At 43.9% G+C, this 45,852-nt stretch carries 42 protein-coding genes and 1 tRNA gene; 19 read left to right on the top strand and 24 right to left on the bottom strand.

What is annotated here, in order from left to right; all coding sequences use genetic code 11:
• Positions 1-83: 83 nt before the first annotated feature.
• The gene (locus MHN02_RS17705) at positions 84-899 is read right to left on the bottom strand and encodes an AAA family ATPase (RefSeq protein ID WP_239247541.1); all 816 of its coding nucleotides are present in this window, start codon (positions 897-899) and stop codon (positions 84-86) included.
• A gap of 31 nt (positions 900-930) precedes the next feature.
• On the bottom strand, positions 931-2,442 hold the full coding sequence (locus MHN02_RS17700) for a hypothetical protein (protein ID WP_239247539.1): 1,512 nt from the start codon (positions 2,440-2,442) through the stop codon (positions 931-933).
• Positions 2,443-2,881: 439 nt separating this feature from the next.
• On the opposite strand from MHN02_RS17700, the gene MHN02_RS17695 reads away from it, so the two are divergent.
• Both MHN02_RS17695 and MHN02_RS17690 read left to right on the top strand, forming a co-directional pair.
• Positions 2,882-3,541, top strand: coding sequence for a hypothetical protein (locus MHN02_RS17695; RefSeq protein ID WP_239247537.1), 660 nt, complete (start codon positions 2,882-2,884; stop codon positions 3,539-3,541).
• Positions 3,542-3,546: 5 nt separating this feature from the next.
• Positions 3,547-4,449, top strand: coding sequence for a hypothetical protein (locus MHN02_RS17690; RefSeq protein WP_239247535.1), 903 nt, complete (start codon positions 3,547-3,549; stop codon positions 4,447-4,449).
• 98 nt (positions 4,450-4,547) lie between these two features.
• Here MHN02_RS17690 and MHN02_RS17685 read toward each other — a convergent pair whose 3' ends face one another.
• On the bottom strand, positions 4,548-5,522 hold the full coding sequence (locus MHN02_RS17685) for a site-specific integrase (protein ID WP_239247533.1): 975 nt from the start codon (positions 5,520-5,522) through the stop codon (positions 4,548-4,550).
• Positions 5,523-5,714: 192 nt separating this feature from the next.
• A tRNA-Arg gene (locus tag MHN02_RS17680) sits at positions 5,715-5,791 on the bottom strand.
• Positions 5,792-6,185: 394 nt separating this feature from the next.
• Here MHN02_RS17680 and MHN02_RS17675 point away from each other — a divergent pair.
• Together MHN02_RS17675 and MHN02_RS17670 are read left to right on the top strand one after the other, a co-directional pair.
• On the top strand, positions 6,186-6,593 hold the full coding sequence (locus tag MHN02_RS17675) for a c-type cytochrome (protein ID WP_014947775.1): 408 nt from the start codon (positions 6,186-6,188) through the stop codon (positions 6,591-6,593).
• A gap of 103 nt (positions 6,594-6,696) precedes the next feature.
• The gene (locus tag MHN02_RS17670) at positions 6,697-9,297 is read left to right on the top strand and encodes an EAL domain-containing protein (RefSeq protein ID WP_014947774.1); all 2,601 of its coding nucleotides are present in this window, start codon (positions 6,697-6,699) and stop codon (positions 9,295-9,297) included.
• A 45-nt stretch (positions 9,298-9,342) separates the two neighbouring features.
• On the opposite strand, the gene rep is transcribed toward MHN02_RS17670, so the two are convergent.
• Positions 9,343-11,358: a DNA helicase Rep gene (gene rep, locus MHN02_RS17665; RefSeq protein WP_239247531.1), complete on the bottom strand. Its 2,016-nt coding sequence runs from the start codon at positions 11,356-11,358 to the stop codon at positions 9,343-9,345.
• A 112-nt stretch (positions 11,359-11,470) separates the two neighbouring features.
• On the opposite strand from rep, the gene MHN02_RS17660 reads away from it, so the two are divergent.
• Positions 11,471-11,722, top strand: coding sequence for an accessory factor UbiK family protein (locus MHN02_RS17660; protein ID WP_014975278.1), 252 nt, complete (start codon positions 11,471-11,473; stop codon positions 11,720-11,722).
• Positions 11,723-11,823: 101 nt separating this feature from the next.
• On the opposite strand, the gene ubiA is transcribed toward MHN02_RS17660, so the two are convergent.
• Entirely contained in the window at positions 11,824-12,681 is an 858-nt protein-coding gene (gene ubiA / locus MHN02_RS17655) for a 4-hydroxybenzoate octaprenyltransferase (RefSeq protein WP_014975277.1), read from the bottom strand.
• Positions 12,678-13,247 (bottom strand): chorismate lyase, encoded by a 570-nt coding sequence (locus tag MHN02_RS17650; protein WP_041693341.1) that lies wholly within the window; start codon positions 13,245-13,247, stop codon positions 12,678-12,680. Before MHN02_RS17650 ends, ubiA begins: the two co-directional genes overlap by 4 nt.
• Before the next feature lie 148 nt (positions 13,248-13,395).
• Here MHN02_RS17650 and MHN02_RS17645 point away from each other — a divergent pair, with 148 nt between their 5' ends.
• On the top strand, positions 13,396-13,809 hold the full coding sequence (locus MHN02_RS17645) for a flagellar basal body-associated protein FliL (protein ID WP_014977897.1): 414 nt from the start codon (positions 13,396-13,398) through the stop codon (positions 13,807-13,809).
• A gap of 55 nt (positions 13,810-13,864) precedes the next feature.
• On the opposite strand, the gene glpG is transcribed toward MHN02_RS17645, so the two are convergent.
• The 7 genes from glpG to MHN02_RS17610 form a co-directional block, all read right to left on the bottom strand.
• Entirely contained in the window at positions 13,865-14,728 is an 864-nt protein-coding gene (glpG, locus tag MHN02_RS17640; protein WP_039226959.1) for a rhomboid family intramembrane serine protease GlpG, read from the bottom strand.
• Positions 14,729-14,868: 140 nt separating this feature from the next.
• Positions 14,869-15,180, bottom strand: a complete 312-nt coding sequence (gene glpE, locus MHN02_RS17635; RefSeq protein ID WP_014947767.1) for a thiosulfate sulfurtransferase GlpE — start codon at positions 15,178-15,180, stop codon at positions 14,869-14,871.
• A complete protein-coding gene (tdh, locus tag MHN02_RS17630) occupies positions 15,180-16,205 on the bottom strand; it encodes an L-threonine 3-dehydrogenase (RefSeq protein ID WP_049587537.1) in 1,026 nt (341 codons plus the stop codon). Before tdh ends, glpE begins: the two co-directional genes overlap by 1 nt.
• Positions 16,202-17,398 carry a glycine C-acetyltransferase gene (locus MHN02_RS17625; RefSeq protein WP_014977894.1) on the bottom strand — a complete coding sequence of 399 codons (1,197 nt, stop codon included), beginning with the start codon at positions 17,396-17,398 and terminating at the stop codon, positions 16,202-16,204. Before MHN02_RS17625 ends, tdh begins: the two co-directional genes overlap by 4 nt.
• Positions 17,399-17,561: 163 nt before the next feature.
• The gene (locus MHN02_RS17620; RefSeq protein ID WP_239247529.1) at positions 17,562-20,006 is read right to left on the bottom strand and encodes an EAL domain-containing protein; all 2,445 of its coding nucleotides are present in this window, start codon (positions 20,004-20,006) and stop codon (positions 17,562-17,564) included.
• A 9-nt stretch (positions 20,007-20,015) separates the two neighbouring features.
• The gene (locus MHN02_RS17615; protein WP_239247528.1) at positions 20,016-21,191 is read right to left on the bottom strand and encodes a hypothetical protein; all 1,176 of its coding nucleotides are present in this window, start codon (positions 21,189-21,191) and stop codon (positions 20,016-20,018) included.
• Positions 21,188-21,661, bottom strand: coding sequence for a hypothetical protein (locus MHN02_RS17610; RefSeq protein WP_039226966.1), 474 nt, complete (start codon positions 21,659-21,661; stop codon positions 21,188-21,190). Before MHN02_RS17610 ends, MHN02_RS17615 begins: the two co-directional genes overlap by 4 nt.
• A 479-nt stretch (positions 21,662-22,140) precedes the next feature.
• On the opposite strand from MHN02_RS17610, the gene MHN02_RS17605 reads away from it, so the two are divergent.
• Both MHN02_RS17605 and coaD read left to right on the top strand, forming a co-directional pair.
• A complete protein-coding gene (locus MHN02_RS17605; RefSeq protein ID WP_321824967.1) occupies positions 22,141-22,872 on the top strand; it encodes a 3-deoxy-D-manno-octulosonic acid kinase in 732 nt (243 codons plus the stop codon).
• A gap of 98 nt (positions 22,873-22,970) precedes the next feature.
• Positions 22,971-23,459: a pantetheine-phosphate adenylyltransferase gene (coaD, locus tag MHN02_RS17600; RefSeq protein WP_239247526.1), complete on the top strand. Its 489-nt coding sequence runs from the start codon at positions 22,971-22,973 to the stop codon at positions 23,457-23,459.
• 18 nt (positions 23,460-23,477) lie between these two features.
• Here coaD and mutM read toward each other — a convergent pair whose 3' ends face one another.
• From mutM to radC, 9 genes are all read right to left on the bottom strand, one after another.
• Positions 23,478-24,287 (bottom strand): bifunctional DNA-formamidopyrimidine glycosylase/DNA-(apurinic or apyrimidinic site) lyase, encoded by an 810-nt coding sequence (gene mutM / locus MHN02_RS17595; protein WP_239247525.1) that lies wholly within the window; start codon positions 24,285-24,287, stop codon positions 23,478-23,480.
• Positions 24,288-24,752 (bottom strand): hypothetical protein, encoded by a 465-nt coding sequence (locus MHN02_RS17590; protein WP_156077646.1) that lies wholly within the window; start codon positions 24,750-24,752, stop codon positions 24,288-24,290. It lies immediately after the preceding gene.
• Between the two features lie 266 nt (positions 24,753-25,018).
• Entirely contained in the window at positions 25,019-25,174 is a 156-nt protein-coding gene (rpmG, locus tag MHN02_RS17585) for a 50S ribosomal protein L33 (RefSeq protein ID WP_012516577.1), read from the bottom strand.
• An 11-nt stretch (positions 25,175-25,185) separates the two neighbouring features.
• Positions 25,186-25,422 carry a 50S ribosomal protein L28 gene (gene rpmB / locus MHN02_RS17580; protein WP_014947757.1) on the bottom strand — a complete coding sequence of 79 codons (237 nt, stop codon included), beginning with the start codon at positions 25,420-25,422 and terminating at the stop codon, positions 25,186-25,188.
• A gap of 337 nt (positions 25,423-25,759) precedes the next feature.
• Positions 25,760-27,862, bottom strand: a complete 2,103-nt coding sequence (locus MHN02_RS17575; protein WP_014977887.1) for a YjbH domain-containing protein — start codon at positions 27,860-27,862, stop codon at positions 25,760-25,762.
• On the bottom strand, positions 27,859-28,608 hold the full coding sequence (locus tag MHN02_RS17570) for a capsule biosynthesis GfcC family protein (protein ID WP_039236677.1): 750 nt from the start codon (positions 28,606-28,608) through the stop codon (positions 27,859-27,861). The genes MHN02_RS17575 and MHN02_RS17570 overlap by 4 nt, the downstream gene beginning before the upstream one ends.
• Positions 28,608-29,297 (bottom strand): YjbF family lipoprotein, encoded by a 690-nt coding sequence (locus MHN02_RS17565; RefSeq protein WP_014947754.1) that lies wholly within the window; start codon positions 29,295-29,297, stop codon positions 28,608-28,610. Before MHN02_RS17565 ends, MHN02_RS17570 begins: the two co-directional genes overlap by 1 nt.
• A 94-nt stretch (positions 29,298-29,391) precedes the next feature.
• On the bottom strand, positions 29,392-29,745 hold the full coding sequence (locus tag MHN02_RS17560; protein WP_014947753.1) for a hypothetical protein: 354 nt from the start codon (positions 29,743-29,745) through the stop codon (positions 29,392-29,394).
• Positions 29,746-29,837: 92 nt separating this feature from the next.
• A complete protein-coding gene (gene radC, locus MHN02_RS17555; RefSeq protein ID WP_014947752.1) occupies positions 29,838-30,515 on the bottom strand; it encodes a DNA repair protein RadC in 678 nt (225 codons plus the stop codon).
• Between the two features lie 209 nt (positions 30,516-30,724).
• Here radC and coaBC point away from each other — a divergent pair, with 209 nt between their 5' ends.
• Positions 30,725-31,954, top strand: a complete 1,230-nt coding sequence (coaBC, locus tag MHN02_RS17550) for a bifunctional phosphopantothenoylcysteine decarboxylase/phosphopantothenate--cysteine ligase CoaBC (RefSeq protein ID WP_014947751.1) — start codon at positions 30,725-30,727, stop codon at positions 31,952-31,954.
• 115 nt (positions 31,955-32,069) lie between these two features.
• Positions 32,070-32,657, top strand: coding sequence for a nucleoid occlusion factor SlmA (slmA, locus tag MHN02_RS17545; RefSeq protein ID WP_012516568.1), 588 nt, complete (start codon positions 32,070-32,072; stop codon positions 32,655-32,657).
• A gap of 256 nt (positions 32,658-32,913) precedes the next feature.
• Here slmA and MHN02_RS17540 read toward each other — a convergent pair whose 3' ends face one another.
• Positions 32,914-34,551, bottom strand: a complete 1,638-nt coding sequence (locus tag MHN02_RS17540; protein WP_049587523.1) for a M28 family metallopeptidase — start codon at positions 34,549-34,551, stop codon at positions 32,914-32,916.
• A gap of 189 nt (positions 34,552-34,740) precedes the next feature.
• Here MHN02_RS17540 and MHN02_RS17535 point away from each other — a divergent pair, with 189 nt between their 5' ends.
• From MHN02_RS17535 to MHN02_RS17495, 9 genes are all read left to right on the top strand, one after another.
• Positions 34,741-35,076 carry a DUF1820 family protein gene (locus MHN02_RS17535; protein ID WP_061438894.1) on the top strand — a complete coding sequence of 112 codons (336 nt, stop codon included), beginning with the start codon at positions 34,741-34,743 and terminating at the stop codon, positions 35,074-35,076.
• A 38-nt stretch (positions 35,077-35,114) separates the two neighbouring features.
• On the top strand, positions 35,115-36,866 hold the full coding sequence (locus MHN02_RS17530; protein ID WP_239247524.1) for a DUF885 domain-containing protein: 1,752 nt from the start codon (positions 35,115-35,117) through the stop codon (positions 36,864-36,866).
• Positions 36,867-36,868: 2 nt separating this feature from the next.
• Entirely contained in the window at positions 36,869-37,378 is a 510-nt protein-coding gene (locus MHN02_RS17525) for a hypothetical protein (RefSeq protein ID WP_061438886.1), read from the top strand.
• Between the two features lie 247 nt (positions 37,379-37,625).
• Positions 37,626-38,375 (top strand): recombinase RecA, encoded by a 750-nt coding sequence (locus tag MHN02_RS17520; protein WP_239247523.1) that lies wholly within the window; start codon positions 37,626-37,628, stop codon positions 38,373-38,375.
• Positions 38,375-39,862: a DNA polymerase Y family protein gene (locus tag MHN02_RS17515; protein ID WP_239247522.1), complete on the top strand. Its 1,488-nt coding sequence runs from the start codon at positions 38,375-38,377 to the stop codon at positions 39,860-39,862. The genes MHN02_RS17520 and MHN02_RS17515 overlap by 1 nt, the downstream gene beginning before the upstream one ends.
• Before the next feature lie 36 nt (positions 39,863-39,898).
• Positions 39,899-42,988, top strand: coding sequence for an error-prone DNA polymerase (locus MHN02_RS17510; protein WP_239247520.1), 3,090 nt, complete (start codon positions 39,899-39,901; stop codon positions 42,986-42,988).
• 142 nt (positions 42,989-43,130) lie between these two features.
• Positions 43,131-43,922, top strand: coding sequence for a hypothetical protein (locus tag MHN02_RS17505; RefSeq protein ID WP_069943475.1), 792 nt, complete (start codon positions 43,131-43,133; stop codon positions 43,920-43,922).
• Complete coding sequence (locus MHN02_RS17500; protein WP_239247518.1) at positions 43,903-44,733, top strand: transporter substrate-binding domain-containing protein; 831 nt, start codon at positions 43,903-43,905, stop codon at positions 44,731-44,733. Before MHN02_RS17505 ends, MHN02_RS17500 begins: the two co-directional genes overlap by 20 nt.
• Before the next feature lie 136 nt (positions 44,734-44,869).
• The gene (locus MHN02_RS17495) at positions 44,870-45,400 is read left to right on the top strand and encodes an acyloxyacyl hydrolase (protein WP_014975262.1); all 531 of its coding nucleotides are present in this window, start codon (positions 44,870-44,872) and stop codon (positions 45,398-45,400) included.
• Positions 45,401-45,852 lie beyond the last annotated feature (452 nt).

Raw genomic sequence — 45,852 nt, 5'->3', positions numbered from 1 at the left:
CGTCTCGTCGTTGATATCGCATGCGTGTTCTCCTTTTTACAAGGACACCATGCAGGAGCGGCGTTAATACTTGAATGTGGGAATTACCGGACGGTTACCCTTGTTAAAGCGAAATTTGTTTTTATGAAACATTGCTGTCCCTTACCCCTTTCGTCTATAGGTATTTGGTCTTGCATGAGAGTTAAATCAGTTTCTAAGTTAAACTTAGTTCCAGAACGAATAGCGAAATCATAATCTTCTATTTGACCATTAACTTCATTCAGGTTTTCGTTTCTAAATGCGACTTTTTGCTGGCGGTATTCGTTTTTCAGTCGAACTCTTTGTGGGTAGTCGACCACAGAATCATATACTTTTTTTATGTACTCTTTATTCGCATACTCATTATTAATTAGTGAACTATCGATTGCTAAACAGTTAACAAAGCGCCTATAACTAGAATATGGTTCGCCACTGAACGTCATGAATCGAACAGTGTAGTGTTCGTATGGAAAGTTATCATCTTGACCTAAAGCATGGTTTATCTCTCCTGCCAGTTCCAGATTAGGTTCACAAATCATATGTAAACCTGATAAATGGACATCTTCTGTATTATTTTTACCTACTAAATCGGGATTTTCAGCATTTGATAAATATAATTCGACTCTCAATACAGGTAATTTTTCTATCGTTCTATTACCGTTATTAAAGTCATCTATACACGCCTTGTTAAGAAGTGACTCCATACCGGCAGCTTCTACTTTGTGACGACTTCCACTAGAAACCAATTCAATCGCTTGTAATATTGTGCTCTTGCCCGACTCATTATCACCAATGATGGTGTTTATTTCAGGTTTTAGATTTATTTCCAGCTGTCGAAATTTTCTGAAATTTTGTAATTTAATTTTAGTGATGCTGGGCATGATTTTTCCTTATGATTTCTATTTCCTTACACTAACTCAGTTCATGTATCCCCAAGAAATGCACTTTATAAGTTTCAAGTAATTTCTTTAAATTACTTTCATACAAGACACTCGAAATCGACTTTTTATCTAGCAGTTCTATAGCATACTTTTGGGTTCTAGATTTTGCAGTATTGATTTTATCCAAAGACTCATCCGACAGCTTTGCAGTAGTCCAGAGTTGAAAAACAAGGCTTTTATTCTTCCATTCAGGATGTTCTAAACAATACTGGCGAATTGTAGGGATTCTTTTGTTTAACCACTTATCCACTTCTTCAGCAGGTAATGTGGCATTAGGGTTAAGCCCTTTGCATTCAGCAAAAACAAGTTCATTCCCCATTGTTTGTGGTGCAAAAACATCAATCTCCGCTTGCCTTAAATCTATTGTCTTCACAATCTTGTTTAGCTCAATGTATGAAGGGTGTGTACTTGCTCTTATGGTTTCAGCAACAAGAAACTCGAAAAGCGCCCCTCGAATTTGAGAAGTGGCTCCCTCTAGCTTGCCCAACTTTTCAAATACTTCATTTAACTTCTCTGGACTATCAATAGTAACAGCCGCGTTTACGAGAGTACTTATTAACGCTGTAAGCCCTTCAGCAATATCTTTACCGAATAGGTTGTTAACAGTAGCTGGTGAAACTCCAATTTCTTTTAATCTGTTAAACGCACCCGGCGTGAACTCAAATGCAACCAAAAAATGAATTGTGGCGCCAACCTTCTTAAGCTGTTTCAGTGATTCTACTTTCTTTACAAACGGCGCAATGTCATGTTCAGTAACAATATGATTCAACAATAAATCAATACTTATAAAGCCCGGTTTGACTTTAGAGTTCTGCCTGTCAAAAGTAGTCAATCCGGCAAGATAAGATGGTCCCGCAAGATCCCAAGCCGTCGTAGATACAACAGGCAGTTCTCCTTTGTCACGAATCTTGAGCTGGTTAAAACTGGCTAGACCTAAATTTCGGCACCAATTATATAAGCCCTTTAGAAGTATAGTTTCTGCGGAAAGACGTCCTTGAAGCTCCGAAAGCCTCATGCTTAATTGGTTCTCAATTCGGGTTAGATATATAATTTCCCTATCATTTAATGAGATAGTTCGTATGACCCCCGCATCCAGAAGCCTCTTTCTTATCTGCTCAGGAGACAAATGCTTCTTTTGTTTCAATGGTGCGCCACATGAAATTTTGAAATGATCGTATGGCATCAACCCACTTCGAGCATTTAGGGCTGAAATTGCAACACCGTATGAAGAGTTAGTCTTCAGCAACGCTTCGTGAAGCGCCAACCAGTAGTCATGAGAACCGAATTGGCTTTTTAGATAAACAAATGTAGCGTTTCGAGGGAAAGGGAGATTTTTAAGCTTAAACACATCACCGCCAGCCCTACTTATTTTCTGTCTAGCGGCATCTTGAGTTAAGTTGTACTTGTTGACTAATATGTCTTTTAGATCCGAACTTAAAGAAGGACCAAACGTCTTCAGAACTGATTCAACAGTAACGGCCATGTCACACTGCGCTATATATATTAATTGAATATATCGCCACCGTACATTTAAACATTCTGTTAAGCAATGCTAATTTTAAAGGGCTACAGAGGTGCTTAACTTGAAAAACTTCACTTTTTGTCACAGTCGATAAATATCGTGTTAGCGGTTGCTCGTAAAACTGCACAAAGTGCAAACTAATTTTACCATCTGATAGTAAGGACGAAATAATGAAAGGAAGGGAAAACTCAAAGCTAATGTAGAGATATGAGTAAAGTCATACCATTAAGTCCATGATAAGTGATTTTTTAGTCTATATGCTTCCTCACAATTGCATTAGCCAACGGCCTTTAGTCCCCCTACAAGACTGTACAAATATTGTACAGAACGAAAAAATATCCTATGCTGGAAACTGAAGCACTAACTAAGAAAGTATTTTCAATAGAACAAGGAATTCACTTTGAAACGTTCACCGCAATTACTCATTGTAGTATCTTTCTTTATCTTGTCAGGCTGCGTTTCTAACCCATTGATGTTTGACGAGGTAAAGGCTAATAAAGAAGCCAGACTAAATTTACTAGAAGAATCTAAAGAGTCTATATATGAACAATGGAAGTCAGAGGATAGTGGTTTTCTTATAGTAGTTAATGAAGATAGTCTGAACAGATACAAAACAAATAGCGTAAGTGAAAAAATTATAGAATTGGTTGAAAGTGATTTTGATATTGGCAATGCAAGCTGTTTTTATTTGGAAAAGCCTTCAATTGCTTCACATGTCTTTCAATACAATTGTGAAAAGATTTACTATGAAGCTGTATTTTCAATAGAACAGAAAAAAACATTACAGAAAATATTGTCAACTCATGCAGAACTGATAGCTTTAACTGATATCTCTTATAGCGCTTCGTCTGAAAATCTCAAGTTAATTAGCAAATTACAAAGTTCAGTTGGAGATATAATCTCATCTGACATAGAAGAACAGGAACTTATTAATTCATTAATATTGAAGTTAAGCGAAATATCCAATTCCATTGAAGTTTTAAATAAAAGTCAGCAAGAACTAAAACAAAGTCTACTCAAAATTTCCGAAGCCATTTCCGAAGCGAATAAAAAGCTATGAGCAGGATGAAATTATCAATAGCGCTTTGCCTTTTACTTCTGTTTTGTTCCAATTGTGCTTTCGCAATAACATCATCAAGCAATGAAGAACCTTCAGAATTTTGGCGAGGAAAGCTAGAAGAGCTTGAAAGGGCAAAACGACAAAAAGAAGACATCCAACGAGACCTTGAAAACCAAAAAGAAAAATTAGAAGAACGGTTAGACTATCAAGCCGTCTTAGATGCTCAAAAAAAAGATGCAAAAGACACAATCAAAAATGCAGCAAAAGCAATCAAGAGTTATCCGAGCAAAAGTAGAACTCCATCCCTAAAATCTCTAAAAAAAGCCGGACAAGCCGCTAAAAGTGCCAAATCCGCAATAGATAAGTATTTTCAATTAATTGATATGGTGAATGAAGAAGAAGCCACAAACAAGCAACTATCTAAAATTCAAAGCAAGCTAGCGGCGATCAAGGTTGATATTGAAAACCTTGATTCAGTTATTAATGGCATTGAAAGTGTTTTGCAAGAAATGGCTTTGGCTGACAGTTTTTCTAATCAACTTTCTGAAGTCATACGTAATTTTGCACTTTCTGTTGCTAAAGAAGCCTCTCGACGACAATCTGAAAGAGATAATAAAAAGTCTGCCCCCGAAAGAGGTGATAGACCAGATCCAGATAGACCTACTAGAGAGAATAATGATAAACCTAATAGTACAACGCGAGACAAGCCAGACAGGCCTGAAAAGTCAGACAGACCTGATAAGCCAGACAGACCTGATAAGCCAGACAGACCTGAAAAGCCAGACAGACCTGAGCATCCAGACGTTGACGTCGGGCCGGGAGTTTTGCATCTCGTACCATTGGACGCAGATAACGAATTAAAAAAAGACAAGGACAACGACAACGACAACGACAACGACAACGGATAGCATACTCTAGAGATTCGGTGGATAAGTTTCTGAAATCTGGATTTCAATTTTTACTGCTAAGTATTTTCACTTAGCAGTAAAGTTTTCGTTATGTTGTATTACAATTTTAGTGCAAGAACTTCTGCATCTAAATGGGTATAACGCTTAAGCATAGCCAAATCTTTATGGCCTGTGATGGCCGACACTTCCATGATCTGTAAACCTCTCTCAAAAAATCTGCTTGTGGCTTCATGCCGCAAATCATGGAACCTTAAGTCACTGATGCCTGCCCTTTTTGTTACTCTGCGAAAGGCCTGACCAACTGAGTCACCCTCTAACGGGAAAAGGTAATCTCCTTGCCTCGTGATTTTACCAACCAGTTCAACTGCACGGCCTGACAATGGGACTGTTCTTGTTGTGCCATTCTTAGTCTCCGGTAAAAAAGCGGTGCGCTTGTGCAAATCGACGTTGTCCCATTTCAGATTGATTAGCTCTCCACGACGCATAGCCGTTTCAATTGCAAGTTCGATGACAATAGGTAGGCTTCCTCCATAGGTTTTCGCCTCTTCCATTAGTCGCTCGAATTCTCCAGAAGCTAATCGACGATCTCTAGCCTTTCCCTTAGTTGGCAGAGATACTCTGTAAAAGGGGTTCCCTTTAGGCAGATAGATATTCCACTCTTTCATGGCATGATCTACCATGCGCTTCAATAAAGACAATTCTTTGCGTGCTGTATCACCCGAAACGGTTTCAAGCCTGTAGAGTTTGAATTCCCTTACAACATCAACTGATAAATCAATTAAGTGAATATGACCTAGGACCTTACTTAAGAAGTTTAGCTTGTATTTGATATTGTCAGCAGACCTATAATTCGACGCAACTTCATCCCAGAAGCGCTCCAACAAACTGCTAACAAGAGTCCGTTCTGCTGTAGCTGTTGACTCAAAAATTCCCTGCTCCATTTCCAGCTCAACTTGCTTAGCCCATTTCTCAGCATCAAACTTTCTGGAAAAGGTCTTTGAAAGTGTCTTATATCCTTTTTTCCTACACTTCGCCTGCCACTTGCCATTTTCGCGCTTTGTGATTGTTGCCATTAGATTGCTCCTTTAAAGATTAATGCGGAGCATCTTGTATGACTCGAAGAAAAATGTACGGACGCCAATTCAGCAATAAAACGTCTGCTTTTTGTCGCGGATAAATATGAGAGTTTATGTGGCATAAAAATTCCTATTTTTATGACAATTCACGGTGTCCCAGAATTGTCCCAAGGAATCAGTATGAGAGGGTGGCCCACCCGAGAGGATTCGAACCTCTGACCTCACCCTCCGGAGGGGTGCGCTCTATCCAGCTGAGCTACGGGTGGATATTTAGTGATAGTTTTCACTAACAATATATCAAAACTTGTGCTCCCATATTTTGAAATTTTTAACTTTCAAAATATTTGTCCCCCCTCCTCCGGAGGGCCGCGCTCTATCCAGCTGAGCTAAGGGCGGATAGTGCTACGGTTGTAATAACCGTGTACGTTCGCAAAGGAAAAATACGCAGTTAAATGTACGCTGCAAACGGGGCGTAATAATACTTACGCGGTGGGTTGGCTTCAACTCATTTATTAAAATCTCTTTAGGTGGCTTGGAACAAGTGTTAAAAATCCTTACTTTTTATGGGTAATTGGCTTCAAATAGTTGTTCAACCCCAATTAACCGTTATAATCTGGCCAGTTATATTTTAAACAAATTCATCATTGCCTGGAGACAGATGTGAAATTAAAGACTTGGTTAACTGTTGCTGCTACTGCGCTAACTGTTTTTGCAGCACAAGCACAAGAAATGAGTAACGATGAAATTGCCGATCGCATTAAGCCGGTAGGTCAGGTACACGTTGCAGGCGCAGCGGCTGAAGGAAGTGCTGGCGCAGCTGGCGGTGCAAAGTCTGGTGAAGACGTTTACAACTCTGCATGTGTTGCATGTCACTCAGCAGGCGTTTTAGGAGCTCCTAAAGTTCACGTTGCAGCAGACTGGCAACCACGTCTAGACGAGCGCGGTCTTGATGGCGTATGGCAAAACGCATTGAACGGTATTAACGCTATGCCTCCTCGTGGTACATGCGGTAACTGTTCTGATGACGAAATTAAAGCTGCAATCGAGTATATGATTGAAGGTATCTAATACCCGCTAAATCGTAACAACTTGATGGAAAAAGTAGCGTTTTACCCTCTAATCGGGTAATTTAACTCTTTGGGGAAACGTTACTTTTTTACTGGCGAGCGGAATGTCACAAGATTCGACGCAACATGAGTTGACGGAAGAAGAACTGCGCGAACTTATACCGCAGCTTCAGCAACTCACTGACAAGTACAAGCGCGCTGAACGTGTTCAGAAGGCGCTTTTCGACATTTCTGAACTTGCCAGTTCTGTAAGTCACCTTAATCGCCTTTATTCCGCTATTCATGAAATCATTGCCGATTTTATGAATGCCGATAACTTCTTTGTCGCCTTTTACGAACCCGACAGTAACGTTGTCGATTTCGCTTACTTCATTGACGAATTCGACGAACAAACCGTTCGCCAGCTTCCCGCTGAATCGTTAATGGACGGCATGACCGGTTACATTCTCAAAACCGGCGATCATCTATTTTACAAACGTGACGACGAAGAAAACTTTGCCTCTCAGCATGATATAAAGCTAGTTGGCTCACAGCCGTTTGAGCTGCTGGGCGTGCCCCTTAAACGAGGAAGCCAAGTCATAGGTGCCATGGTAGTGCAAACTTATGATGAAGGTGTGCACTATACGCAAGAAGATTTAGAAGTACTGCTGTTTGTTTCTCAACACATTGTTACCACGGTTGATAGAGTAAAAAACCGTGAGCTCACTGAACGCACCATCCGCGAACGCACCCGCCAACTGCGAAAAATTAACGACGACCTTCAAGAAGAAATATTAGAGCGCCAAAAAGTAGAGTCGCTACAGCAGGCTTTATTCGAGATATCTGAACTGGCGGCTAACCTTGAAGGCGATATGGATGTGTTTTATTCCAGTCTGCACGAAATTTTAGCCAGGCTAATTAGCGCACCTAACTGTTACATTGCCATTCTTGATAAGGAAAAAGAGCTACTCGCATTCCCGTATTTTAGTGACGCACAAGAAAAGAACATAAGTTCAAGGCCTTTGGGGCTTGGTCTAACTGAATTCGTATTGCGAACGGGGCAAGCTGAGCTGGTTAACCCACCCAGAGTATTGGAGCTTGCAGAGTCTGGCGATTTAGATGTGTCGGTTGCGCAAACTATGCTAAACAGTGCGAACTCGTGGTTAGGTTCGCCGCTTGTTGTAGATGGAGAAATTGCAGGTGTTATTGCCGTACAAACTTACGGTAAACACGCTAAATACAATTCTCGTGACCAAGAGCTTTTACGCTTTGTATCGCACCATATTGCGGTAGCCATTGAGCGTAAGCGCAATACCGAGTCGATGCAGCGCTATAACGTTGAGCTTGAGGAGCGCGTTAAAGAACGCACAGCCGAGCTAAACCGTGCTAATAAGTTCTTAAAGCAACAAATTGAAGAGCGTAAAGAGATTGAGCTTAAGCTTATTCACGATGCGCATCACGACTCATTAACTGATTTGCCTAACCGTGCCATGTTCACTAGCCGCTTAGAGCTGGCTATAGCCAGTAAGCAGCGTTACAGCGAAAACATGTTTGCGGTGCTGTTTATCGACCTAGACCGTTTTAAAGTTATTAACGATACCCTAGGTCACCACGCCGGCGATGAGTTCTTAATTGAAGTAGCTAGACGTATTGCGCTGTGTATTCGTGGTCACGACCTGCTAGCGCGCTTAGGCGGCGATGAGTTTGTTGTACTGCTTGATAACTTTGAAGATGAAGCAGACGTAGAAGAAGTGGCTAGCCGTATAATTTCATCTATTTCCGAACCGTTCTTGCTTGATGGTCGAGAGATGTATTCAGGTGCAAGTATTGGTATTGCGCACTTAGAAACCTACTATCGCGCCGCAGATGAAGTGCTTCGTGATGCTGATGCCGCTATGTATCAAGCGAAAACGCTAGGCCGCGGACGCTTTGTTATGTTCGACAAGAGCATGCGCGACAGGCTTATTGAAGAACTTGAGCTTGAAAATGAGTTCAGACGTGCACTGCGTGAAGAAGAGTTCGATTACTTCCTACAGCCCGTTATAAAGCTTAATGACGACAGCACACTGTATAAAGAGATGTATATTCGCTGGTCGCACCCTGCATACGGCAAGATTGCCAGAGAGCAGTTTAGACAAGTGGCAGAGCATAGTGGCCTTACGCTAGATTTAGACCTGTTCCAGCTAACCAAAGCCTGCGAGCTGTTAAACCATTATAAAAACACCGACGACCCGATAAATAAAATAGCGGTTAACGTTTCGATTAATCATCTGCTACAGGCTTCTATGGTAAACCAGATGATTAATGTGATTGAAACATCAGGTATTACGCCTAGCCAGCTGGTATTTGAGTTTGATGAAAACGACTTAAATCGCCGTTCTCAGTTCATTCTTCCTGCTATTAAGAAGTTAAAACGTGCGGGCGTAACTTTGGTGCTGGATAACTTTGGAAGCGGATTAGCTTCATTGAGTTATTTGTTTGCCTACCCTTTCGACTTCATCAAAATTGATCATCGCTTTGTTAAGTCACTGCCTCGCTCTCAACGAAACTTAAAGCTTATCCAGTCTGTCATGCTTATTTCTGAACATTTGAAGTTTCAGGTTATTGCTGAAGGCGTAGACTCTCAGGCACAGTTAGATGCGCTTAACGAAATTGAATGCATTTATGGCCAAGGCAAAGTATTGAAGCACGCCAAAGTGCTGGATATGACGTCGCTAGCAAGCTGATAGTTAGTACTTACTTGCCAGCGTAACCTTGTCTCAATTAGCAGGCTACTTTTTCCCTAGAATATCTCGTAGGTTAGCAATTCCCACCTGTGCCTTTTGCTGGCGCTCTTCTTTTGTCGCCTTCCGTTTCTGATTTTCCCACTGTACATCGTCAGGCGGCAGTTCGAACAGAAAGCGGCTTGGCTCTGGGTTAATCACTTCACCAAATTGTCGGCGCTCTTTAGCAAGGCTGAATATAAGCTCGCGCTGGGCGCGAGTAATTCCCACATAAGCAAGTCTGCGCTCTTCTTCCACGTTGTCTTCGTCAATGCTGCTTTGGTGCGGCAATAAGCCTTCTTCCATGCCCACCAAGAATACAATAGGGAATTCCAAACCTTTTGAAGCGTGTAGCGTCATTAATTGAACTTGGTCCCCTTCCCCGTCGTCTTCGCCGCGCTCCATCATGTCGCGCAATATCAGACGGTTCACTACTTCGGTTAAGGTCATGGGTTGGTCTAGGTCATTGCCTTCCAGCATATCGTTAACCCAACCGAATAAGGTACTTACGTTGGCCATGGCCATTTCAGCGGCTTTGGGGCTGGCGCTGGTTTCATATAGCCATTCTTCGTAGCCCATCGTGCGGATCATGGTACGAACCGCGTCAGCGGTGTTGCCACGTTCCGCATTGTCCGATAGCTCTACTACCCAACGGGCAAAGGTAGAAACCGAATGAAAGGCTTTGTCGGGCAGCACGCTATTTAAGTTAGGGTGCGTCGCCGCTTCGAACATAGACACGCCCAAGCTATTTGCAAAGTTACCCAGTTTTTCCAGCGTAGCGCGGCCTATACCGCGCCCTGGCGTGTTAATAATGCGAAGCAAAGCGTTATCGTCGTTTTGGTTCACCAACAACCTTAAATACGCCATGATGTCTTTCACTTCAGCACGACCAAAGAACGACATACCGCCGCTGATTTTGTACGGAATGCGGTTACTCATTAACAGCTTTTCAAAAATACGACTTTGGTGATTCCCGCGATACAAAATGGCGTAGTCTTTAAACTGGGTGCGGTTCATGAACTTGTGCGCCAGCAGTTCTGCCACCACGCGCTCACCTTCATGCTCTTCGTTCTTCGCCTCTATTACTTTTAGCGGCTCGCCGTACTGCAGCTCTGAGAACAGGGTTTTATCGAACAAATGCGGATTGTTCTGAATAAGAATATTCGCGCAATGCAGAATACGACCTGACGAGCGGTAATTTTGCTGTAGCTTAATGACGTTTAAGCGCGGAAAGTCTTGCTGTAATAGGTGCAAATTCTGTGGCTTAGCGCCACGCCATGAATAGATAGACTGGTCATCGTCGCCCACCACGGTAAAGCGCGCACGCTCACCTACTAATAGCTTTACCAACTCGTACTGACTGGTATTGGTATCTTGGTACTCATCCACCAGCAAGTAGCGAATTTTGCTCTGCCATTTGGCTCTTATTGCTTCGCTACTTTTTAAAAGCAATGTAGGTAATAAAATTAGGTCGTCGAAGTCTAGCGCGTTATATGCCTTAAGGTTGTCTTGGTAACGCTTGTAGGCTTCTGCAAACTCTCGTTCGCCCGTGCTGGTAGCTGATTTTAATAAAGCATCGGGCAAGATAAGGTCGTTTTTCCAGTTCGAGATACAGCTTTGTAAAAGCTGAAGCTGATCTTTATCGCCATCGAGGGTGTCGGACGTCAGATCGTTAAGCAACGCGAACGAGTCTTTATCGTCGAATAACGAGAAACCTGGCTTTAAGCCAAGATCTTTCACATGCGCTTTAATAATGGTTAAGCCCATGGTGTGGAAGGTCGACACTTTTAGCCCGCGCGCCTCTGGCTTGCCCAAGGTCTGCGCTACACGTTCTTTCATTTCACGTGCTGCTTTGTTGGTAAAGGTTACCGCTGCAATGTAGCGAGCTGGCATATCGCAGTTTCTAACTAAATGAGCAATCTTATTGGTAATTACGCGCGTTTTACCACTACCCGCCCCAGCCAGCACCAAACATGGGCCAGACACAAAGGTTACGGCAGACTCTTGAGCTTCATTTAGTTTCATTTAATACCTAGAACAACGTACATTTTTGGCGCGACACAGTTTTCATTGCATGTCGTGTCGATACCGATAGAATAGCTTTCATAATTTGAGCTGCGCATTATAAGGGAATTCCATGTTGGATCCGAAGAAACTCGAAGATTTAGCGAAACAAATTGCTGATGCCGTTCCACCTGGCGTTAAAAACATGGCTGAAGAAGCCGAAGGTCGAGTAAAGGCGGTATTGCAGTCGCAGCTGTCTAAGCTTGATTTAGTGACTCGCGAAGAGTTCGATATTCAAAGCCAAGTGCTTATTCGCACTCGTGAAAAGCTAGACGCTATGGAAAGCCGCATTGCTGAACTTGAAGCGAAGTTAGCGGAAAAGTAGGCGTTCAAAGCTTATAGAAACTCAAAAAGCGCCTTTATGGCGCTTTTTTTGTGGCTGAATACCGTTAACAATGGTTTGTATTGGGCTAGTTACTTTTTCAGTTACACCAAATAAAAATGCAGTGCCGTTCCTAGCGTGATGGCTAAACCAATATAGTGATTTTCAATAAACGCGGTGAAGCAGCCTTCACGCTGACGGCGTTTAATAAGCTGATACTGGCGCACGCATAGCAGAGCCGAAAACAGCACGGCTAAGTAGTAAGGCCAGGTTGCGTTAATAGCACAGCCTATACACCACAGAATGGCAAGGGCAGCGGCCTGTAGCAGCATGACTATGAGCACGTCGTTTTTGCCGAACAATATGGCCGTAGACTTGATGCCTATTTGTAAGTCGTCATCGCGGTCTACCATGGCATACATGGTGTCGTAAGCTACCGTCCATAGTAAGTTAGCAATAAACAACCACCAGCCGTACGCTGGTACTGTTTCTATCACAGCCATAAATGCCATAGGAATGGCCCAACCGAACGCGGCACCCAATACCACCTGCGGTAAATTGGTGTAACGCTTCATAAAGGGGTAGCTTGCTGCCAGGAGTAAGGCTACCACCGACAACGCAATGGTTTGCCAGTTAAGGAATAACACTAAGACAAATGCTAAAGCGATAAGCGCACCAAAAAGTTGTAGCGCTTGTTTAGCCGACACTTCTCCGGTTGCAAGCGGACGCTGGGCAGTGCGCTTTACGCTACCGTCTACTTTTCTGTCTGCATAATCGTTAATCACACATCCGGCTGAACGCATGACAACTACGCCAGCCACAAAAATGAGCGTAATGCCTAAAGGCGGTAAACCTTGTGCAGCCATAAGAAGCGCCCACAACGTAGGCCACAGCAGCAAGTAAATACCGACTGGTTTATCAAGGCGCATAAGTCGCGCATAGGCGTTCCAATTGTGCTTCATAATTGTTTTTCGCTTTCCTTTTCGTTTTTAGCAGAGCGGCTATACGCCGGTGAGGACGGAAGAAATACCTCTGCTACTATCATGCTGTAGTTGCCTAACGTAAACAACGAGCGCCTGCCCCACAAGGTTTGATTACTGTTAATACCAAACTGCGAAGCTGGCACTGTACACAGTTGAAACGCTGAGCGTGTAAAGCGCTTATCATTAAACAGGCGTTTTCCCAAAGGCTCCCGGCCAAGATCTGAAAGCTCGCTATCAACAAAGGCTTGAGGGATGATAGAACGTGCAAACACCCACGGCTTATGATCGCCACATAGGAGAATTTCTCTCGCTTGATAATGGGTTTCACCGTTGTCGAGTAACAACGACAGTTCATTGTCGTGAGGAATCTGCTCGTGCTGGCCAATAAGCTCTAGAGAAAAGTGGTTGCTTAAAGACTGCACTCGCTCGGTTAACGACCCAGTGTCTAACAGCCAGTTTTTTAGCTGTGCATTAGGAATTGTGATGCCAGAAGGTGCTTGCCAGTCAACCGCCAAACCCACTGGAAAAGTGGCATTAAAACTCACACGAAAAGCCCGAATAATGAATCTGTTAGTATGATAACACGTCATGTTCAATTATTTTCACTCGGTTAAACTTTTGCAGTAGTGTGTTTAATCAGAGTTTTGCTACACTACCAAGTGAATTTATTACTTTGGTGTTTCGGACTTCACTATGCTTAAGTCTTTAGTTTTACGCGTATTTGCGGTTAGTTTTTTCGTTCTTGGTTGTAACGCAGCAGTGGCGCAAGACAAGGCCAACTATGCTTATTTGGGCTTAGAGCCAGAGATTGTTACCAACTACATTAGCGATAGCGCACAAAAGCTAGGCTATGTACGCGTGTCGGTTGAATTGATGATCCACGATGTTAACCAGCTTGAAATTGCTGAACACCACATGCCGTTACTGCGCTCTACTGCCATTGAAATATTCGGCCAGCAACCGGCAGAGAAAGTTAAATCACTAACTGGTCGTGAAGATATTCGCCGCGCTATTCTTAAAGCGTTGCAAGAGCACATGAAGCAAGAGACAGGCGGCGAAGTGGTGAAGAACGTTATCTTCACCAAATACTTATACCAAGGCGGTTAAAAGTAGATAACGGGCTAAAAGGCTAACGTACGCCTTTTAGCTACATAAAACGCCACTAGCGTTTACCCGACCCAAGACTTAAGGCCCCGGCGAGCAAACATCCAGAAATAAGCCCCGCTGTATGTGCAGCATTCGCCATGTTTACCCACAAAATATCGGCATAACCTAGTACCAACCACACCAACATAAAGCCCACAATTGAATTTGGCAGCGACAAGCCCCAACTTGGTCGCAACCAGCCTAGCCACCACACAAAGCCCATTACGGCATACACCACACCAGACAAGCCGCCAAACAAGAACAGGTTGCCTTGCACAGGATCACTAAATAGCGCTTGTGCGGCGTTCGAAATAGTGGCCGACACTAAGAACACAATAAGCAGCATGCTCATGCCAAGGGTGCGTTCAATTTTAGCTCCCAGCATGCCCCACCACAGTAGGTTAAATATAATGTGCAGCGCCGAAAAATGAATGAACGCAGGGCCTAGTAATCGCCACCATTCGTGATTTTGCGACAAAATGGAAAATGGCTGCATCAATAAATGCTGTGCGATAGGGGCAAACAGTCCAAACAATGACAGTAAATAAACCGCAACACACAGAATAAATACCACCGAGGTAAAAGGCGCTTTCACGGCATCGGCAATGATATTACCCACGGAAAAGCCATTACCCGAAGGCGCCAGCCGTACGTTCTTGCCATTATCCCATGCGGCTTGCTGGTACTTCGGATCGGTAGGGTTTGCCAAAAAGCCATCCGCAATAATTTTTGCACGGTCGAGATGGTCGTGATTATCTAATACCACCACGAACTCTTTATCGTGCTGTATTACAGCGGCCTGAATGTGCTGACTGGTTAAATAATTGGCGAGAAGATGTGCAGGACTTTGCTGATTGAACGCAATTAAAGGATGAGCCATAAGCTAGTTGTTACCCCGAAGCAGAAGAATATGAATGCGATATGACATATACCAAGGGCGCGGTATATAACCTCTTTATACTGAAATACTGCAGTAGCTGCAAAAAATAAAGGTGCACATTGTGCACCTTTATCAAATCGCTATGCCGTGACTACCGGATTTGCCAGTCGCCATGCTTCGAAGCCACCGTCCATACTATAAACGGTTTCAAAGCCTTGCTGTGCAATCACTTGGGCCGCCTGCTGGCTGCTTACGCCGTGGTAGCACACTACAACCACTGGGATATCTTTGGGCGTTTGGTCGATAAACGCTGCAAAGTTGTCGTTGTTCAGCTGCGCTGCGTTAGGCATGTGTCCATTAGCAAACGATTGAGGATCGCGAATATCCACAATGGTTACGTCACCTTGAAAGTTTGCAACGTCGTTTACGCTAATGTGTGAGAATGTTGTCATTATTGCCAGTCCAGAATAACTTTACCTGAGTGTCCAGACCCCATGGTATCAAACCCTTTCTGAAAGTCATCAATAGAAAAGGTGTGTGTGATGATAGGCGATAGATCTAAGCCGCTCTGCAGCAAGCTCGCCATTTTGTACCATGTTTCGAACATTTCACGGCCGTAGATACCTTTTATCACCAAGCCTTTGAAAATAACCTGGTTCCAATCGATGGCAACATCTTGTGGAGGTATTCCCAGCATGGCAATTTTGCCGCCATGGTTCATTTTATTCAGCATGTCTCTGAAAGCCACCGGCACACCAGACATTTCCAGACCCACATCGAAGCCTTCTGTCATACCAAGTTCGTTCATTACGTCTTTCAAGTCTTCCTTGCTTACGTCAACGGCGCGGGTTGCACCCATTTTTTTAGCAAGCTCAAGACGGTAAGGATTAATGTCGGTAACCACGACATGACGAGCACCTACATGCTTTGCAACTGCAGCAGCCATAATACCTATTGGGCCGGCACCTGTTATCAGTACGTCTTCACCCACCAAGTCGAAACTTAGTGCAGTGTGAACAGCGTTGCCAAACGGGTCAAAGATAGACGCTAGGTCGTCGCTAATGTTGTCTGGAATTTTAAACGCGTTAAATGCAGGAATGACCAAGTATTCAGCAAAAGCGCCCGGGCGGTTAACGCCCACGCCTTCAGTGTTGCGACACAAATGTACGCGACCTGCACGACAGTTACGGCAATGGCCACAGGTAATATGGCCTTCGCCCGAAACACGGTCGCCAACCTTAAACCCTTTCACTTCTTGGCCCATACCAACGACTTCACCCACATACTCGTGGCCTACAACCATAGGTACCGGAATGGTTTTCTGTGACCAATCGTCCCAGTTGTAAATGTGCATGTCGGTGCCGCAAATAGCGGTTTTGCGAATTTTAATCAGTAGGTCATTGTGCCCTACTTCAGGCTCTGGCGTGTCTTGTAGCCAAATGCCTTTTTCTGCTTTCGCTTTAACTAGCGACTTCATGAAATTACTCCCAATTCACGGCCGACTTCAATAAATGCATCTACCGCTTTATCAACATGTTCAAGGCTATGACCTGCTGACATTTGCGTACGGATACGGGCCTGACCTTTCGGCACAACAGGGTAAGAGAAACCGATAACATAAATGCCTTTCTCAAGCATCTTGTCTGCCATTTCGCTAGCTAAACGGGCATCGCCTAGCATAACAGGAATAATAGCGTGATCTTTACCAGCTAATGTGAAGCCCGCCTCTTCCATACGCGTACGGAAATGATTGGCGTTGCGCCATAGATTAGCGCGAAGCTCGTCACCTTCTTTCATCATTTCAAACACTTTAAGCGATGCTGAAACGATAGGTGGCGCAACCGAGTTTGAGAAAAGATAAGGACGCGAGCGTTGACGTAACCACTCTACGACTTCTTTTTTGCCCGAGGTGTAACCGCCAGACGCGCCGCCTAGTGCTTTACCTAGAGTACCGGTGATGATGTCTACACGACCCATAACGCCACAATACTCATGGCTGCCTTTGCCGTTTTCGCCAAGGAAGCCCGTTGCGTGACAATCGTCTACCATTACCATGGCGTCATACTTATCAGCCAGGTCGCAAATAGAGGCTAAGTCGGCAATCACGCCGTCCATTGAAAACACACCGTCAGTGGCAATAATTTTGAAACGTGCGCCATCGGCATCAGCTTGCTTCAACTGTTCTTCTAATGCTGCCATATCGTTATTGGCGTAGCGATAACGCTTAGCTTTACACAGGCGCACACCGTCAATGATACTGGCGTGGTTTAACGCATCAGAAATAATGGCATCTTCAGGGCCTAATAGCGTTTCAAATAAACCGCCGTTCGCGTCGAAGCACGATGGGTACAAAATGGTGTCTTCTGTACCGAGGAAGTCGCTGATAGAGGCTTCCAGTTGCTTGTGAATGTCTTGTGTACCGCAAATGAATCGTACAGATGCTACACCAAAACCATGGCTATCCAGGCCTTTCTTTGCTGCTTCAATCAAGCTTTCATTGTTTGCAAGACCAAGGTAGTTGTTGGCACAAAAGTTAATAACGTGCTCGCCGTTAGCAACACCAATATCCGCTTGTTGTTGCGACGTGATAACACGCTCTTTTTTGTACAAACCATCTTCTTTCGTGGCTTCAATTTGCGATTGCAAATGAGAAATAAATGCCGCAGACATGCCATTCTCCGAGTGTAGGTATATTAAAACCGTTAGTTTAATGAAAGCGCGGTAAAGGGTACACACCCTTGCGCTGTATTTAATGGGTTTGTCGACTAAGTTTGTAAATTATTCAGCACACTACATTGATGAAGCGTGCACCTTTTGAAACGGTAAAGTCGCCCTAGGCGGATTCTTTCCAAAAACCAAACTCTACTTTGTCGCTTAACACGTCCCAAATGTTAACCTCAGGAATAGGTCTGCTGATAAGGTAGCCTTGACCTAGGTTGCAGTCGAAATGACACAGCAACTCGTACTGTTCACTGGTTTCAATTCCTTCTGCCACCACTTGCATTCCCATGTTGCGCACCATAGAAATCGTAGAGTGAACAATATTTCTATCATCAGCACTGCTGGCGATATTTGCCACAAACGAGCGGTCAATTTTGATGTAGTCGGCGGGTAACGATTTAAGATAACTCAACGACGAATAGCCCGTGCCGAAATCGTCGATAGCCAGCATGCACCCCATGTCGCGAATATTTTGCATGATGGTGGTTGCACGCTTGATATCTGATACCAATACCGTTTCGGTTAACTCTAAGCAAACTTGGTCGGGCGCTATGTCATTTTTGATAATTTGCTGCTGCAAGAATTCAGGCAAACTCGGGTCTAAGAACTGACCCGCTGACAAATTAATCGCCATCTTCACGTCGGAGTAGCCGCTATTTTTAAGCTCTCTGATTAAATAAGTTGAGCGCGTAATTACCCAGTAATCAAGCTCAAGCATGAATGACGTGTTTTCAAGAAGCGGTATAAAATCGGCCGGGGAAATATTACCCTTTTTAGGGTGTTGCCAACGCAATAGCGCTTCAAAGCCCACCAGCCTTCCCGTGTGCATCTCAAGTTGGGGCTGAAGCGCTAAGCTAAACTGGTTGTCTCTAAGGGCTTCACGCGCCTCTGACTCCAGCTCAACCTTCTGCATTACTTTAAGGTTCATGGTGGCGTCATACACGCGATACTCCGCCCCTTTTTTGGCTTTAGCTTCGTACATCGCAATATCCGCATGCCTTAGCAGTTCTACTGGCGTGGCGCGAGAATGGTTGGTGATAGCAATACCGATACTGATAGAAACGTAAAAGGTTACGCCATCTACAATGATTGGCTCTTTAAACTCTTCTATCAGCTTTTTGGCTACCGTATCTACGTGCTTTTTGCTTTCTATATTTGAAAGTAAAATAACAAACTCATCACCGCCAAATCGAGATGCAATATCCGACTCTCTAATCGGCTTAGAAATACGCATAGCAGCAGCTTTTAAGAGTTTATCGCCGACGTCATGACCGTGACTGTCGTTAACCTTTTTAAAGTCATCAAGGTCCATGAACATCAGTGCCACTAACCTATCGTCGCGAATTGAACCAGCTAGCTGCTTTTCTATTTGAAACGTCAGCATATTACGGTTGGGAAGTCCGGTTAACACATCGAACATCGCCATTTTTTCAAGCTTCGCTGTGTTAATAGCCATTTGTCCGTCAAAGCTTTCTAGCTGGCGCGCCAGATTATTTGCCGCGTCTTCAACTACGTCCAATTCATCTGTGAATTTGAAAATAGGCGACTTCCTTCGTTTAGCTGCAATGGTGTAAAACTCGCTAAACTTGTGTTCGGCCAGCATAGGCAAACGTTCGCTTACATCTAACAAGCGTATTCTGTATTGATTTAGGAAAAGGTAGAGCAGCGAAGAGAAGATAAAAAATAGCGCAACAGCGCTAGAAATAACGATGTACTGATATTGTTCGTTTTGACGCACCATGGCCGACACGTCTTGTACAATAAGCAAGTAAGGATGATCACCTGATGCGTGATTAAAAGGCAATAAACTAACCAGCAACTGCTGATTGTCCAACGCAACGTTCATGCCTCTAATAACTAAATCGTCAATTCGCCAATTATCGGGTAACGCATCAAATAGAGATTGAAAGTACTGTCGATTAGCCGCAGACACTTGGCTTGCCACCCTTAATTCTGACAACTCAGATGAGGTTTCTTTGTGCTGGACGACAGCAACTTTGTGCACATCGGTAGCGCGACTAAACAGGTATAGCAGTTCTCTCATCGACGTGGACACAACGATGACAGGCAAGGTTTCACCGTTTGCCATAATTGGAATTGAAATGTAGTGCGTGCATACCGAGTCACAGGACAATAGTGAGCGGCTTTCAAACGACGCCCGAGTGGTATTCACTAGCTTTTCAATGGTTTTATTTACTGGCTGTAGCGGGTTGCCAACAACACCGTGTTCGTCAAACAAATACAGCGATTCAACTTGAAAGTTAAGGGTCAGGTATTCACTAAGACCGCTAAGCGTTTGTTGTAGCGATTCAAGGCTATCTGCGTTGCCTCCACTCTTATGGCTGATGATATCAATAAGCGTGATCATTCTGCCGTGCAGAATGTCTTCAAAAAGCTGAACCCTTCGTTGATTACTGACTTGGTTTTCCCGTTGCTGGAGCAGAATTCGAGCGTCAGACTCCTGAATAAGAACCGTTGATATAACCACAGTTACCGTTAATACCATAGCCAACAAAATTGTGATGGTTTTAGTGGTGAAAGATACCTGAACCTTCATCTAATGCCCTTAAAACCAATACATCAATTGCACTGACCACATTTCCCAGTGCTTATCGGCATGAGACGCCACATCTAAGTTCAGTAAGCTCACTACCCTTGTCGCACCTTCAACCCAATGATACTCACCTTGAAGTCGCCACTTCGGTGCAATGTCCCAACGCAAGCCTAGGGTATATGTATCTTGGTAGCCAAAGTAGGCGGGGATCACGCCGCCTGTCATAGCCTCTAATTGCCTTCCGTCTCGATCTGACCTGTCGTTAATATATGTGTCGTAGCCAATAAGACCACTTACATTGTTATTAAACAAATACCTAAACTGAACAAAACCGCCTTCGCCTGTGCGTTTAAAAGCAAAACCAGGGAAGAATAGCCCTTTGCTATCCTGGACTTCTCGAATTAGCTCAGCCGACACTTCCCAGTTTTCTGCAAAGTATTGCGCAGACAACATAATACGCTCTATGTCTGCATTACCTGCAAAACGGTTGTCATTCTGAGAAGGTGTGTACCTGAAATCAGAACTCAACCAGCTGGCACCTAGTTTCCATGTCATGGTAGCCGGTTGCCAGAACACGCTGACTTGATGAACAAAGTCTTGCTTGATGTCGCCTTTTGCTTCGTCGCCGAGTAAAAAATCTCTCTGGGAGTCGTTAATATTAGAGCGACCGTAACTCCAGTTTAATTCCCAGATATTCTGAGCACCATAGTGTGAGAAACTGGTTTGGATACCGTTGCTTCCCAAAGCAACGTCGCGAAACCCGTCAAAGTACACAGACTGGGGAAGAACAGACGTGTAACGTGTTTGTGGCACATCTCTGGTCACTGAATACAGCCAGTGGCGATTTTTGAAGCGACCAATGTGGACTTGTCCTTGCCATTTACCGGGCAAGTCAGGCAATTTCCAGTCAATAAACAAATAATCTAAACGAGCGCCCTGCTCAAAACGATTCCCGCCGTCTAAATAATTAATTTGCCCGGCAACAGAGATGTTTTCCGCTATTCGATAGTAACCATTTAGCCCAACTTCGGTGAGCTCACCTGTTATTGCGTTGTCGTCAGTTATAAAGTTACTTCCATGTGACTGAGTTACACCTTGAGAGACATAACCGTGCCACGAAAAATCTCCCTGTGAAGCAAGGACAGGCATGCTTATCATGCCAAACGCGAGAGCGATGTATTTATTCATTCTGTTCCTACCTCTACGCGTCTTAATTTCACAATTTCGGTATGTTCAACATAGCCGATAGCGCCTGTGGTACTTTCTAACGCCTCTATCAACGCTTGGTAAGACGTGACCCTAACGGGTGTAACGCCCTGCCCAGAATAGGTGATTTGATCCCATAAGCGAGATAATTGATAAGGGAACATCTGAAGTACTTCACGACAAAACTGCTTGTGGAGCTCATCGTTATCCTGCAATACAAATACCGTGATTTTAGTACCATCGCTCCAATATTGACGATGGCCGGTAAATATCTGACGAAGCTCAGAGCGGTTTAGCTCTGAAACCATGACACTCTCATTAACCATGACGTTTAGTTCTGCTGCGTGTGCCGCAGGCACGCCTGAAAACAGTGCAATATTCAGTAATAGCACCAGTCTAAATTGAGTATAAGCAAGAACAGTGGATAGCCATCGCAAAGCGGGCTTTTTCATTCAGTAACGACTCCCTGTTATTTCAAAGGAACACTTCGCAACGCTAAGTGTAGATAATAGTTGATAGTTTTACCTTACAATTAAGTAAATTAAGCGACAATTAGCTTGTGATGGTGCCCTGGTCTATCAACAGTATTTTTTCCTATTGTTCGTATCTTTTGACATGCGCTAGGTGAAGCCTATTTGCTCGAGTATTACCTATTCGCGCCAAATAAATGCTTATTTTTCAGATAGAACTCTCCGGGCCGCCGCAATTTAACATGCTCATTCTAAAATGATGAATATGGTCAACGATACTCGCGTATGAGCATAACGACTTAGGTTTTTATACTTAAGACGTTGAATTAGATTCATTATTTCAACAAATAATCTTAGTACGTAAAAACTATGAGCGCGTAAACAGACTTTTTTACCTCTGAAACGCGGTCGTTGCTGAAAAACCAAAATAAATCATTACAATAAAGAATTTACCATAAGTTGTGGGCGACATGGCGACAATACGACGAGACATAGGTGCTGGGCACCACTTTATTTTCGACGACACTTTAGTCAGTCATCCCAACGCGGAGATGTTTAACCCCGACTTTTGGCAGCTTCAAGACAAAATAACAGGTCAAGCCAAGGGACGTGGTACAACCATTTTCATTGAGCATGAGGGTCAGCGCTGGGTTTTACGCCATTTCAAACGTGGTGGCTTGGTGGGCAAAGTACTGAGCGACCAATATCTGTTTATTGGTGTTGAGCGTTCTCGCCCGTTTGAAGAGTTCAGGCTGCTCGAATATATGCGAGCACAAGGTCTTCTTGTGCCTGTTCCTGTTGCGGCGCGTGTACACCGCCGAGGCCTGATTTACCGCGGCGATTTAATTACTTTAAGTATTCCAAATAGCAAAGATTTACACCACGCACTGTGCGATAAACCACTGGATAAAGATGAGTGGTATGAGGTTGGCCGAGCGCTGGCAGCTATGCACAATTGTCAGGTGTACCATCATGATGCCAACGTTCGAAACATCATGATTGATAGCGATAAGCAAATATGGCTTATTGATTTCGATCGCTGCGAGCAGCGTCAAGGTAACAGCTGGAAACAAGGTAATTTAGACCGTCTGCTGCGGTCTTTACATAAAGAGAAAGCGAAGAACCCTGTCTTTCACTGGCAAGAGAGCGACTGGTCAGCGTGTATGAATGGTTACCGCGAGGCAGTGAAGTAATAAAAGCACATGTGGTAAGCGGATTGGTATAAGCTAATAATGTGTTACATTAGCCACGTTGAACACATAAACCCTCTACAACGAAAAGATTCGACTTTATGCACACTAGAGCACTTTACCCTGGTACTTTCGACCCGATCACTAACGGTCATGCCGACCTTATTGAACGCGCATCTCAGTTATTTTCTCATGTGATTGTAGCGATTGCTTCTAACCCAAGTAAAAAGCCACTGTTTACGTTAGAAGAGCGCGTAGAAATGATAAAAAAAGTCACTGCTGACTTACCAAATGTTGAAGTAGTGGGGTTTACTGGTTTATTGGCTGATTTTGCTGACGAACAAAATGCCACAATTCTCATTCGTGGTTTACGCGCAGTTTCTGATTTCGAATACGAGTTTCAACTCGCAAATATGAATCGCCGTTTAAACCCAAAGCTAGAAAGTGTCTTTCTTACTCCTGCTGAGGAGAATTCATTTATCTCGTCCACCCTAGTAAAAGAAGTCGCTCTTCACCGCGGTGAAGTGAGTGGCTTTTGCCACCCAGTTGTTGAGAAAGCTTTAAAAGACAGGCTAAGTAAGAAAGATTAAGCACCAATAGTAAGTGTATTAGCGTTGGCAGTGAGTACAGAAAAAGGTATTTCGCTGCCCAATAACTTTACTTTCAATGGCTTTGCCACACACTTCACAAGGCTCGCCTTTTCTCCCATACACATTCAATTGCTGTGCAAAATACCCAGGCTTACCGTCGGTTTGCGCAAAGTCTTTTAATGTTGTGCCGCCTTGTTCAATGGCTTTGGCCAATACTTGCTTAATGGTTGCAGTTAGCGACTGATAGCGAGCAGCGCTAATGTTTCCTGCGGCTCTTCGCGGGTCTATACCGGCTAAAAACAGTGCTTCGTTCGCGTAGATGTTTCCTACACCTACCACAATGGCGTTATCCATAATGAAGTTTTTAACGGGGCCTTTTCTATTGCGCGATAGTTTAAATAAGCGCTTATCGTCAAAGTCGTCTGTAAGCGGCTCTGGGCCCAAGTTATCAAGCATGGCTATTTGCATATCAGGGGCCTGAAATAACACAGCACCAAAGCGCCTTGGGTCGTTAAAACGTAAGCACTTACCGGTGTTTAAAACAATGTCTACGTGGTCATGCTTAATAATTGGTGTCGATGCATCGATAACGCGTAATTTACCCGACATACCTAAATGTAAAATTAACGTGCCTTTGGCTGTTTCAATAAGTAGATATTTAGCGCGGCGTTTTACAGCAATAACGCTCTGCCCTTCAACGTTCGCTACCTCTTGTGGAATGGGCCAGCGCATTCTTCGCTCACGCACCACCACCTGCGTAATGGTATTGCCAATAAGGTGTGGAGAAACGCCCAAACGGCTTACTTCAACTTCTGGTAGTTCAGGCATTTACAGTATCCAAGGTAAAAGATTATCAAGTTCAGTGTTGGTTAATGTGTACCAATTATTTTCAAATTTGATCACAACAGGCGATGTATTCGGATAGATGGCGTAAACATTGCCGTTATTATTGCCTGCGAGCCATACTACGACGATGTAAGGCTGTACGTCGGTAATCGCTTCGGGTACGTCAGTGGCCGGCTCAAGCCTTGCCCGTTGCCAATGGGAAAACTGAACATCCGGCTTGATGGCGAGGACTGTATTTTGACCTGACTGGCGCCACTGCTGTCCAACTCGCTCTAAGCTATGGCCATCGTGCTCTATTTTTAACACATAAGCGTCTTCAGGTAGCAGGCTGCGAGATTGAACAACGTCCTTCTTAGGTACAAGACTGTCTAAGTTGAACAATGCAATCATGATAAGCATGGCAATAATGACCACGTTATTCATTGCTCGCTGAGAAATTCTAGCCACCTGACTTTCCGTTAAATATGAGTCCTGAAATTAGGAATATAGTAATACCTAGCCAATATATAAGCTAATTCAATTCAAAGAAAACCTAGGACCTGCTGGAAAAAAGTAAGTGGGAGAAAGCAGTGATCGCAAGACAAACTCAAGGGATCGCGGACAGTCGAATATGGGATCTGGTGGGATCGTGACGTGATGAAGTAGAAATATCTTCTTCAAAAAGCAAAAAACCCAGCAAGGGCTGGGTTTTCGTGGAGACAAAAGCAAGCTAATTACTTGATTTTGGCCTCTTTGAACATAACGTGCTTACGCACAACGGGATCATACTTTTTGATCTCCATTTTGCCAGGCATGTTACGCTTGTTTTTATCAGTAGTGTAGAAGAAACCTGTACCTGCTGAAGAAACTAGTTTAATTTTATCACGCATTGTCGGCTTCCTTAGATTTTCTCACCACGGGTACGGATGTCAGTTAGTACTGAATCAATACCTTTCTTGTCGATGATACGCATGCCTTTTGCAGACAAACGTAGTTTTACAAAACGGTTTTCGCTCTCAACCCAAAAACGGTGTGTTTGAAGGTTTGGCAAAAAGCGACGACGAGTCGCATTTCTTGCGTGTGAACGGTTATTACCAACCGTTGGACGCTTACCTGTTACTTGGCATACTCTTGACATTGTATTTGTCTCCAGAACAACGATAACTGTCGCGTCAGTTAATCCCAAGCGCTCAAACAGTGGTTGGGTCAAATGACGTATTACTATAAATTAGAGGGCGCATTTTATACAGCAAAGGCAGGATCATTTCAATAAGAAAGTACAAAAAGGTTACTTTTTGGCTTTTTTTTGCTCGAAAAACTACCAGCTCTCATTTTTCACGGCCCGTATTGTACTTTTCCCTAAGCGGTTAGGCTATGAATAAATACGCAATCTACGCTTTAATTTTATATTCGCATTGCAGCATCTAAGACATCCGCACGAGAATAAACGCCACGCGAACGCGGCGTATTTCTATTTAATCAAAAAATGGTGACCTTATTTCAGTCATGTCAATCAAACGAGTGGGTCGACGCAGCATTTGACCGCCATCACGAGAAATCGGCACCCATGGGAATAATCCGCGACCTTTGGTAGGTTCTAACAAGAACAGATCTGTAGGTATGGAAATGTAGAAGCCTTTGGTGAAGCTTCCCTCGCCGTATTCTTCTGACGATACATCAGTGAATGCCGCATATGCACCAACAATGATACCGCTATCGAAACGCTTCGCATAATCGATATTCACGCCTTTATCTTTGGCTAAGAATTGTCCAGCACTTACGGTAATTTGCGTGTCGTCTAAGAATTCTGGCTGCCAATAGACACTAGCGTGTCCAGTGACCGCTGTGTAGTCTTCCAGACCTGTTTGACTGTAAGGATCGCGCTGTTTTACGTAAGCGATATCAAGTCCGTAAGCTAGATTACTATCAACGGGACGATACAGTATTTCACCGCCTACACCAGCAAACATGGTTTCTAGATAACCCGCGTACGCTTGAGCATAGAGGTCTTCTGCAATGGTGTCTTTGTAATGTAAGAATGTTGTATCTAGCCATACATCGTTTGCTGACACATATTCACGAACTCGAGTACGCACGCGAGGTAGCGACACTTCTTCGTTGTCTACCAAGTAGTTAAACTTGTCGAAGTTATCTAGAAGCGTAACCCTGGCGCTGCTCATGATTGCGAAGTTTTCGTTAAAGGCATAACCGCCGTTTAGCAATAATCCGGTTTGATACAGATAGAAATCTTCTGGGTTACCGAATGATTGGGTAAAGAAGAAATCTGCGCTGTAGTAGAAGCCAGATGTATTGGCAGGATCATAGGCATCGAGCACTTCTTTTGAGGGTGATGTTCTGACGTAGGTTTCAGTGATATCTGCGTCAACAGATTCGTAACGCGCTGCAGCAATAAAGGCCTCGGCATCCACCTGCGTGTCTACTAAAGGAAGACCTGCGCGATTGTCTACTACATGATAGGTTTTTACGGAATCTGGAAGCTCTGAGGCCGCCACGCGACCAATTCGCTCAATAGCTTCATCCTGGTCACGATAGGCAACCTGTGTACCGTAAAACGTAGCGCTGTCCTCTTTAATTTCAGCATCAGACAGTACAAAGCCCCCCGACCGGTAAAGGTCATTGTAAAGACGGGATTTATCAACATCTTTCACGTCTTGTGGCACCTTTCTACCCATCAGGTTCTTAGGTGGTTCATCGAACTTTATTTGCGAAGCCGTATTCATATTAAAGCGATACGTAACGCCGAAACCAACAGTATTACCTCGTTGATAGTTCAACGTGAAATCGAAGTCTTTATAACGATACACTGCACCAACATTCCATCGAGAATCTTGCTCTAGCTGTCCAGCTCTGTCACGAGAATAGTCATTCCCTTCGAACTCAAGCTTTAGCGTTAGCGGCTCCCATGGTGTTTGGTATTCCACACCACCGAAAAATGCGGTTGTTCCTTTAAAAAACTGGTCGTAGTCTACCTTACCACCGCGGCCAGAGAAGCCCCCTGGGCGTTCACAGAAGCTGTCTTTAAGCTCGCAAAACGGGTTGCTGATGTCATCGGCTGTACCAAGGTATCCCCAGCCTAAGCCAAGGTGAAAGTCGAATGGACCGATAGATTTACTGGCGTTGACGTATTCACTTTCAAAAAAGCCTGTTCCACCAAAGTCTCTGAAGCCGACACTGATATCTGGCAGATAGTAGCTTTCTTTCCACAACCTGAATTTAACGTCTAAGCCTTTATCTTTCAGCGTTTGATCACCACTGAATGATTCAACTTGACTGTAAAGTCTTGTGCGCACGTCAGTATAACGGGCAGTTGCTTCCATCCAATCATAAAGCTGAATGTTAACTGACCAGAAGCGATATTCGCCGTTGTCGGTATAGTTAATGGCCATTCCACCTTCGTCTCGCATACGAGCCGTTGGTGTTTGAATAAGACCATTTCCGCCCTGCACCATCTGCGAAGGAGTAACGCGAACTTGAGTATCAGCAAAAGCGGTAGAAGAAAGCGCGCTGCCAATTACAAGCGCGAGTGTTTTTTTCTTAGAAAGTAGTGGCGCACTCATTGAGGTAAAACCCTATGTACTGCTAAAGCGGCTACGCGCTCATTTAATTGCTTAAGTTTATTGCTAAAGAGTTCTGATGAGATAGGAACATAGACTTGGCTGCCCGGCATAAGCTGCCCAAAATCTAAATTCCAATAAGCAATACCCTTTTCTTCAATATTTCCCATTGGATCAATTACGTAGACATGACTTCTGTCGGCATCAACCGCTTTTTTCACCGTGTGAACAGCCGTATAAACCGACGTATCGCTTTGATGCTTGTACGCACCAGGCTTTACTACAGCGCCAGAGAAATGCACAACGTCAGGTCTTCCATTTAGTCGAATCCAGTATTTACCTGGCTGAAACATAGGGTTGTCTTCAAAAAACAACCTTGCTCGATTGTAGGAAATTGGCATGTCTATGCGTGTAGACACCGTCCATGAGCTTACTTGATCATAGAGATTTTGAAGGGCTTTATGTGTTTCAGAATCGGCATCAAATTGATTGAGCAGTCCGCTAATTTGAGATAGCGCTATCTCTTTCTCTTCTTCAGCTTTAGGATTAGCTAAATCAAAGGCTGAAGCTGAAGGCCAGTACCAATCACCATTATCAGCGACAATGGACAGTACGCTTGATAGTCGTATTGGCCTGTCGAACTGATAGGTTTGCTTGTTTATCATGACACTAACAAGGTTATCATTTGCATATAACTTGGTAGCTGCAGTAAGGCCTAGGGCAATAAAAAGCGTATAGATATACTTCATTATTGCGTTGCTCCTTGTGTCTTCATCTCACGTACTACTCGGCTTAAATAAACCATATCGTAAACGTCTCCTTCAGGGCTGAACTGCTGCTTTGAGGCCAGAAGTTCCTTCGAGTATTTGTGCAAGAAATACGTGTTTTCCCACGACAACCCTACGTCGATAAATGGCGTGTATTCAGAAAATTCTACGGTTTCGATAACCTTAATTACCGGAACAGAAAAACCTAAATATTCGCGAGTTTCTTCCCCTTCTATTCGCCAAGATGAGTCAACCGGCACACCGTAACCTATGGAAGCAATATCAACTTTGCGTTTCCAATTGAATGGCAGAACATTGTTGGTGGCAAGCGGGTTGTGCTGAAGATTTCCCGTGTAGTATAGGTCGTGATCCAAACCTTCAGTTTTAACGATAATGCCATGGTGCATGGTGAAGATGACTTTATCACCAGATACCCACCGGTACTTTTCACCATCGATATACGCAAGGGCAAGCGAGGCTGCATCTCTTCCGCCCGCTTTAATTTGCATAAGATCAGCTTTACTAGCAGCAATCTCTTCAACGGTATAACTAACTGTTCTATCTTTTAGCGCGAGCTTCAGCGTGTTGTAATACGCTAGTGACGTGGTGGAACATCCGGAAAGAAAAAGGCAAACAACACCCGAAAGGGCAAATAAAGTGTGTAGTTTCATTAAAATGCGCCGACAAAAACTAAAAACAAATGAACTTTGCTATAAAAATAAAAAAAGCCGCTAAAAAAAGCGGCTTTTTCGAATACTCTTAAATTTACTGTACGGTCGGTGCGTAAGTAAATGTAACAGGTACGGTGATGGTTTTTGTTACAGAACCAGAGGTAGTTACAGTAACAGTTTCGGTTGTACCTACGCACACACCATCAACGATTTGGTCGTCACCTTCACAAGTAGGTTGACCTGGAGTAGTGCCGCCATTTCCTGGTGCATCAGCAGAGTTGTTGTTTACAACACCCGCAACGATACCCGCAACAACAACACCAGACGCGATCATACCGCCGCTTACGCCGCCGATGCCAGTAGTACCACTACCACCTTCACCGTCTTGTGCGTTAACGCCTGCAACCATAGTTGCAGCTGCAAATAATGCAATGATTGACTTCTTCATAACAGTCCTTTAATAAAATAACCCACTAAATCCTATGCTAAATCATTTTCAACCATTTGACTAGATTATAATCGACAAATGACTTAGATTTCTTATCTTAACAAGCCTCGCTGTGCGAATGAAACAGTTTCTTTATCACCAACCACAAAATGATCTAAAACTGGCACATCGATCGACGCCATTGCGCTTTTGATCTCTGCGGTTAATCTTATATCCGCATGACTAGGCTCAGCAACGCCTGAAGGATGATTATGAACCAAAATGATCGCGGCTGCATTATCGATCATTACTTGTTTGATCAATTCTCTTGGATAGACCGCTGCACTGTTTATCGTACCGTTAAACATAGTGCGAAAAGCAATAAGCTGATGTTGGCTATCAAGCATTAAAAGCGCGAACTTCTCACGTTCACAGTCTCTTAGCTTTGCCTGTAGATAACGTTTAGTATCATCTACATTATTAAAAACGTCCTGACGCTTCAGCTTTATTTCCAAATTGCGTTTAAATATTTCAAAGCCCGCCTGAAACTGCGCATACTTGCACGGTCCAACTCCCGTTATTTTGGCAAACCGTTCTTTCGTTGCTGTTACCACACCCCGTAAGCAGCCTAGCTCGTTGAGAAGTTCATGTGCTACAGACACAGCGCTTTTTCCTTTCACACCTTTTCCCAGCAAGACAGCGATGAGTTCAGCATCACTTAAGCTTTCAGCCCCGTGCTGCAATAATTTTTCTCTTGGCCTTTCATTCTTTGGCCATACTTTTATCGACATTCATCTAGCCCGACTATTCTATAAAAGGTTGTTTATAGATGAATGGTGACAAAGAAACGACTGTATAAAAGGCGGGTTTATTATTGATTTTTGACACCTGTAGGCACTGTTTACATGCCACTGTCGAAACAAGACCTACTTTCGTTCAGCTATCCGATTTTTTGTCACCATGGTAGGCTAACGCTAATTTCGAGATTTTGTGTTCTTCTATGTCTATTGCTAATAAAAATATTTTGCTAGGTGTTACTGGCGGGATTGCCGCTTATAAAGCACCCGATCTTGTGCGCAAGCTTACTGCGTTAGGCGCAAACGTGCGTGTGGTTCTAACAGACTCTGCCGCAGAGTTCGTTAGTTCATTATCACTTCAGGCTGTGTCAGGAAATCCAGTGCATCGCCAGCTGCTTGATCCTGCTGCTGAAGCCGCAATGGGGCATATTGAATTGGCAAAGTGGGCTGATATCCTACTTGTTGCACCCGCAACCGCAAACACCATTGCTAAGCTTGCTCACGGTATGGCAGATGACTTGCTGACTACACTGTACCTTGCAACAACAGCGAAACTCTTTATTGCTCCTGCCATGAATCAACAAATGTGGAAAGCGGTAGCAACAAAGCGCAACATTGATATTTTAAAAGAGCACGGCGTAACCTTTATTGGCCCAGCAAGTGGTGAACAAGCCTGTGGCGATGTGGGTTCAGGTCGAATGGTTGAGCCTGTTGATATTGCCAATGTAATAAATGACGCAGAGAGAGACGCTTTGTCCCTTTCTTCGTCGCTAAAGGCCTTATCGGGAAAGAATATTACGATAACAGCGGGGCCAACCAGAGAGCCTTTGGACCCTGTACGATATATTTCAAATCACAGCTCAGGAAAGATGGGGTTTGCCATCGCTCAGGCAGCAGCACTCGCGGGGGCAAATGTAACCTTAGTGGCAGGTCCTGTGTCGCTTGAAACGCCCGAACGCTGTGACCGTATTAATGTCACTACCGCAGATGAAATGCTTAATACTTGTCAAACGCTTAAAGCCTCCACAGATATATTTATTAGTACGGCTGCTGTAGCAGATTACAAGGCCGTGAGCGTTGCCGACAATAAAATTAAGAAAACCGGTGATGAGTTAACACTTACTTTTGTTAAAAACCCTGATATTCTAGCAACTATATCCACCAGCCAAGACAGACCATTTTGTGTGGGCTTTGCGGCCGAAAGCCAAAATGTAGAAGATTATGCGCGTTCGAAGCTAGCCAAAAAGAAGCTAGACATGATTGCGGCTAACGATATTACTGCCGAGGGTCTGGGGTTTAACAGTGATAAAAATGCACTGCACGTAATATGGCAAGATGGTGATAAACGATTACCTGCAACCAGTAAAAGCGAGTTAGCGGGTCAATTACTTGCACTTATTGCAGAGCGCTACGCTTTAAACAATAAAAACTAACAGATGCTTATTAAGTGTCGATAATAAAAACGATAAATATAAACGCTTTGGTGTAAGCCAACTTAACATGGAGCCCGAGTTGCTATAACTCGTTAGCGGAGGAAATACTTTCGTCATGCCTGCTGTCAAAAAAACAAATCGCAGAGCTCAAATTCTGCAAGCACTTGCTGGAATGTTAGAAACCAGCCCAGGTCAACGTATCACTACTGCTAAATTAGCGGAAAAAGTGGGAGTGTCTGAAGCGGCACTTTACCGTCACTTTCCAAGTAAAGCGCGAATGTTTGAAGGGCTTATCGAGTTTATTGAAGAAACACTTTTCACGCGCATCAATAAGATTGTGAATGAAGAGAAAGACTCGCTTACGCGTTGTCAGCTTATTCTTCATCTTATTTTGGGCTTTGCTGAGAAGAACCCGGGTATTACTCGAATATTAAATGGTGATGCGTTAATGGGTGAACAAGACCGGTTGCGCGCGCGCATAGCAAAGCTTTTCGAGCGTTTAGAAACGCAGCTTAAACAAGTGCTAAGAGAGCGCAAGCTACGCGAAGGTAAAACCCTTTCTGCAGATGAAGCGATTATCGCCAACATGATGATTTGCTACACCGATGGCCGTATTAATGGCTTTATCCGTAGTGGATTTACGCGTAAGCCAACAGAGCAGTTCAATGAACAATGGGCTGCTTTCAAGCAAATGTTTGTTTAGAACCCAACTAAGTTACGACTAAGGGTTACGACTAAGGCGCTTTCAAGCGCCTTTTTTCTTGCTTGTTCCCATCCTATATTGCATTGACACCTTTCAAAATTAATGTGAAAAGTGTGATGAAATCAAATAGCTGCCGAGCTCAGCCCTCAGCGTTCCAACATGCACATAATTCATTATTTCAGTCACTGTCCGTAAGCTACAGGCACAAAAAAAGCAGCATAAAAATGCTGCTTTTTAATGTTTAATAAATATGGACTTACTTGCTAAACGTGTTTCCAAAGAAATCGCCGTCGTTCCACTTAGGCTTGTTCTTTTGGTTTGCTAGTGTCCAACCAATTTGCGCGTTAACCTTGGTGAAAGTCTCTGCCGCATTCCAGTTGAATGGCTGGTTAATGTCGTCGCTAGGCTTATGGTAGTGCGTAGATAAGAACTGACCAAACACCTTGCTGCCATCTACGTTAGGATCTTTAGACTTCAGACCCGGCACCATAAACACTGAAGGCACACCTTGCTTTACAAACGCATAGTGATCTGAGCGAGTGAATAACGCTTGCTCAGGCCATGGGTCAGGGCTTAGTTCAATGTTGGCATTCGCCGCCGCTTTTTCCACTGATTCTTGCAAATCACTGTGGTTCGCGCCAAACGCAATAACGTCTGCAAACTCGTAAGTCAAAATTGGCATATCTAGATTTACGTTCGCCACCATTGAAGTAACCGGTACAGTTGGATTACGAGCAAAATAGTCTGCACCTAGCAGGCCCTTCTCTTCACCCGTTACCGACACGAACAGAATTGAGCGCTTTGGCTTTTCTTCCATTTCGCTAAACAGGCGTGCAGTTTCTAACATCACTGACGTACCAGAGGCATTGTCCATGGCGCCATTGTTAATGTTGTCTTTCTTCACGGTCTTGGCAAAACCGATATGGTCAGAGTGAGCAGAGAAAACCACATACTCGTTTTTAAGCTCTGGGTCAGAACCTTCAAGTACACCCACAACATTTGGGCTAGTGATGGTGTCGTGTACGCTCGTCTTACTGATATCAACCACACCGTTTAACGCAAAGCCTTGCGGTACTTTGTCGGCTTCAAGCTGTGCATAAACGTCATCAAGGCTCTTTTCTGCGCCTTCAAATAACTTACGTGCAGCGCCTTCACTCATGTAAGCGCCACCTTTAAGCTGAGAAAAACTGTTTGCAGGCTGACCACTGTCGTCTAACCATGCCATACGCGGCGTATGGATGTAGTTCAAACGGCTTTGATAAGGGCGTACCTTTTCATTTTTAGGCGTTGTGATAGTGATCATGCCAATAGCGCCATTGTCTACCGCATACTTTTGCTTTTGATAGCCAGACGCAAAGTGAGCGCCCTCTTCTGATGGAAAGTCGCTTGGCTTACCAGCAAGCGCTACAACAACCTTACCTTTTACATCTAAGTCTTTGTAATCGTTGTGAGATAGCTCATCAGCCACAATGCCGTAGCCCACAAAGACCATTTCACCTTTTACATTAGCTTCAGTGCTAAGCAAACTTGGGCTAGCTAAATACTCTTTCGGATAATCAAACTCGACGGTTTCGCCGTTTTGCGTGAAAGTAAACTTGGGAGACTCTTGAACCAGATTCGCTTTGCGAAACGCTACGTTTTGCATGTAGCCGTCTGTACCCGCTGGCTTCAAACCATATTTAGCAAATTCGGTCGCAATATATAGCGCCGCAATTTCATGGCCACGAGAGCCCGTGTCACGACCTTCAAGCAAATCATCTGCTAGGAAAAACAGGTGCGATTTGATTCGCTGTGTATCAGGGTTAAAAGCATTGTCTGTCGATGCGTGGTTATGGGCAGTAGCAGCAAAGGTCATTGCTGTCATTGCACTACCTATAAGGAGTTTTTTTATCATTCTAATTTCACCATATAACTAAGTGTGCATCATGGTAACGCAGTTAATAGGCGGAATACCATTAAACTGCTTACGTTTACCATGTGTTTCCTACCGTTGCTCGCATTTTATGAGCAAGGTAAAATTGCCAGTCGCATGCCGGCTCAGCTTCCGGGTGTTTTTATATTTTTTTAGTGAAGAGCAGCATCTATGTCAAAAGACGACATTCTTTACCGCGTTCAGTTCATCAGCAACGGTGAGCGCTATGAGTTATACGTGAAAAGCCTTATGCAGGGCGCTTTGTTTGGCTTTATCGAGATAGGTGACTTTGTGTGGGATACTCACACAAGTGTTGTTGTAGACCCTAGTCATGAAAGGTTGAAAACCGAATTTTCTGAAGTAACAAAAACTTATGTACCGATGCACAACATTTTGCGCATTGACGCCGTAAATAAAAAAGGTTCAGCCAAAATTACTAAATTAGAAAATAAATCTGATAAAGTAACTGCTTTCCCTAGTCCAATATATACACCAACGAAAGAGTAACCGCCGGGTCATTCCGGTGAAGGTTGCCGGAGACCCTTATGTATCGCTATGTTTTAGCAGCATTATTATTTATTTGCAGCGTTAGCTCATCTGCAAAGGACCTTAACGATGAAAGCTTGTATCAACTACTTGATGACATTTGGCAATACGAGCTTTCGGTTTCCCCGCTTCTAGCTTCTCGCGAAGGCGATACTTCACTCGCTCACGTATTACCAGACAACTCTCCCAAAGCCCTGAAAGCACAAAATGAACAATGGCGTACTTTTCAAAAGGCCTTAAGTCAGTATAAAAAAGAAGACATCTCTACTGATGCTTATATTGCCTTGCTGATGCAACAATATCGTTTAGCTAACTATGTGGACGAATATACGTATCGCGCGCATTTAGTGCCGATCAATTCAGAATATGGCTTTCACGGTGCAATGGCCTCGCTTCCTAATTTATCCACCTTTAAGCGCGTAGAAGATTATCAGGCCTACATTAGCCGCCTAAATGCGCTTAAGCCTTATTTTGACCAACAAATTGCGTATATGAAACAGGCGCTAAAAGAAGACTACACGCAGCCTAAAGTCGTGCTGAAAGGGTTTGAGAACTCGGTGGCGTCATACATTGTTGAAAATGCCGAGGACAGTGGCTTTTATTCTCCATTTACCCGTTTTCCAGAGTACTTTACTGCCGAGCAAAAATCAGCGCTAACGGAGCAAGGCAATGCTGCCATAACCAGCAGCGTATTGCCTGCGTATCAAATGTTCTACGACTTCATGGTAGATGAATACATTCCTAATGCCCGTGAAGATATTGCCGCGAATAACTGGCCTGATGGCGTGGCGTATTACGCCAATAGAGCCAAGCATTACACCACCACGGATATGACGCCTCAGGAAATCCATGATTTAGGGTTGTCTGAAGTAAAACGCATTCGCGCGCAAATGCAGCAAATTGTGGATGAGCTTGGCTTTGATGGCGACATTAACGAATTCATTACGTTTTTACGCGAAGACCCGCAATTCTATGCCACCAGCGCTGAAGATTTACTAAAAGAGGCGTCGTTTATTGCAAAGAAAATGGACGCAAAACTTCCTTCGCTCTTTGAGTATCTGCCAAGAACACCCTACGGTGTAGCGCCTGTACCAGACGCTATCGCGCCCAAATATACAACGGGCCGTTACATTCATCCCAGCCGCGATGATCAGCCAGGATATTACTGGGTAAACACGTATGCCCTCGATAAGCGCCCTTTGTATGCATTGCCTGCACTGACCTTACACGAAGCAGTGCCTGGCCATCACCTTCAAATATCGTTGGCAGCAGAGCTTGAAGACTTACCTATGGTACGTCGTAACACCTATATTTCAGCGTTTGGTGAAGGCTGGGGTCTGTACTCTGAGTTTTTGGGTATTGAAGCAGGTATTTACGAAACGCCGTACGACAACTTCGGTCGCTTAAGCTACGAAATGTGGCGTGCGTGTCGCTTGGTTGTGGATACCGGTATGCACACGATGGGCTGGAGTCGTCAACAAGCGGTTGATTATATGATGGAAAACACCGCGCTTTCAGAACACAACGTAAATACTGAAATAGACCGCTATATCTCTTGGCCAGCGCAAGCCTTGTCTTACAAGATTGGTGAAATCAAAATTAAAGGCCTTCGCAAGAAGGCAGAGAAAGCATTAGGCGAGCGTTTTGATGTGCGTAAATTCCACCGCGCCGTGTTAGAAAACGGCTCAGTTCCATTGTTTATCTTGGAGCAAAACATCAATACGTTTATAGAAGAACAAAAGGCACAATAAACATGATCGTTGCATTTGGTGTTATTGGATTACTTATCCTGTTTTTAATTTACTTTGTGCTGCGAGCGCAGAATTTACAGAAAGAGCTGGCGCTATTGCGTCACTCGAATAAACAGACCAACAACAAGGTTACGTATGCTTATCGCAACCTTGTTCTTGTTACAGATGCGTTGGAGAAAAATCTTACTGCGCGTATTGAAAGCGCCTATAAAAGCCGCCTTATCGACCAAACTCAATACAATGCGCTGCACCCGCTTATGCGCAACTTTTCGACTATCGTCATGGCCTGTTGTGAGAAAGGGATGTCATTTGAGGAGTCACTGAATAAGGTGCTGCTTAATGAAGAAGTGACGCTTGAGGAAATTCGTGAGGTGGTGAAAGCACTCCCTAGCAACGTACGTATGGTGTGGTCAAAAAATACGGCCGACGGCTTCATTGCTTTTTGCCAAACCGTTACAGCAACAGTAAGTGGCACGACTACAAAGGCTCAAAAAGAACCATCTGAAGAGTAACATTTTACTCTATGTCTCTCGTTAGCGCTTATACAGCGCTAACTGTATGGCAGGGTCGTCTGCTTTGCTATGTAGTAAGGCCTGCGACCCTAGCCATGTTCCCACTCTTTTAAAAGTTTAATCTTTTTACCTTTCCAAACTAATCAGTAAGTTAGCGTTTAAAACAACAAGTCAAAAACCTTTTGTCTTGAAAAGGGTTATTGCGGCACTATAATACTGTATAAAAATACAGTTTATTTTGAGTGCCATGAATAAATCGTTATCCGTGCTTAATAACCACCCGCATATTTGGCGGGCCAGAGATCAGAGACAAAGTGAAACCAAGTTTTCACTGGGTTTTCCGCGTCTGGATAAAGCACTTAACGGTGGCGTTACATCTACAGGCCTTGTCCGTATCTCTTCGTTAACCGGCATGGGTGAACTTTCACTCTTTAAACAGGTTATATGCCAACACCGTACGCATAAGCTGGTGGTATTTATTAACCCTCCCGGGCTACTACAGTCGCCGTGGTTAGAAAATTTGGGGCTTAAAGCGCAACAAGTGCTGGTAGTAAAACCAGGTTCTGAACAAGAGTCGTTGTGGGCAGCAGAGCAATGTTTAAAAAGTACGGCTTGCCACTGCGTAGTGCTGTGGAGTAATGCTGTAAATCAAAAAGAAGCGCGACGCCTGCAGGTAGCGGCAACGCATAATGATGCGCTGTGCTTACTGTATACTCCACCGCAACAGCAGGCCTCACAGTTAGGTTACCCGAAGGCCAGCTCAAGTGATTCACAAGCCAACCTGTCGAATGAAAGCGACAGTGCATTACCCATTACGTTGGATATTGCGCTAAAAGGTAAACCCCACGCTTTGGCGGTGAACATACGCAAGCAGCGTCATGGGTGGCCCAAAGATAACATTGTTATATCCCATCGGTGGACCCCCGACAATCACGCCATTAAATGGGCCATGGCACACAACACGCTTTCCGATCAGGCATTACACTCTGTGAGCTAATGATGCTGTGGGCTTATATTCATTGCTATCAACTTACTTTAGACAGCCATATCAAAGCGGCTAGAAGTAAGCGTGCACATAGCCAATTGCCGAAGCACGAAACTAACAACCAGTATTCAGCGTTAGCGTCGAATACTCCCGTTGCAGTGTACTGCAGTAAAACAAACAAAATTACGCAGTGTAATGATATTGCGAAAAAAGAAGGCATTGAAATTGGGCATGGGCTAGCTCAAGCGGCGGCGCTATGCCCTTACGTACATATTCTGCCTTTCAGTGAAGAAGCCGAAAAGCATATGCTGACGCAGTTAGCCCATCGGCTTTACCCACTGGCTTCTGACATCGTATTAGACAACCACATTCACTCGAATAGTGTCAGCGGTCTGGCAGTAAGGCTAGATAACCTAACTCATTACTATGGCGGCCATACGCCACTGTGGAAAACATTAACTCAAGCTCTGGCTGAAGCAAATATTCGCTATCATTTTGCTAGCGCATGGACAATTGAGGCCGCAAAAGTATTAGCGCTTCATAAATTTAATACCTACTTGCATACATCCGATGACATAAAAAAAGCGCTAAGTACGTGCCCGCTTTCTATTACGGCTCTATCACCTAAAGTCATTGACTCGTTGGCAAGGGTGGGCGTTTCCTGCGTACAACAGCTGTTGGCAATGCCGGTACAAGAACTGGGTCGGCGCTTTGACAATAACACTATTATGTATCTTACTGCGTTAAGGGGAGAAACCTTTCCACGGGTTACGTTATTTAGGCCTTTGGAGCACTTCGATAACTTTATCCTATTGCCTTTTGATATTGAAAACACGCAGCATCTAACCCCTTTTGTCAGCCAGCAGTTTGAGCATTTGTCTCACTATTTACGGGCAAGAAACTTATATACATCCAGCATCAGTGTACATATTCATTTCAGAGAAGCACCTGTAATGGATATTAATATACGTTCGGCACTGCCTCAGTCTTCAGTACAAAGTTGGCTGCCCTTGTTTAGTCTTAAAACTGAGAATCTGGTGTTGCCTGAGCCAGCTACAGCCATTGCGCTTACCTGTCAGCAATTTGAAGAAATGGATACGCAGAATGGCGACTTTTTTAGCGACAGATTTAACGATATTGCACAAAAGCAATTAATTGGGCGCTTAAACGCGAAGCTAGGCGATAACAGTACGTTTCAACCTCGCGCTGCCGACAGCCATCAGTTTGAATATATGACGGTGACGGAGTCGAGCACCGGTAACTGCACCCGTAATTATGCTTATAGCAGTGACATTACGCCCACCTTCACTTTTGATGTACCTAAACCGCTTATTCAGGCTACCCAAATTTGCTTTGGCCCCGTGCGATTACATAGCGAGTGGTGGCATGACAGCCCAACAAAGCGTGATTATTTCATCGCCCAAACTGAGCAATGCGTAAAGCTTTTAGTGTTTAAAGATGAAGAGAGCCGCTGGTGGGTGCAGGGCCTTTTTTGCTAGCGGTATGCGGTTAAAGAAAAAGGTAAAGGCAATATCATGAAATACAGTGAGCTCTTTTGCCAAAGCAATTATAGTTTTCTTTGCGGTGCCTCTTCCCCCGCAGAGCTTGTTACCACGGCTTCTTTCCTTGGTTACGACGCACTTGCCATTACCGATGAATGCTCAGTAGCGGGAGTGGTACGGGCTTTCGACGAAATTAAGCATCAGGGCCTACCGATTACGCTTATTGTGGGTAGTTACTTTGTATTTGATGACACTTTATCTTTTGTGCTGTTGTGCCCGAACAAAGCAGCCTATAGCGAACTATGCCGAATTATTACTAACGCGAGGCGTCGCTCTGATAAAGGTGAATACCAACTAGCTGAGTGGGACTTGCGTACCATTCGCCATTGCAAATTCATTTGGCTACCAAGCGGCAAAGAAGCTAAAGACAAGCATTGGGCTGAATGGCTGCAAAAACACCCGAGCATTGATGCCTATATTGGCGCTCAGCGCCTATTAGACGGAAGGGATCACCACAGGTTTGCGCATTACAATCATCTGCAGTCTGCCTATCCTTTTCCTGTTATTGCCTGTACAGGTGTACTCATGCATCACGCTGACAGACTGCCGCTTCAACATGTATTGCATGCTATTAACGTGCATACCAGTGTAGACAAAATAGGTCGGGATGCGTTGAGTAATGCAGAGCGTAGTCTGCGAACCGTACAAAAAATTAAGAAGCTTTACCCTGAAAAATGGATTGCCAATACCAATGCCCTTGCTCACGGATTCACATTTTCTTTAGAAGAGCTGCGCTACCACTATCCTGCGGAGCTTGTACCTGAAGGGTATACGCCCACTTCGTATTTGCGGGAACGTGTAGAGGCCGGTATAAAAGTGCGCTTTCCTGAAGGTATAACCCCTGATATTCGCCAAACCATAGAAAAAGAACTTACGCTTATTGCCGAGCAAGAGTATGAGTATTTCTTTTTAACCATTTACGACATTGTTCAGTTTGCCAAGCGACAACGTATTTTGTATCAAGGGCGCGGCTCTGCGGCCAACTCGGTAGTGTGCTATTGCTTGGAAATAACCGCAGTAGACCCAAGGCAAATAAGTGTGCTGTTCGAGCGTTTTATTTCCAAAGAGCGTAACGAACCGCCAGATATTGATGTGGATTTTGAGCATCAACGCCGTGAAGAGGTCATCCAATACATTTATCAAAAGTACGGCCGGGAAAGAACCGCTATCGCGGCTACGGTTATTTGCTATCGCTTCAAGTCAGCGTTTAAAGATGTGGGCAAGGCGCTGGGCTTTAGCGAATCACAGCTTGATTTTGTGGTAAAGCAGATTAATCGCCGAGACAGCGTTATTCCGTGGAAATCTCAACTGGCAGGGCTTGGGCTAAATCCTGAGGAGCCTAGAGTACTGCAGTTAATTACCCTTACCGAAGCTTTACTCGGCACGCCCCGACACTTGTCGCAACACGTAGGTGGTTTTGTTATTAGCGCAGGGCCGCTCTACGATCTTGTTCCTGTCGAGAACGCCGCGATGGAAGAGCGCACTATTATTCAGTGGGATAAGGACGACATTGAAACCTTAGGCCTTTTAAAAGTGGATGTACTGGCGCTTGGGATGTTAAGCGCTATACGCCGCGCATTCTCTCTTATCAATAAACAATACCCTGTTGAAACCAGTATTCCGTTCATTACTAAGCTTGGAGATGACAAACAGGTTTTCGATATGATTTGTCGGGCCGATACGGTAGGCGTTTTTCAAATAGAATCACGGGCTCAGATGTCTATGCTGCCAAGGCTCAAACCTCGTCGCTATTACGATTTGGTCGTACAAATAGCCATTGTACGGCCAGGTCCGATTCAGGGTGATATGGTCCACCCTTATTTGATACGCCGACACGGTAACGAAACCATTAGCTACCCATCTAAAGATGTGGAGAAAGTTCTGTCTCGCACCATGGGCGTGCCTATCTTTCAAGAGCAAGTGATTCAGCTTGCCATGGTTGCAGCTGGCTTCAGTGGCGGAGAAGCCGATCAACTGCGTCGCGCCATGGCGAGCTGGAAAAAAGACGGTAGAATTTTTGAGTTCAGAGACAAGCTTATTAGAGGTATGACGGACAAAGGCTATGACAATACGTTCGCCCACAACTTATTTGAACAAATAAAAGGCTTTGCAGGTTACGGCTTTCCTGAATCGCACTCAGCATCTTTTGCCGTATTAGCTTATGTGTCTTGCTGGTTGAAGTTTTACTTTCCCGTTGAGTTCTACGTAGCGCTGTTAAATAGCTGGCCCATGGGGTTTTATTCTCCGTCTCAGTTAGTTCAAGACGCTAAGCGTCACCACATACGGGTAGAAGCGCCTTGTGTTAACCAGTCTGACGTTGAGCATTCTCTGGTGGTACAAGGCCAAGAAAAATACATTCAGCTTGGTCTTAAGCTTATTAAAGGCTTAAGTGAAGCATCGTCTCAGCTTATCGTGGAAAACCGTTCAGACAAAAGCTACACCAATGTTGAACAATTACAGCAGCTATCGCTTAAAAGTCACGAACTAGAGGCACTGGCCAGCGCCGATGCCCTTCGCACGATTTCAGGCAATCGATATGAAACCCGCTGGCGAATTATGGATACTCAAACGCGTTTACCACTGTTTGATACTGACGATTTTTATGCAGATAAAAATGCCACACCGCTGGGTGCTGAACCGACCGAGGCAGAAAACTTACTTGAAGACTATGCCTCAACCGGCTTATCAGTAAATAACCACCCTATTTCTTTACTCAAAAAGCAACATAAGCTTAAAGACATAAGCTGGTCCAATTCGCTTAAAGACAAGACCAATAAATCTGTTGTAAAAGTACTCGGCGCAGTAACAGGTCGACAGGCCCCGGGTACAGCCGCAGGCGTTACCTTTCTAACTTTAGAAGATGATATAGGCAATATGAACGTTGTGGTGTGGCAAGCTACCGCTCGTGCTCAGCAACAAACATTCTTAAAAGCTAAACTGCTACAGGTAAATGGTATTATTGAACGCTCCAAAGAGGGAGTTATTCATATCATCGCAGGTAAGCTTATTGATCGGACGCCGTGGCTCGAAAAGCTGTCATTAAGTTCAAGAGATTTTCACTGAGTATTTTACACCCGCAAAACGATAAATTATGGTGTATAGCTATGCGATTTATTTTTGTATTAAAAAACTTCCTCTCAAGGAAATGCTTCAAAGATAATTTATTTGTATATTGTAAATTGCTGTAGTCATTTTGGAGTTTAGAATGATGCGATGTATTGGGCTTTTCATTGGCTGTTTGTTTAGCCTTAATATTTATGCAGATAAATATGTGATTGGCGCACAAAACTTAGCTTATTTCCCCCATTACGATTTTGCATCATCAACAGATAAAGGGGTTGCTTGGTCAATTTTAGAAGCTTTTTCTGAAGCTTCGGGACACGAGTTTGTGTATTTAAGCTTGCCTATAAGACGGCTTCAACTTGAGTTAGTTAAAGGTAATGTTGACTTTGTATACCCTGATAATAGAGGCTGGTATAACAGCATTACAACTTCAAATGACAAGTACTTTTCCCTCCCATTAACCAGCGCAGTAACGGGGACAATTGTAAAACGACAGAACGCTGGGAAAGGCATCGAAAAGATAAAAAACCTCGCTATGCCGTTAGGCTTCACACCGGTAAATTGGCAAGAAAGAATAGACACTCAACGTACCCAAATAACTTGGGTTACGGATATTCAACAAGGCTTGGCGCTTTTGTACCAAGAACGTGTAGACGGGTTAGATTTAGAGTATTTCGTTAGCCAGCGATCTGCTCCTCTATCATATGAGCAAGATGCATTTACTTTAGATTTGACGCTTCCACATAATGAAATTCCTTTTTCCCTATCTACGCTTTATCATCAAGACATTATTAGTGAACTTAATAAGTTCATATCCTCAAATCCAGAATTAATTGATAGTATAAAAACAAAATACGGAATAACCCCTTTCGAGCAGTTGTCTCAGAAGCTTTTGATAGAACAAGGATTGAAAATTGAAGAGGTTTGGAAATAGTATTCGGCGCTTTGTGCAAATGGCGGTATTGCCAGTTACATGCACACTTTCAAGTCCTTTTGTTTCAGCCGACACCTATATCGTAGGCGCTCAAAATATTGAATATTATCCGTATTACAACTTTTCATCGGATCATGAAAAGGGGTTGGGTTGGGCTATTCTTGAAGCATTCTCAAAGCAAAGCGGACATCGCTTTGTATACTTGAGCATGCCAGTTAAACGCCTTCAGATAGAATTGAAAAAAGGCAATGTAGACTTTGTCTTTCCTGATAACGCCAGATGGTATGATCAAATAACCCATAGCCTCAACAAAGTGTATTCTGAACCTCTGGCAGAAACATTCGCCGTGACTTTGGTTAAAACAGATAACCTTGGTAAAGGAATTACTCACATCACAAAACTTGCCACGCCAGACGGATTTTCCCCTGTAAAGTGGGAACAGCAAATTAAGAACGGTACCGTTAAGGTAATAGGCGTAAACAGTATTTATGATGGGCTTAATCTTCTACAGAGCGATAAAGTAGATGCTTTAGATGTGGAATATAATGCCGCTAAAAACGTTGCTCGTCGCTTTCCGCAAATGGGACCATTTGCCGCTGATTTAACCCTGCCACACAACGTTGTCTCATTTTCGCTATCAACCTTAAAACACCCCGAGATCATTGCCGAGCTCAATACATTCATACTTTCAGAATCTGAAAGCATAAATAAAATTAAAGCGAAGTATGGTATTGAAGATACAAAGCAACTGATCGAGCGTCTGATGGAAGAGCAACATGTAAGTGCAGATACACGCTGGACACCTTTGTAAAAACTTCAACAGTGTCAGTAAATTACACTACTCGCGTGGAATAGTTCGGCATTTAGTTTTTATTATCTCTTTGAAATTAAGTTAATTTTTAGTTGGAAAAAATTTTGCTTGTTGATTATCAGATCAAGGAGCAATTATGAAACAGGCATCACTACTTCTATTTTCTTTTTTCATTATTTTCACCGCAAGTAGCGTACAAGCGAAACAAACTGTGAGTGTAGATTATATGCACGGCTTTGACGATATCGATGGTATGCGCTTCGCGTACAGGCCACTTGAACAAACGCTTACTACTGATTGGTTTGGCGACCTAAAGCTATACTGGGAAGTGAGTGCCGTAGTGTGGGAGTATGGTGAAAACGATACGCATAGTACAAGCTACGGCGCGTCATTAACTCCTGTATTTATGAAACAGGTTTCAACGCTGTATGACAAATATCCCGTATATATAGAAGCGGGGATAGGAGCGAGTTACATAGGTAATCAGAAAGTCGCTGGTAAAGATATTGGATCTAACTATCAGTTCGAAGACAGATTAGGTGTGTTTGTAGAGATCGATAAGAAACAACATGTCGCACTGCGCTATATGCACTTTTCAAACGGCGGCTTCAACAATGACAACCCCGGATTAGACTTCCTGAACCTATCCTACGCCTACCACTTTTAAAGAAATGGGGTCAGAGTACATTTCTGCACTGCAAACAACGACGCTAGGCTGTGTTGTTACGCTGTTAAGATCATTCATTCAAAAAAGTACACTGACCCCATTATTCTATATTTGAGATGATGTGCCTCAACCTCTTTATGATAAGGAAATAGAGGCTTCAGGCTGCCCATAATTGGGGGTCAGAGTACATTTTCATTTCCCGAGCATTTCGTTAAGGGCTGTTTTGATTTCGAGGAGTATTAGAAGTATTAATGTACTCAGACTCCTTTTTGATGTTTTGAAGGGGGAAGATTGTGGATTAATGTACTCTGACCCCATTTTTTGTTTCTTCCAGACGCAAAAAACCCGCCGTAAGGCGGGTTCTTCTTAATGGGACCTGGCAGTGTCCTACTCTCACATGGGGAAACCCCACACTACCATCGGCGCTAATACGTTTCACTTCTGAGTTCGGA

The organism is Alteromonas sp. CNT1-28, assembly GCF_022348345.1.
GTDB classification, from domain to species: Bacteria; Pseudomonadota; Gammaproteobacteria; order Enterobacterales; family Alteromonadaceae; genus Alteromonas; species Alteromonas macleodii.
Note: the sequence above shows the minus strand (reverse complement) of the source record. Positions and strands in the feature narration are given on the sequence as shown.

Bases quoted from the DNA above. Each gene is read 5' to 3' on its own strand.
- mutM (WP_239247525.1), bottom strand. From the start codon at position 24,287: ATGCCTGAACTACCAGAAGTTGAAGTAAGCCGTTTGGGCGTTTCTCCA.
- MHN02_RS17505 (WP_069943475.1), top strand. From the start codon at position 43,131: ATGATGCGATGTATTGGGCTTTTCATTGGCTGTTTGTTTAGCCTTAAT.
- MHN02_RS17660 (WP_014975278.1), top strand. From the start codon at position 11,471: ATGTTGGATCCGAAGAAACTCGAAGATTTAGCGAAACAAATTGCTGAT.
- rep (WP_239247531.1), bottom strand. From the start codon at position 11,358: ATGAAACTAAATGAAGCTCAAGAGTCTGCCGTAACCTTTGTGTCTGGC.
- MHN02_RS17610 (WP_039226966.1), bottom strand. From the start codon at position 21,661: ATGAAAAAGCCCGCTTTGCGATGGCTATCCACTGTTCTTGCTTATACT.
- MHN02_RS17495 (WP_014975262.1), top strand. From the start codon at position 44,870: ATGAAACAGGCATCACTACTTCTATTTTCTTTTTTCATTATTTTCACC.
- MHN02_RS17625 (WP_014977894.1), bottom strand. From the start codon at position 17,398: ATGTCTGCGGCATTTATTTCTCATTTGCAATCGCAAATTGAAGCCACG.
- tdh (WP_049587537.1), bottom strand. From the start codon at position 16,205: ATGAAGTCGCTAGTTAAAGCGAAAGCAGAAAAAGGCATTTGGCTACAA.
- MHN02_RS17515 (WP_239247522.1), top strand. From the start codon at position 38,375: ATGATGCTGTGGGCTTATATTCATTGCTATCAACTTACTTTAGACAGC.
- MHN02_RS17615 (WP_239247528.1), bottom strand. From the start codon at position 21,191: ATGAATAAATACATCGCTCTCGCGTTTGGCATGATAAGCATGCCTGTC.
- MHN02_RS17705 (WP_239247541.1), bottom strand. From the start codon at position 899: ATGCCCAGCATCACTAAAATTAAATTACAAAATTTCAGAAAATTTCGA.
- MHN02_RS17570 (WP_039236677.1), bottom strand. From the start codon at position 28,608: ATGAAGTATATCTATACGCTTTTTATTGCCCTAGGCCTTACTGCAGCT.
- MHN02_RS17685 (WP_239247533.1), bottom strand. From the start codon at position 5,522: ATGGCAACAATCACAAAGCGCGAAAATGGCAAGTGGCAGGCGAAGTGT.
- MHN02_RS17645 (WP_014977897.1), top strand. From the start codon at position 13,396: ATGCTTAAGTCTTTAGTTTTACGCGTATTTGCGGTTAGTTTTTTCGTT.
- rpmG (WP_012516577.1), bottom strand. From the start codon at position 25,174: ATGCGTGATAAAATTAAACTAGTTTCTTCAGCAGGTACAGGTTTCTTC.
- glpE (WP_014947767.1), bottom strand. From the start codon at position 15,180: ATGACAACATTCTCACACATTAGCGTAAACGACGTTGCAAACTTTCAA.
- slmA (WP_012516568.1), top strand. From the start codon at position 32,070: ATGCCTGCTGTCAAAAAAACAAATCGCAGAGCTCAAATTCTGCAAGCA.
- MHN02_RS17620 (WP_239247529.1), bottom strand. From the start codon at position 20,006: ATGAAGGTTCAGGTATCTTTCACCACTAAAACCATCACAATTTTGTTG.
- rpmB (WP_014947757.1), bottom strand. From the start codon at position 25,422: ATGTCAAGAGTATGCCAAGTAACAGGTAAGCGTCCAACGGTTGGTAAT.
- coaBC (WP_014947751.1), top strand. From the start codon at position 30,725: ATGTCTATTGCTAATAAAAATATTTTGCTAGGTGTTACTGGCGGGATT.
- radC (WP_014947752.1), bottom strand. From the start codon at position 30,515: ATGTCGATAAAAGTATGGCCAAAGAATGAAAGGCCAAGAGAAAAATTA.
- MHN02_RS17520 (WP_239247523.1), top strand. From the start codon at position 37,626: ATGAATAAATCGTTATCCGTGCTTAATAACCACCCGCATATTTGGCGG.
- MHN02_RS17540 (WP_049587523.1), bottom strand. From the start codon at position 34,551: ATGATAAAAAAACTCCTTATAGGTAGTGCAATGACAGCAATGACCTTT.
- MHN02_RS17510 (WP_239247520.1), top strand. From the start codon at position 39,899: ATGAAATACAGTGAGCTCTTTTGCCAAAGCAATTATAGTTTTCTTTGC.
- MHN02_RS17670 (WP_014947774.1), top strand. From the start codon at position 6,697: ATGTCACAAGATTCGACGCAACATGAGTTGACGGAAGAAGAACTGCGC.
- coaD (WP_239247526.1), top strand. From the start codon at position 22,971: ATGCACACTAGAGCACTTTACCCTGGTACTTTCGACCCGATCACTAAC.
- ubiA (WP_014975277.1), bottom strand. From the start codon at position 12,681: ATGAAGCACAATTGGAACGCCTATGCGCGACTTATGCGCCTTGATAAA.
- MHN02_RS17530 (WP_239247524.1), top strand. From the start codon at position 35,115: ATGTATCGCTATGTTTTAGCAGCATTATTATTTATTTGCAGCGTTAGC.
- MHN02_RS17565 (WP_014947754.1), bottom strand. From the start codon at position 29,297: ATGAAACTACACACTTTATTTGCCCTTTCGGGTGTTGTTTGCCTTTTT.
- MHN02_RS17525 (WP_061438886.1), top strand. From the start codon at position 36,869: ATGATCGTTGCATTTGGTGTTATTGGATTACTTATCCTGTTTTTAATT.
- MHN02_RS17535 (WP_061438894.1), top strand. From the start codon at position 34,741: ATGTCAAAAGACGACATTCTTTACCGCGTTCAGTTCATCAGCAACGGT.
- glpG (WP_039226959.1), bottom strand. From the start codon at position 14,728: ATGGCTCATCCTTTAATTGCGTTCAATCAGCAAAGTCCTGCACATCTT.
- MHN02_RS17575 (WP_014977887.1), bottom strand. From the start codon at position 27,862: ATGAGTGCGCCACTACTTTCTAAGAAAAAAACACTCGCGCTTGTAATT.
- MHN02_RS17560 (WP_014947753.1), bottom strand. From the start codon at position 29,745: ATGAAGAAGTCAATCATTGCATTATTTGCAGCTGCAACTATGGTTGCA.
- MHN02_RS17690 (WP_239247535.1), top strand. From the start codon at position 3,547: ATGAAATTATCAATAGCGCTTTGCCTTTTACTTCTGTTTTGTTCCAAT.
- MHN02_RS17700 (WP_239247539.1), bottom strand. From the start codon at position 2,442: ATGGCCGTTACTGTTGAATCAGTTCTGAAGACGTTTGGTCCTTCTTTA.